This window comes from Pseudoalteromonas luteoviolacea DSM 6061 (genome assembly GCF_001625655.1).
Taxonomy (GTDB): domain Bacteria; phylum Pseudomonadota; class Gammaproteobacteria; order Enterobacterales; family Alteromonadaceae; genus Pseudoalteromonas; species Pseudoalteromonas luteoviolacea.
The window spans coordinates 1-57,671 of the sequence record NZ_AUYB01000094.1 but is presented as its reverse complement, the minus strand read 5'-3'; the positions used below and the strand labels follow the sequence as shown (position 1 = coordinate 57,671).

Genomic DNA, 57,671 nt, shown 5'->3' with positions numbered 1-57,671 from the left:
TCGTAAATCACTTCATAATATCAGCTCATTATTTGAATATGAACATATCAATTCGGCCTGCACAGAGATGCAGCCGTATACCAAGGGTTAGAAGCGGTTCCGCCTGCTATTTTATCTGTTAATTTTGGTGTTAATGCACTATCTAGACGAGATAACTTTTTTACTTTCTTTTTTTTCAACTCTAAAACCATAGTATTTTCCCTTAATTTAATTTTTAACTTTCAACTACAAAATTAAAATACAACATCCCAAAACTTAAATCAACACCCAAAAACAAAGCTTTAAAAATATTTTTACCTTTTAAATTAAAATCACTTCACACAACTCAAAACCCATATTAAAAACCAGGGCAACACCATTATAAATCGAATTATTTACCTTAAAAAACCTAATCAACTAAAATTAATTAAAATAACATCCAAACAATTAAAATAAACTTACAATTTAACAACCTACGAGTAGAAGTCTGAAGTCGCCAAATAAAAGTAGTGAACTATAAGTTACAAATAACCCCACTGATCCGGATGACTTTTTGCAGGAAAGCAAGCGTAAGTTACAACATAGCTAGTCATGAAATCATAAATGATTGTTGAAAAGCCAAAGCGCTCATAGACTATGGCTTTAACGAAAAGAGTACAGAAACAGGAAAAACTTTTCTAGTAACGGTTAAATGAGAAGTATGATTTCCTTGCAATAAAAGGTGCCATAAAGAAATAGCAGTACCAATTATAAAAACATCTCGAAAGACATATTCAACAAGCCGCTTCTACACAGTGTATATAACAATATTAAATTATCAAAAAATCCAAATCGTTAATTTTTTACTATAAAGTACAATTCACTTACAGTTGAAAAATTTGAATTCAGAATAACCTAGCACAATCTTGTTTTTACATGCAAAAAGTTAGATACCCCTTTATATCTTGTAGTAAAAATAGATTATTCAGATTAGTAAAACAGCCACCACCGCATAGTACCCCCTCTCCTTGTTACACCATGACATTCTTTATAATCATTATACAGTGGTTGTCTGGGTAGAAGATGTTTGCTGCCTTATTCCTACATGATGATACACCATACCGTTGGTTAGTCTTGGGATAAACCAGGTCGAATGAGGTGATAAACGTTCACCTTTATCCGCAATATGCATTATCAATTCAACGTTCACTGGTTTAAATACAAAGCCTACTGCAACCTGATTACTATTCATGTAGCTCTTGAATATATCACCAGTTTTATTGCCTTCGATAAAGACTACACGCTGATCGTTTTCAATATCTTCAACCGCCAATATCTTGTTGAAAATAATCGCTTCGAGGATATCCACTCCGGCAAGCTCCGCTAAGATACCAAAGTCTGGGTGAGAGGCTTTGAGCTGCAGGTGATACCAATTATCCGAGATAAACATGGCGAATTCAGTACTCCTCTTTGGCCTAACTTCGCAGCCAGAGGGTGATACATCAAAATACTCTTGTAGACACCGTAAAAAACCGGAAGAGGTAAAGCCGTTTAGGTCCCTACAACCGCGATTATAAGGCAATATATCGATTTCAGTATGCGGGAACAGCGCTGCCAGAAGGCTGATCGGCTCGCTTCGTTCAGACTCCAACAAATTACCAGTGGCCACTAGACGATGGTGACCATCCGCAACATACAAATCATCAATTTTTTTTAGCAATTCCGACATAGTAGCCACGGTGTCGCTACAACGAATCTGCCAAATTTGATGTTCAATACCATCAATCTGTTTGATATCGTCTGCCGGGCGCACGGTTTCTTGGTGCAAGATCGTACAAATGTTTTGCTGTTGTGGGTAGAACAACATTACAGGACTATGTTGGATCGGGTTATCCAACAACATATCGGTATAACGCTGGGCTTTTTCCTGAAAGATTTTCTCATGGGTTTTAATGCAACCTTCTCCCAACATCACCGCAGCCATTAACCCAGTCGATATTTTTACACCATCGCAAATACGATAGACATAATAACTCGCCGGAGGCGGAGGCTGCTGTGATATCGAATCGGCGTAATTGCCAAAAGGTAAGATGGTATACTTCATGTTATATTTTGCTCCATTTTATACAACAATCGAACAGGAATTCAGGATGTTTAAACCCCTGTGCGGTTACTTCCACAAATTCAGTGCGATAATAGTCGCTAAACCTAACTGTCGGGATTCGTTTGATTGGTCGATTCAGGTCTTAGTAAAGCCAGCTTTTCACTTAAAGTGAAAATGCAGCTCAATACAACAGGTACCAAGAATAAGGTAAACACCGTCGATAAAATCAGACCACCTACTACCACGGCGCCTACACCTCGGTATAACTCAGAGCCTGCCCCGGGCATCAATACCAATGGAAACATTCCGCCGACCGAGGTCAAGGTGCTCATCAATATAGGTCGTACTCGGGTTTTAACTGATTCGATAATTGCCTGGTTGGGGTTAAGCTGCTGCTTTTTGTCCGCTAGAAAGTTCAAAGCTTGGTGTACAATCAAGATCGCATTGTTGACTACTACTCCAGCCAAAATCACAAAGCCCAAAATCGTTAAAACGTCCATATTTTGAATCGGTTGGTAACGATTGGCGACACTGAGATTATGCACAATAGATAAGCCTATAAACCCACCAAGCGTCGATAAGGGTACAGTCAACATAATAACCAAGGGGTATAACCAATGCTGAAACAACACAACCAACATTAAGAAGACGAATAATAAGGCTAAAAACAGTGAGCTCGTTATTAATCCCCAGAAACTACCATCACCCACCAACTCCCTTTTGATGTCGTTTAGCTTTCCAGCTGAACCGGACAAACTGAGATCAATTGAGTCATCAAGACCCGCGGTATCCCTAAGAGATTTAATCATAGAGTTAATCTCAGCTATGGCTGCATCCACAGGTACCCCTTTAGGTGGGGTAAATTGCAAAGTAACCGCTCTTAAGCGATCAACATGCCTAATTTTAGCAGCACTATAGGTGCGTTCAACCTTGGCAACATTGAGAATATCAATCACTCGGCCACTAGGCGTAGTCAACGGCGCTTGCAACAGGGCATCCATCGGATTGTCATCCACAGCTTGCTCCGTCAGTATTTTGATATCTTTAAGTTCACCCCCGACCTCAAAGCTACGCTGTATCAGTACACCATCACCATTAGCCGCAATAGCTAAACCTAAGTCTTTATTAGTTAAACCAAAAGCACTCAGTCGTTCTTCGTTAGGGGTCAATTTCAAACCCAAGCCAGGAGATGAGAAGTTAGCAGGTTCAGGCACTACACTATAAGGGCCATACTTTTCACGCAACACTTGCATTAACGCAGTAGCATTGGCATTAACGAGATCCAAATCATCACCGAGTATATTAATGCTGATGGCTGAACCGGTATTTCCTGCAGTATTGAATAGTGGTAGTTGAAACGCAAAATTCATCACGTCTGGTACCTGAGCTGAGGCCACAGAGCCTTGCATCAATTGCACTAGGTCCACCGTTCTATCGTCTTCTTCGGGCATGGCAAATTGAATCAATTGGCCATTCCACGAAACTAGAAAATATTGTGCTATCGCAGGGGCTTCCACAGTTTTACCATTAATTTGCATATTTACAGGTTCTACTTTATTTTCGCCGTTATTAAACTCGGCTTCTCGGGCAAACTTTGCTCCCCCAGCCATCCATGATGGCCTGAGTTTGTCATCAATACGCTCGGCAATCTCTGTCAATTTCTCACTGTTATAGTTCGGTGGTGGGATCATAATGCCCAGTGCCGCATTAAAGTTACCAGACGGCAGGTAATCCATGGGCGGTATCAGCAGTTTAATGCCCGTGCACGTCACCACGAAAAAGAATCCCATCACACAAACGCAGGTTTTCCAACTGACTAATAAACGCTTAACTAATGCAGCGGCTTGCAAAGGCAGTGCGGTGATTACTCGCTCAACCTTAGTAAAGGATTCCATTTTACTAGGCGCCTGCTTGTTGCCTAGCATGCGCGTTGCTGCCGCAGGTATCACGATGACGGACACGATAAAACTCACACCGACGGCAGCCATTATGGCCAAAGCGATGTCTTTGAATAATTGGCCTGCGCTGTCTTGTATGAAGAGAATAGGAATAAATACCGCGATGGTCGTCAACGTAGAAGCGAAAATCGCTGGTGAGATCTGTTTGGTTCCCTTGGCAGCGGCCTCACTCGGATGATCCCCCATTTCAATATGGCGATAAATATTTTCTAAAACCACGATGGCATTATCAATTACCATGCCTACGGCAAAAGCCATACCAGACAGTGAAACGATATTGATAGAGCGTCCAAACGATACTAGTACCACGATTGAGGCTACTACCGATACTGGAATAGCGATAGCAATAACGCCAATAGCACTTAAACTGCGCATAAACAACAACAACGTCATGACTGCTAATATTCCACCTATGATAATATTGCTTTTTACCAAAGAAACCGCATTTTGTACGTACAATGAGGTATCATAAGTTTGCACCAATTCTAATTTGCCGTTAATACCCAACTCTTTCGCTTTTCTGGCTAGCAATCCGTCTGTACTATTTAACTCTCTCAATTCGGCTTTAATCTCTTCCATGGTTTGCAACAAATTAGCACCTTGTTGCAGTTCCATACCAAACATAGGCATTTTCTTGCCACGCACCCGAACCCAATCATTTGCTTCTTTAAAAGTAATCTGAACTTTGGCAAAGTCACGCACCCGGACTATGCCGCTATCGGTGCGCTTGACCACCAAGTTTTCCACACTTTCGATGTCCTGGTAACGACCAGTAGTTTGCACCAAAACATCACTTTTGCCATCCGGTAATAAACCGCCAGAGAAGGATTGATTGTTGAGTTTCAATGCAGCCAACAGCTGATCGAAACTGAGTCCAAGATTGGCCATGGCTTGGGGATTAACCCAGATGCTCAATTCAGTGTCTCTAGCACCTATGGCGCTAACTTTAGAGACCCCTTCGATACGCTCTAACCTTGGCAATAAGCGCCGTTCCATAAAGCTGTACAATGTCGTCGAATCAAATTGTGGATCACTTGAAGCTAAAGCTGCCCACGCAACGGTCACCACCTTGGTCGGGTCCACAGGAGACACTACTGGCTGTAAAACCCCTTCAGGGTACTGTGGGACTTCGTCGAGCTTCTGCAATACTTTTTGCATCGCGATATTAATATCGATGCCAGATTTAAACTCAAGACTGATAGTTCCACGATTAGACATGCTGGTACTGGTCATCGTCTCCAAACCACTTAAATTGCCTAACACTTGTTCCTGTTCCGAGATAATATCGGACTCAACCTGTTTAGGAGATGCGTTTTCCCAAAAAGTATTTACAGTTACATAAACAGAATCCACCGAAGGCGTCATTTGCACTGGCACCTGAGAGAAAACCAGCAATCCGGACATCAATGAAATAATTACACCAACGGCAACTGTGATGGGGTATTTTATTGCACTTTCAATAACTCGCATGATACTTAAACTTCCCTGTTCGCTTTATAGCAGTGAATCGTTGTGTCGCAGCGACAAGGATTCAATAACCGTCACAGGCTTGACAGGCAGTAGACGCTGGTTACCTTCAATAACCACTTTATCACCTGGCTTTAGCTGACCTTGGGCCTCAATAGCAACATAGCTGCCCTTAAAGAACAGTTCCTTAATAGCAACAGCCTCAGCAGTCTTGGTAACATCTTTATCATCAGCAACTGAGTCCACCACTTTATAAATTAGAATACCGTTATGGTTACGAATAATGGCATTTTTATGCACATACAGATGAGCTTTTTTATCACCTAAGGGCAACCACCCAGTCAATGTCATACCAGGCATCAAGTCATTTGGAGTGTCGGCAAGTTCTGCAACCATATAAAAAGAACCGGAACGCTTATCGATTTGAAAAACTGGTTTTACTTTAGAGCTGAACAAACTGTGGTCATTGACCACAAGCGTTATATTTTGTGTCGTATTATTGGACACTGCAGATGCAAAACGCTCAGGTACTTCCAGCCAAGCCTGTAGCTGGTTTTTGGCATCAACTTTAATCAGTGCTTGACCCGGCACCACCCACTCGCCAACATCGGCTACTTTTTCAATTACGATTGCATCATAAGGTGCTCGTATTGTGCTGTCTTGTAGTTTTATCTGTAACAAATCCAGTTCACTTCGACCGGCTTTGTATTCATGAATAGCCGCTTGATAAGCAGCTTGGGCACGGTTAAGTTCTGCTCTGGTAGTTCTGAGCTTTTGCGCCGACACAGCTTGTTGTTTTTGTGATACATTGAAAGCATCGAAATCGGCTTGCCAGTTGTTCATTTCAAATTTTCGTTGTTCGGCAATCGCTTTGAGTTGGGCTACACGAGATTGCTGCTTGGCAACATTTGCTTGAAAACGGCGGCTGTCAAGTTTAGCCATAACTTGGCCTTTTTCGACAAAGTCCCCTTCTGTAACCAAAATTTCCGCGACTTTAGCAGAATCGCTGGCTGATAAGGTTGAACTGGCTGATGCCCGTAAATTCCCAGTAACACGATAATTTACTGTACTATTTTGTTGGTAGACTTCATTTACTCTAACCAATTGTTGAGCCAAAGCCTGACTGCTGGCAGTACCGACAACCATGGACAAAGCAGCACTCAGTATTGCTTTATTGAGTAGTGTCTTATGTTGTTTTTTCATTGTTATTTTACCTACGATACAGTTATTGTTCTCAACTCTAGACTCAAAACACAAATATATATGTGTACAGTTGAAAAAGAGCATGGGAACAGAGCCCCCACACCCGCTAAAAGGTTTTAATATCTTTAGGCCTTTTCAAGCTCTTCCATATCGGGAACCCACCAACGCTCCGCTGCGAAGTTGATTAAAGCCTTTTGTTTGGCAACATATACATCCAGTGCAATGGAAATTCTTGCGATTTCGCCGATGTAAGGTCTAACTTCATGGCGCAGGTAACTAGGGAAAAATGCCAAACGGCCCGGTTTGGGATCTTTGTTGATTTTCCAATCTTCATCCCACAAGCTCACAGAACCTGCTTGACGATCGCCGTGTGAGCGGTCGATAAAACCGGGACGGTAATATACGGTTTCACCTGAACCTTCTGGTTTGTCGGGGTTTTGATTACACTGCACCTGAAAATGAGCACTGATCCAAGCCGGGTCATGGTGGTGTATTAACAGACCTTCACCATTTCTGAGAATGTTGGCCCAGCAAGAAATACCACTGATGCGAAATTCCGGTGAGCGATAATCTTCACCAACTGATTTACAATATTCTTTAAAACCTTTCAAAACTCGTCGCCTTAGTTCACGGCATTCTGGATAATCCCAGTTCAACACGTTGTACTCCAACCAGTGAGCAGTGATTCCTTTTGAGTTACCCGCGACCTCAATAGCCTGACCTTTAAGAATTTCTTTTTCCTTGTTCATTATGATTTTGGCCAGTCCTTTAGTGATATCTTGATCAGCCTCAACAGTAATTATGCGAGTTGGCCAAAGATTAATTTCCTCTGTACGAAGTTCCATGATATTTCCTATTTCTCTCCGGATTCTTCCGGTTTTAACCTGTTGTAGATATTATTTTTTTGGGTTTTAGGTGTTAGACCCCCACGGGTTCCGAGCTAAGCGAAATGGGTTCCTTACTAATTGAATGAGCCGACTCACCTTTAGAAATAGTTGGCTTTCCCATTTCCATCTTGATGATTTTGTCAGCCACATTAAAGTAGTGGTCATCATGGGAAATGACGATGACGCATTTGTTCTGACGTTTTAGCTCCGGTAAGATGACTTGGTAAAATACCTTTCGGTACTCTGGATCTTGGTCTGCGGCCCATTCATCAAACAGATAGATTGGACGCTCATCAAGGTGACTGACCAACAGAGCCAATCTCTTGCGCTGCCCGGTAGAAAGGTCGGTCGACGCGATTTTCCCTTGCTCTATGTTGACGATCTTGGACAAACGCAAAGTATCCAAGTGTTCATCAATTTGCGATTGTTTGTCCTCCGCGTTAACCCCATAAAGCTTATTGAATAAGTGATAATCCCAGAATATCGCGGTGTAGAGCTGATTAAGTTCGTCACTGTTAATGACGCAATCGTTTACGTTGATTTGGCCATTGCTCGGCACATATAACCCGGTAATAAGCTTGGCCAATGTCGATTTACCACTACCGTTACCACCAGTGATAAAGGTGATCTCTCCTGAGTTGAAGTAACAACTAACCGGACCGACAATAAAGCTCGGTGTGGCTGGCCCTCCTTCTTCAGATTTGCCTTGACTTTCATTTTGGCGATAATATTCATAAGTCACATCTTTAAGTTCAATCGTCACATCCTTGTTAACTTTCACGACGCTATTGTTTGAAGAGGTAATGCTCTCGAGTGCCATTTCATCCAATCTATCAGTAAGATTGCAGACACGTTTCCAAGCTACCTTGATTTTCATTAGGTGTGGAATATTGTTTAATACGCCATTGACTGGCCCAGTCATATACAAAAACACCAGCACAAATGTAGTCAGATCTGCAGTACTCAAGTTTTTGAATATAGCTGGGTATATAAATGCCACAAAACCAATGACGATGGTAAAGAGTAGCTCCCCCATGACCAGTACATTGATATACTTAACACCAGCATTAACATTACTATCGCAATATTCCTGACAGCTGTCTTTCATGTCCTCATGGAAATGAGCTTTTTTCTTATTATTGAGGTTGAGTTCTTTCAAGCCTGCAGTCAAGTCATTGATATAGGCAAAGAAGTACTCCTGAACCGTACGAGCGTTTTCCAAATGGGCATTGGCTCGAGCACCTGCGGTGAAAAACAACATGGTAGCAAAGGTCACTACAAGCAAAGCCAACAACAGCCCCCATATACTCACTGAGCCCAAATAGATAAAGCAGAACAACAAAGTAGTTGCCGATGTGATCATCATGATCAGATAGTGTGGGAATTGGCTAATAAGTTCCGCGTCATTGTTAAGCACAGTTTGAATATTCTCACGCTCGACTTTTTCGATTTGATGGTAGGGCGAGCTAAGAATACGTCTGACCAAACCCATACGCATATTAAAAATAGTTTGATTGGTCAATGACAATACTTTAGTCCGCACCACTTTTTGTCCTAATACATATAAGACCATACCAAACAAAAAGATAATATAGAGACCATTACCTAGTGGATCGGGCGATTGCAACGCCATGTTGATAGTGAAAATACAGAACGTATTACCCAAACCACTCAAGGCGCCCAAAGCTGAGATGACGAAGATCTGTTTATCGTTCGGTTTTTGATAAACCATGGTGTAGATGGTGTAGGCTGAGAATGAACTGACGCCGATAAAGACAGCAGCAATCCCCAATATCAACGTATTCGGTGCCCAAGTATTAACTACATTCCAGTTGACTCCGCCGAAGAACACCTTCGGCAGGCTGTTAACACACACAGCCAAGCCGACCAAAAACAAAGCTGCCACAAGAATTTTGATAACAACTGAGACCACTGTGCCTTCAAATTTTCGGCTACCCTGTCTTGTTTCAACTATCGAATAGACCAAAAAACCTAAGTTAACCAAGGTAAATGGAAGCATAAACGCTATCAAGCCTAAAGCTACTTTATCTACACTGGCATACATGTCGCCTTCAATATACGGAATTGGCTGGTCAAGCAATATGTTGTTGATACCTCGTGCCAACTGTTCGATGCGGTCGCTATTAATGTTGGCTAACACCGCAACCGCCTTTTGCTCTTGAGGGAAGAACATCATAAAGGTCGAGAAGTTGGGGTTGTTGCCGCTGTGGCTTATTTCACCAGAACCTTGCTGAATAGACCACCAGCCTGATGCATAAGAACCACCATTGAACCATGGTTTAATAGAACGATCCGGCCTTAACGCTTTCTCGAATAGTGATTTATCCAAGCTACCGCTATCGATAAGTCCCAGCTGTATTTTCAACCAACGCTCAACATCATTGATGTTAGAAGACAAATAAGCCGCCGGTGCATTACCTCGATATATAGGCGCATCGTACGCTTCCAAACCACCAAAATGGTGTTTATAACCGGTAGCATGATTTTCGGCTTTGACAAAACTGGTTTGGTTTAAACCCAAAGGTTGTAGTACTGCTTGAGTTACATAATCTTCATAACTCAAACCACTCACTTTGGCTATGATCGCACCCAGTACGTCATAGTTGATGGTGGCGTATAAAAACACGCTCCCAGGCGGATGTACCAGTGCCACATCATTGAGCTTAGCTACATCTCGAGACAGTGCTAAGCTATCGGTAGCTTCACTAAACAAAGTTATAGAATCAAACGGAATTCCACTAGTGTGATGCAAAACCTGCTGCAAGGTGACTGGTGAGTCCTCTCCTTCATATTGCATATTAAATGCTGGCAGGTGATCTCTTACTTTATCGCTTAAACTCAATAAACCTTGTTGTTCAAGAGTATGTAAAGCCAAGCCGGTAAAAGCTTTAGTGTTAGACGCCAATTCAAATTGGGTATTGGCATTTACTTTAGTTTGACTCGCGATATCCGCCATACCCAAACCCACTTTATGGCTTGTCAAACCATTTTCTATCACCACTACACTCATGCCTGGAATATTACCTTCTCGCATTTGTGCTTGAAGGAACTGGTTAATCTGCGTGGCCTTGGGGTGCTCTATGCTCACCTCACTCACAATCTGAGGAGGTGGTCTTAAAGATAACCATGCCATTGCGACTATCATCATTAGTGCTGGGATAACCAACTTCATTTTATTTATTTTTAACATGTCACTTCCTAATAACACTGCACGAAATACTTTTATCGGGCTGGGCTTTACTCAAATAACGCTTCAAGATCATCATAATCCAAATCAGCGGTACTAAAATCCGATGGTGTAAATTCAACGCTCGTTTGTTCATCACAAAACTTCGCCAAATCAGTAATACATTGCTGATAACGGGTAAGTAAGTCACTCATATTCTCTGTATTTTGCACCCTCTCAGAGAAAGACAACTCAATCACCAATTGTTGATCTTTTATAACTAATGCAAAGTCCATCAAGCTCGACAATCGTTGTTTTGGATGCTGACTCAAGTGAAAGTCAACAATCGACAATTGCTCATTGGTCAGCATTTGGTCAAAGTCACCCAAATAATTAAACCGAATGCGTCTTTGCACTCCTCCGGTCAACAGCCCCTCCAAATGATGCAATACGCCAAAACCGATGCCATCATTAGGAATTTGCCTGCAAGATTCTTTCACGAGCTTTACTCGGCTGGCCAAATCACAAGATTGCATGGGCAGCGACAAAGGATAAATGGCAGTAAACCAACCTATGGTGCCCGCCAACTCGGTTTCAAATCCCTGTCGTCCATGAGTTTCTAGGTCGATTACCTGATTTGTGCTTTGACTAACGTCAACTTCAGCTAAGGCTTGGGATAGCGCAGCTAATAGTAGCTCTTGTGGCGTTGTCGAGAAGCTCTTATTGGCGCTTGAAAGCAACGAATTAGTCGTGTGCCTATCCAATGTTACATGCAGCTTTTTTTGCCACTGAACCAAATGATCAGTGTCGGTTCCATCAGAGATTTGAGTAACCAGAGTCTGCTCTTGATCCAGCTGAGCCTGCCAAAAGCCCACCTCTTCATGAAACGAGCCGCTGCGGCTCAGCTGTGCTGACCAATCAGCATAAGAACACGTTTTAGGTGCCAAAGCACATGCTTGACCAGCCTGTAGTTGATGCAGTAATTCACAGAGTTGCTCGACCAGAATACGCCACGAAATACCGTCTACTGCAAAATGATGTGCACAAAGAATTAGATAATTGGCATCGCTATCACAATACCAACCAGCAGCCAGCAACCAACCATTCTGTAAATCAATTTGCTTGCTTAATGATGAAGTCAACCGCCTGAGTGATTCGGAATCGGCTCTAAAATCGAGGCTAGGATTAAACTCCGTCAGACTGAGAGTCTTTCCAACAAGCGCGGCGTTATATTCATAAGTACTTTCTTCAGATGAATAGTTTAACCTGAACATATCATGATAATTGATCATAAAATTCAAGGCTTCTTCTACATGCTCCTTGCTGAAGTAGCTCTTCAGACGCAAAGTCAAGCACTGGTTATAGTGACTAGCTTGTGGCTGCTCTTGGTTCATGTACCAATGCATGATTGGACTAGCCACTATCTCGCCTTGCGCTGGTTGCTGGTTGACATGGCCGGATACCGACAATAACTCGACTTCATTCAGTATTTCGCTGAATCTCCCCTGGGTCATAATGGTTTGTACATTCAAACCAAAACCCCTCTCCTGCAATAAAGTAGACAATTGAATGGCTTTGATGGAATCACCACCAAGATGAATAAAGTGCTGTTCCAGACTGATCCCCGGCAGTTGCAATACTTTTGCCGCAGCGTCAAGCAATGCCTGAGCTGCTTTGCTCGCCACCACAGCGTCTACCACAGCTGGCGCTTCTTCAATTGCTGCTTGCTCTAGCTCCACATCCAGTAAGGCTTTAATATCGACCTTACCATTATGGGTCAACGGCAAAGCCGTCAATCGAACAAAGTGACTGGGGATCATATACTTTGGAAAAAATGCAGCCAAATAAGTTTCCCCATCAAAACATTCATCTCCTCCCCCCGTAACATAGGCACATAGCTGTGTTGAGTGCGCGTTTATCTGTTTCAACACCACCTTGGCATCATCTACCTGATCGTGTCGACGCAATTGAGCCTCGATTTCGCCGCATTCTATGCGATAGCCATTGACCTTGATTTGGGAGTCATTGCGGCCAAGATAATGAATTACTGAACCGTCAAAGAATGCTTGATCGCCCGTTCTGTACATGCGTTCCCCTACAGCAAAGGGGTTTGGTAAGAAAGCTTTTTCCGACAACTCTGGTGAATTTAAGTAACCTAAGGTCACGCCATCTCCAGCAATGTATAACTCACCTTGCTGGCCTGGAGCCGTCGGCTGCAAGTCGTCATCCAGAATATAGATGGCGGTATTAGCAATCGGTACTCCAATCGCTACATCTACTATGGTATTGGCTTCATTGTCCGCATCATGTTGCGGGTCAAACAAGTACGTCATACTGCCTACAACCGTTTCAGTAGGGCCATATTCGTTAAAGAGACGTAGTCCATCACCAAACGCTGAACAGACTTGAGCTGCTAACTGACGATTCAACGCTTCTCCCCCAAGAATAAGACTATGTATCTTTGAATCTTGCAACGTCATGGTCTTAATCAAATTCAAGTGGGCTGGGGTTAGTTTAAGTACGGTACATTGATTGTCTTTGAGAATATCGAACAACACGAACCCATTTTCAACCGCACCATAAACCACGACTTTGGCACCACATATCAGTGGACTGAAAATTGAAGTAACGGTCAAATCAAATGCCGGTGACGAGTAAAACGCCATAGCATCTTGCTCACCCAAAAGGTAAGTCTTCGAAGCCCAACTGATATAGTTCACAACTCCTTGATGGTGTACTAAAACCCCTTTGGGGTGGCCAGTGGAACCAGAGGTAAAAATTATATAAGCCGGGTCTTGACCTGCTACTGATGGCCACTGTTGCTGCTGAAATATAGGTTCTTTGACTTGCCGTGCAATAGTCAGAGCAAGTGGTAAAGTTTCTACAGCTGTAGCCAAATCCTGGTCACTCATATCCAGTACTAATTTAGCCTCAGCGTGGTTGAGCATGTAGTCGATTCGTCCATTTGGCGTAGCGATATCAATGGGGCAATAGACAGCACCGCACTTAAGTACTGCCAAAATAGATATCACTAACTCAGAGCTCGGCGGTGCGATGATAGCCACCACATCACCTTTTTCAATACCTTTAGACTGCAGCAACCCAGCCATTTTCAATATTGCTTGTTCAAGCTCATCATAGCTATACTGGCTTGAAGGTGCCTGCAAGGCAATTCTGTCAGGCGTTGCGTTACATTGCGCACTAACTAAATCAATGATGCTTTTATTTGCTGGGTAATCTTGCTGTCGTTGATTAAATCCATTGATCACGTAATCACGTAGATCGGGTGATAGCAAAGTCACCTCTGACAATGTCTTTCGGCCATCAACTTCACTAACAAGCAACTGCTCAAGAACAGCAAAGAACTGGTCGGCCATCTGACTTACTTGCGTATCGCTATAGCAACACAGTTTATGGTCGACATCCAACTGGTACACACTCGACCCTGCTTGTGGCTTTACTATAAATTGTAAATCATAAGCTTGATGACCGCTGTAGCGTTCGTCATTCTCAATAATAATATCGGAAATGGATTCCAGATTACGGGTATTGTAACAATTGACAGACAGTCCAAATAAACCGTCTTGCTGGTGTTGCGCCAGCCCCAAATCCTGAACCAGTTGGTCATAAGGATACTTTTGATGGCGTAAGTCTTGCCGCAACTGCTTTTCGACATAACCTATAAAAATATCGGTGGTCTGTTGATTGTCCACTTCAAATCGAGATGCCATAGTGCTTGTAAACATACCAGCCATGGCCCTAGTCGTCCGAGATGTGCGGTTGAATACTGGCACGCCGACGGTAATATCGGACAATCCAAGCCGTTTGTTCATCATCAAAGTGGAAGTAGCCACAACCAAAGTGTTAACGGAGCAACCAAGTTGTTCGGCACGCAGTTCGAGCCGACGACTTAATTCAACTGTGAACGGCCGAGACAAACGCGAACCACGTGTAGCATCTTTATTTTTGTACGGCCGTGAGTAACCGCTCAAATTCGGCAGTGTGGCATATTTTTTATGCCAGTAGGATTGGTCTTTAGCAAAGCGATCTGAAAGCAAATATTCGGCCTCTTGTGTCACCGCTAACCGATAATCTTCACCGAGTTTTAACTCTGGGCTATCATCACTTGGCATGCCAGTAGGCATTCGGCTTAAACGCAAGTAGCCATCAGCTATTTTCTCGCTAATCTTTAAAAATGTCCAACCGTCAGCAATAAAGTGATGCAATTTGATATAGAACCCAATCCCATCGGGCAACTTTATCAGCTTGATGTCATACAAAGGGCCCTGATCAAAGTCCAGTGGCAAAGAGGCAAAATTATCCATCCAGCAATTTAAAGCATGCTGTGGATCATCACTATTGCTGAGGTCTACGACATCAAACGTTTGCTCGGAATAACCTGCAACATACTGCTTATGCTCCATATCAACCCATTGATAGCGCAAACGAAAAACTGAGTTGTTGGCCAACAGTCGATTTACTGCCATATTCAGGGCAGGTAAGTCCTTTTCCCCCCGATAAATGGCGGCACCGCCGAGATTGTTCATCGGCGTGCCTGGGTGCAGTTTTTCTGTATAACATACCCGTTTTTGCGCATGGGTAAGAGAGAAAAAGTCCATTTTGTTAAACTCTCGTCATATCATGAAAGAAATTAGGAGCTTCGAGGGTATCACCAGACTCTGTCGCGGTCTGATAAACGAAATTACCCACGGCCAAATCTAAAATTCCCATGCCGAATGGCGAGAAGATAATCGGTTGGTTACGTTCCGGTACTGGCTTGCCATCGAGGATTTCCGCTAATGAGCTGTATACGAAATCGCGATTGCCTTGCCTTTGCTCAGTCAAATGCAATGAAGTTTGTGCTTTGAGACAATGGTCAACATCATCCACCACATTATGGCTTTCTAAGATGATTTCGGGAGCTAAATCGCGCAGAGATATATGCAACACGATAGGGTTGTGAGAGAAACAAGCGATATCAGTTACGTGCGGCTCGCCGGCGGTAGTAGCAAAAACTACCATCCCTGAGCCATTGATCAATTCTGAGGTAGAGCTCTTCGTACTCACATCGGAGTCTGTGAACTGTGGGTAATCGGCTAAAATACGCTTTTTGAAGCTTTCAATATATTCTTCATTCAAATCAAACAGATTAATATGGTTGATCTGCCAGCCATTGCCGACAAAGAAGTTGAGAATATAACGGGCAATCAAGCCAGTACCGACAATACCCAAGCTATCAATCACTTTGTTTTTATCATTTAAGTGATAGGCCGCCAAAACGGCTGAAGCAGAGGTTCTCGCGGCACTTATGATGCTGGATTCAAGACAAGCATAAGGATACCCAGTTTCATAATCATTCAAGATCAATACGGCTGAAGCTCGAGGGATAGCACGTTGCAAATTAGATGGGAAACTAGAGATCCACTTAATACCACTTAGTTTAACTTCATCATCTATATGAGCCGGCAATGCAATAATGCGCGCATCCGGCTTTTTGTCAAAACGTAAAAAGTAGCTGTCGGGATTATGCGCGTTACCATGAAGAAAGGCCAGATAGGCCTGCCCGATGTGCTCGATCACTTCGTCGTGTTTTGATGCAATGATCTCGGCAATAGTTTGGCCGCCAATAACTTCAAATTTCATCTGTTAAACTTCCTCTGCGGTGTTCTTGTTAAATTGGTCAAATTCTTTTCAACCCAATTTGGGTTATAAATAGTATTTAAGTATTTCTCGCCACCGTCCGGTGAAATGCACACTACAGTGTCATCAGCACCGATTTGGTCGGCATATTCTCGTATCGCCGCCAAAACGGTACCGGTAGAGCCGCCAAACATATAGCCCTTGCTCGCCCAATACCGACATTCTTTGACAGTCATGATCTCTGCAATCATCTGCACCTGCTCGACTTCATCGTGATCGCAAATTGGCGGTACTCGGCTGGTTCCTAGGCCTGGAATGTAACGCTTCCCGGTGTCACCACCGAAGGTAATAGAACCCTCGGTGTCTACAGCAACAATTTTGGTATTTGGTGAGTGCTCTTTGAAAAAGCGTGTACAACCCATCAAAGTACCTGTAGTACCAGCACCAATAAACAACCAGTCCACTTCAGGAAAGGCTTCAAGGATCTCAGGGCCTGTAGCACTGTAATGTGCAAAACAGTTGGCCTGATTGGCATACTGGTTAGTCCAAATCAGGTTCGGATTCTGTTCACACATCTCCGCTATGGTTTTAAGGCGGGTCATCAAGTAGCCGCCGTTTTCGTCTCTTTCTTCGACGATGATCAAATTCGCGCCGGTTGCCCGAATGGCATAACGAGCATTTTCTGTTGACGCTGGGTCGGTAACACAGGTGAATTTGTAACCTCTGGCAGCACAGATAATGCTCAGCGCTACGCCCAAGTTGCCAGAAGACGACTCAATGATCTCGCATCCGGGTTTCAACTCTCCGCTTGCTTCCATCTGGTCGATGATGCTCAATGCCGATTTCATTTTAATCGAGCCTGCTGCATTGAAGCCTTCGTATTTCAACATCACTCTGCCTTGGCACATGTCTGGCATCTCAATAAAGACGTCACGCATCACCAGTTCCTCGGGTGAAGTAACAATAAAGGGTCCTTTATTATTCATTTTATTGGTCCTTGTTATTGGCCTTTTCATCTGATTTTTCTAGCCACAGTGCCTTGTGTAACTCAGCCACATTCGGTGGATAGAACATTGAATCGTGGTCCCCAGAGATCTCTGTGTAGGTCACATCTCCCAAAGTCATTTTCTGCCAATCTTCCTTGGTCTTGCGGGCATAAATAAATTCTTTGGCACTAACCACTGTAATATGTGAACGGATCAACACTTTTGAGGAATAGTCGTAGTTAACCAGCTGGTTGATATTTTCATCAATCCTTGCTTTCCACTCCCTAAAGTCCATATTGTCATCCTTGTCGCGTTGGCTTCTGACAATATTTTCATCTTTGGCATAGTGTATGTATTGGTCTTTTTTAACCGCCAGTTTAACTGCCCAACTCCCCGGTTTTTGCAGTTTGCGCTTGGCCCTAAGTAGTTTGATTTTGGCTTCGTGCATAACCACAGGCACATCGAGGATCACCAACGACAGAACCTCCTTACCCATATCCTCTAGCAAACGCACCAACTCGTAAGAGATGTAGGCCCCCATGCAATGACCACCGATAATGTATGGGCCTTCCGGCTGAATTTTAAGAATTTCATTAAGATACTCACCAATCAACTCGTAATGATTGCTCGGCAATACCGAATTATCAACCAAGCCGCGGGCCTGCACACCGTAGACAGAATGTGTATCATTCATCAGCTTGGCCACATTGCGATAGGAGTACACAGTTCCGTCGGCAGTATGGACGAAGAAGGCTTTAGCTGGCTTATCGCAGTCATTCAACTTGATGATACAACGCATATCGTCCATGATGGTTTCTTGCTGCAATTCACTAGACAGTTCGCGGATGTTTTTTTTCAAAAACATATCGCCCATAGAAACATTGATACCGGTGCGGGCACCAATCTGGTTGGCGATTTTCAACACGCTGATGGAGTTGCCGCCGATCTCGAAGAAGTCATCGGTCACGCCGATATCTTGCGGGTCCATATCCAAAGTCTCAGCCCAAATTTGGCGAATTTGAATTTCCAACTCACCTTCAGGCTCGACTTTGTCGGCACGTTGTTTAACGGAGACTTTGGCCAGTTGCTTACGGTCGATTTTACCGTTGGCAGTCAATGGCATGGCATCTAGCAGATGCATGTGGCTCGGTACCATGTAGTCCGGCAATTCATATTGCACAAAACGTTTTATCTGGTCCGGCAGTGCGTCTGCATCTTTACCATTTTGGTAGTCTTCCTGAGTAACAAAACACGCGCTCAGTTGATGTCCGTTAGGCCCTTCATTGGCTACAACGGCCACTTCTTTAATCGCCGGGTGGCGACGGATGGCCGATTCGATATCACCCAGCTCTACCCTGAAGCCGCGGACTTTGATCTGCTGGTCGTTACGGCCAAAGAAGTCGATGGTCCCATCATCCATCCAGGCACCGATATCACCAGTTTTGTAGGTGCGGGGATGTTTGTCTGTGGCATCAAGGAAAACGTTAGTAGTTTTTTCCGGGTCATTCAAATAACCCCGTCCAACACCGACACCGGCAACACAGATCTCACCTTTAACGCCCACTGGGCACAGGTTCATATTGTCATCGACGATGGTAACCGACATATTATGCAAAGGTCGGCCGATAGAGACTCGGTCAGAGGTGACTACACTTGACATAATATGATGGGTAATATCGTCCGACGCTTCGGTGGGCCCATAAGCATTAACCACGGGAATATCAGCAAATGTTTCAAGCCAGGCGTTGACCAGTTGCGGTTTCACAATCTCACCAGTCACAATCAAAAAACGTAACACCTCAAAACTCAATTGTTTTTGCCCAATCACATCCAAGAGTACTGATAGATAAGAAGGTACAACTTCAAGGATTGAAATCTTGTCGTCAATCACCTTCTTTAAAAACGCCTCTGGGTCCAAAATTAATTCATTGCCATAGATATGAACCGAAGCTCCTAGACTCAATGCCGAGAAGTACTGCCATACGGAGATGTCAAAATACAATGACGCATTTTGTGCCACGACGCTGTCTTGATTCATCTCCATGTCATGTATTTTGGCTTGGGCATGGTTGACTAAACCGCGATGTTCGATCATCGCGCCTTTTGGCACCCCGGTAGAACCAGAAGTGAAGATCACATAGGCTAGGTTGTTGCCGTCAAACTTGTCTTTATAAGGCGAAACGAAATCATCGTTGTTGTACGCCTTCAATACCGACAAATCGTCTTGGTATTTATTTCTTGGCTTGGCAGGCTTATTGGCTTGGCCCTTGTCGACATGAATGAAGGTGTCGTAACGGAACTTGGTCAGTTCGTTCTCTATAGTGTAACTTTTGTCTGCATTTTCGACCTTGCAAATTGCACTGTTGATCTGAGCCAAGTCTTCGAAAAAGCCTTGGGATACAAACAGCTCGGAACTCCAATCCAATTTGGTTTGCACCTCTTTTTGCGGGTGTTGCTGTTTGTAGGCAGTCAAATCAGCGATTAGCGCTTCTTTGCGATCTTGGTCCATGACATCACCGACAAAGATAATGCCCTTGTTACCCAATTTTGCTACCGCTTTGTCAATTACCTGCCGCAGGTAGTTATGACCATGAAAATCCTGAATAACACTGTTGATCACGATAACATCGAAGTCTTGCTCTTCGATTTCGCTGATCTGGTGAGCAGGCATAGCGGCCAACTTGATGTTATCGATATTTTCGCTATCGACCCGCTCTTGGTTCTTGCCGATGATGACCTCAGACAAGTCAGTACCCATGTAAAAACCAACTTTTGGTGCCAAGCTGAACATTGTGATACCCGATGCACAACCGATCTCCAGAATACGCTTATCTTTACCTAAATACGGCTCTAACTTATTGAGGGTATTTTCACGGTACTCACCCATCTCTTCACGCGGGATAGGGTCGCCTGTATAACTGGAGAACCAACCACCACCAGTGATGTCATCAGTCGCGTTTTCACCAATATAGTGCCACAACTGCTGACTCATCAATTCGGACTGCTCCGCTTCTTCGACATTGAGCACATCATCAGTGTCTAGACAAATGAAAGTATCGAAAGTCTTGCCCTGCCATTGAAGCTCGTTGAGTCGTTTGATCTGTTTGGCTTGAGAAAACACGATGCGAATTTGCGCATTGTCCAACACAGTGACGATCCGCTCGTTAGACAACTCGTCATTGATTGGCACGTAAGCACCACCGGCTTTCATGATACCCAAGATAGCGGCAAAGCAGTCAATTGAGCGGTCCATGATCAAACCAACACGCTCTTCAAATGCCAGTTTTTTATGCTCACACAAGTATTGAGCAATATGGGTGGCACGTTGCTCCAGTTGAGCATAAGTGATCTGCTCACCGTCGTGAGTCAGTGCCACTTTGTTTGGGTTTTTCGCCGCACTTTGGGCGACCAAATCGGCCACAGACACGCCATCGTCAAATGGCGTGGGTTGACGGTTGAACTGGTTGAGGATCAAATCCCGCTCTTGCTCTGAACACAATGAGATATCGGCTAGCTTTTGGTTGACGTTTTTCGCCAATTCCACTAACAAACGACCATAAATATCACCCAGTTTTTGGATAAACCCGGCACTATACTTTTGCTTGTCATAGTCAAAAGACAAGTCCATCAAGTCGCCTTGTTGGCTGGCTTTGACAACCAGGGAAAAACCGTCGGCAGGTACTGATTTCATATCTTGAATGTTGTCTAATATGATTGCCGAGTCAACCAAGTTTCTCAGGGCATTACCTTCACCTTTGTCTTGCATCCATTGACTGATAGCTTCATAGCTCAGCGTCTGATTTTTCAAAGCGCTGACTTGGGCTTCTTGAATCTGGGTCAACAACTCCCGTACGTCGAAAGCTTCGGCCAGCGAGTTTCTGATCACTAGCATGCGTCCCTGCTCGGCAGCGCTGTCGGCACTATAACCAGGGGTGGCAACAGCAATATCTTTGCTGCCGCTGCACTTGTTGACCATCAGGTGCCAACCGGCCATCAATAGCAGGTGCAAGGTATGATGAGACTTGCCGGCCAATTGCCAGACATAGGCAAACTGGCTGGCCTCAATCTGGCTGGTGGCTTGACTTCTTGGGCTTTCGTTTTGGCCTTCATCATGGCTGACGCCGTGTAAATCGTAAGGTATGCGAGAAACCCCGGTCAGCTTGTCCAGTTGTTTTTTCCAATAAACTTTGCTACCCAGAGACTGCGTTTTATTTGTTTTTTTTTCTAGTCCAGCTGTAGACACTATTGTTATCCTTATAATTTTTTCTATGGCAATTTTTGATTAGATTCTGTTTCGCATAGTTTCGGCTTAGAACTGGAAACCCATTTCTGGAACGTGGCTATCGGATTCGTTTTCAAAAGTGTCGATATCTCCAATCAAACCATTCGGATTGTCCAAAATGTATTCAGTGACCTGACGATACTGAGTCAAAAACGCCTCGATGGTGCTGTCTTTAAACAGCTTGGTGCAGTACTCCAAGCGAATGACGTACTTGCCACCTTTCTCAAACACATCAAAGGTCAAATCAAATTTCGAGGATTTGAACTCCGGCTCATAACCGGTCACTTTGACGCCATCAAGCTCGATGGTCGGCATTTCCATTTCATGCATATCGAAGCGCACATCGAATACCGGGTTGCGCGACGGGTCTCTTGGCAACTTCAACAGGTCCACCAAACGCTCGAACTGCACCTGTTTGTTATCGAACGCTTCGATGGTGTTGCTACGCACGCTTTTAATAAAGTCGATAACTTTCAGCGACGATTTTGGCTGGTTACGCAATGCTAGGGTGTTAACGAACATACCCATGACGTTGCGCAAATCCGCGTGGTCACGACCCACCAAAGAGGTACCGATAACAATATCTTGTTCCAATGTGATCTGCTGTAAGAACACATAGGCAGAAGAGAGCAACAACATGAACACCGTCATCTCATTGTCTTGTGCCATCGCTTTGATCTTGCTCGACAGCGCCTTGTCAAAAATCATGGTCTGCTGGTCCCCTTCAAAGCTTTGAATCTCAGGACGTGGGAAATCGGTCGGCAAAGACAGGCTCGGCAACGGCTGTGCCAGAGTCTTCTGCCAGTATTTCTCTTGCGCTTTAACCTGTGGCGAATCCAGTAGACGGTTTTGCCAGTGGGCAAAGTCTTTGTACTGAATGGTCAAAGGCTCTAAGGTTTTACCGTTGTATAGCTTGCTAAACTCTTCGATAAACAGGCTGACCGAGCTACCATCTGAGATGATGTGGTTCATGTCGACAAACAGCAATGACTGCTCGGCAATACCACCTTCATCGTTAGCCAGTTTGATGATTTTGGCTCTGAGCAATGGCGCTGCCGCCAAATCAAACGGTCGCAAGAATCCGGCGAACAATGACTCGATAGTCTCACCCGCTTCCGCCTGTTGGAATTCAAGACCGAATGGAATGCTATCATGAATAGTCTGGATCAAATCGCCCTCGTTGTTGACGGAAAAGGAGGTTCTGAACGGTTCGTGACGCTCAATCAACTGTTCGAAACAAGCTTTGACCTTGTCAAAATCGAAGTTGCCTTCAACCTTGATAAGCGCAGGCATGTTGTAGGCAAAGCTGCCTTCTTTGATGCCCTGAACGATAAACATGCTCTTTTGCGAAGACGACAACTCGTAGTTTTCCTGCTTCTCTAGGGCAGGAATATCCATATAGTCGATTTTCTCCTGGCCTTCGATATAAGCACAAATGTCTCGAATGGTCGGAGTTTGGAACAAGGTCGCCAACGGCAGGTTTACCTTGAACTCTTTTTGTACTTCACCGACTAAACGAATCGCTCTAAGCGAATGTCCGCCGAGCAAAAAGAAGTCGGTATTCGGACTAATTTGAGAGGCTTCAATGCCCAGTACTTTCGACCACAACTTGGCCATTTTGATCTCGTGTTCGCTCATCGTCGAACCGTCAAACTGGCTGCTTTGAATGCGATACGCAGCGCCAAAGCTGGCCAATGCACGGTAATCGATTTTACCGCTCAGCGTAGTCGGCAGACTTTCAACCGGGCAGATAAAGCTTGGTACCATGTAGTACGGCAGGCGCTCGGCCAAATAAACCGTTAATTTCTTGCTGTCGATCGTATTTTCATCACCCTCTTTGCCGACATAGTAGGCAGCAATGTATGGGTCTTCTTTGTTCTCCATGACCACAACACACTGGTGAACACTCGGATGACCGGCCAGTTTCATTTCGATTTCACCCAGCTCAACGCGCATACCACGTAGTTTGATTTGCGAGTCTTCACGGCCTAAGAAAACGATTTCACCGTCATCGGTAAACTTGGCTAAGTCACCTGTCTTATACACAGTTTCACCGCCTTTGAATGGATGTGGCAACAACACTTTTTCGTTCATATCCGGGCGGTTGAGGTAACCACGCATCACACAGTTACCACCGATGTAAATCTCACCGGTAATGCCAGGGGCAACTTGCTCCATATTGGAGTTGAGGATCAGAATTTCAGCATCCGGACGGGCGCGGCCGATAGACATATTCGGATCGCTATCAACGCTGGTCACAGACCCTGGGGCCTCAGACCACAATGAACAAGAGGCGTAAACTGTACATTCTGTCGGACCATAGATGTTAAGGATCTTCATGTCATTATTGAGCGATTGCAGCGCTCTGACCGTGCTGGATTTAATCGGCTCGGCACCGATGAGCAACTTATTCAGCGACAATGTTTCAGTACTGGCAGCCAACAAACGATAAGAATCTTTAAGTAATGCGGCAGGGACCCAAGCTGCAGTGACCTTTTCTTTAACGATGAGTGCGGTCAAAGCTTCAATATCGGTATAATGTTGCTTCGGCGACATCACCAACGTGGCACCGAACACCCAAGGCAAGAAGACTTCACACATGTTGACGTCAAACGCTTGGGAGAGGTTAACCAAGAAACGGTCATCCGAGGTGACATCATTTTCCAGACTGATTCTGTTGGCGAAGGCAAAACTGACCAAAGAGCGGTTTTCAATTTCAACCCCTTTAGGCGTACCAGTCGAACCTGAAGTGAATAAGACGTAAGCCAGCTGGCTACCATCAGCGGCGAAACGGCCGGTATTGTCGAGGTTTTCAGTGGACAGGTGAGCAAACGCTTGACGGCCATATTGGTATTTGTTGCGTTTGCCAGCATTGGCACTATTGCTTGAAGCCGCCTGCTTGTCTACCGAGATGAGGGCGTCAAAACGGAATTCAGTCAACTCGTTTTTAAAGGTGCCTAATTTGTCGGTGAATTCGACACTGCTGAGGGCTGGTATATCCTGCAACAGATCTTCAAGGAAATGTCTTGATATATACAATTCTTCCGACAAGTCCGTTTTAGTGTTTTGCGGACGCTCGTCTATCTGTTTGTTTAGCTCGGCCATAACATGCTCAGATCGGCCGGTATCTTTGTACAACAACAAGTCTTTCAAGAATTCAGACTTAAGATCCTGATCCATCAAGTCACCCAGAAACAACAGACCTTTATCGTTAAGCTTGTCGACACAGGTGCTCAACACTTTACGCAGATAGTTCAGGCCTTCAAATGACTGGATAACACTGTTGATAATGACGATATCAAATTCCGATTCATCGACTTCAGCGATTTCATGAGCGGCTTTACTGTACAGACTGATATTGTTATGACCTTCTTGTTCACAGCGCTTTTCATTTTTCTCAATGATGACCCGTGAAATATCAGTGCCCACGTACTTGGCAACGTGTGGTGCCAAGCGATACATGGTAATACCCGAAGCACAACCGATCTCAAGGATACGGGTTTGTGGGGTCAACAAAGGCTTGAGCTTTGTAACGATATTCTCACCATACTCGTCCATTTCTTGACGCGTAAAGTCATAACCGGTATAGGTGCTACTCCAGCCACCGCCACCGATATCATCGGCAGCATTTTCACCAACGTATTCCCACAATGAACGAAGGCCTGCTGTGTTTTGCGTGTTTTCATCCAGGCTGTAAACGTCGTCATGGTCTACCAGTACAAAGCTTTCCAGACCAGCGGTATTCCACTGCAGTTTATTGAGGTTACCGACGAAATCTTTAACAGACAACACGGTGCGAACCGACGCTTGCTCGAGCAAATATTGCATACGGTCGGCAGGCAATGAAGAATCCAGGGGCATGTAAGCACCACCGGACTTCATCACCGCCAACAAGGCAATCAGGTACCAGTGTGAACGGTCGATATAAATCGCCACCAACTCTTCTCTTTGCACTTGACGTTCAGTGGTTAAGAAGTGCGCCAGCTGGTTGGCTTGCTCATTGATGGTTTTATAAGAGTAGTGAACACCTTTATGGATAACCGCGGTGTGATCCGGGTTGTTCTTGGCATGTTGCTCAAAGAACTCGCTGATAGGCGTTTCCAGCGGGAAGTTCTGCTCTGCCGAATCAGGGTTTGCACCAATGGTTTGCAACCACTGTTGTTCAAACTCAGGAGTCATCAAACGTAAGTCGCAAATGGCGCTGTCGGCCCCAGAAACCATCTGCTCAACCAGATAACGCAGGTGCGCACCAAAGCCTTCTACCGTAGTCTTTTCGAAGATCTCAGAATAGTATTCCAAAGTGAATTCGAACTGGTCGTTGCCTCTTTGACTGATAAACATGGTCAGGTCAAACTTCGACGAGCTATTGTGCTGTACTACTGGGCTGAATTTAATGCCTTCGAGGGACAGTTCCGGCATCTCGAAGTTTTGGAATACCATGGAGTAATCAAACACCGGGTTACGTGAGGTATCACGCTCATAGCCGAGTTTGTCAATCAAATCATCAAACTGGACATCTTGGTATTCGAACGCTTGAATACTGTTGGTTCTGACTTGTTGTAAGAACTGTGCAACACTTGTATTGCGGTCAAAGCGATTACGCATTGCTAACGTATTGACAAACATCCCCATGATGTCTTTCAAGCTGGCGTGGTTACGGCCTGCGATACCGGTACCGATGACAATGTCGTCTTTGTCCGAGTATTTGTGCAGAAGCACATTGAAAGCGCCAAGGAAGAACATGTAAGGGGTAATGTTTTGTTGCTCAACGAACTTGTGTACTTTGTTCGACAATTCACTGCTCATGACGAACTTCACCGTGTCGCCGGCAAAGGTCATAACAGACGGCCTTGGGCGGTCGGTCGGAATACGCAGCGTCGGAATATCGTCTTTTAACAGGTCAATCCAATACGATTCTTGTTTTTGGTAATCTTTACCATTGATCTTGTCGTTTTGCCATTGAGAAAAATCGGTGTATTGATGATTCAACGGCTCAAGATCTTTTCCTTGATAGAAAGTAATAAAATCGCGTACCAAAATGCCTACAGAAGTACCATCGGCAACAATATGATGAACGTCGGTAATCAGCAAGTGGCGCTGCTCAGACTCTTTAATCAGATACAGACGCAGCAAAGGCGCCTCGGCCAAATCAAACGGTTCGATGCACTGAGACAAGATCTGCGAGTAGTTGTCATCGCTTGGCTCACCTTCGACCTTGAAGTCGCTGATGTCTCTATAGGTGATAGGCAAAGTGTAGTCTGTGATGACTTTCTGAACGACATTACTTTGGCCTTTATCCTGGTCGCTATTGCCTCTGGACAAGTCGATAAATGCCGTACGCAATGAAGCATGACGTTCCAACAACTTGGCTAATGCCGTTTCTATTTGTTGACAGTCAACTCCACCCTCGAGCAACTGTATGCTAGGCACGTTGTAGCTGGTGCTTTGCGGCGCCATTTTGTATAAGAAATACAGACGACGTTGAGCTGGCGACAAAGGATAATGTGGTAAGTCGCCCACTAGCGGAATATCATTGTGAACGGTGCCGGTCAACTGGTCCAAATGGGCTGCCATATCGCGGATAGTGACGATGTTGAAAATATCGAACAGGTCGACTACGACATTGAGTTCTTTGTTGATCAGGTTGGCAGTCTCAGTGGCCATGATGGAATTACCACCAAGTTTGAAAAAGTCTGAATCGATACCAATCTGTTCTTCATCCAAGCCCAACAAAGGTGCCCAGATCTTACGCAAACTCGTCTCTGTTGGTGTTTGTGGCTGTGGCAGGTTAGTACGCTCAATCAAAGACTTGGGAGTCGGCAACACTTTTTTGTCAACTTTGTCATTCAAGGTCAACGGCAGCACCGGCATCACCACGAAAAATGACGGAATCATATGACTCGGTAATTGCTGTTCCAGACATTCATGCAGTTGCTTGGACAGAGCCTCATCAATGTAAGCTGACTTGTCGTTACTCTCCACTAAAGTGATGTACGCGGTTAACACTAGATTATCTTCACTACCATCTTGGGACAGCAACTGAACTGAGGTTTGACTGACCAACTTGTGTTGAGTCAACTGGCCTTCAATTTCTCCAATCTCAACCCGCATTCCGCGAATTTTGATTTGATCGTCATCACGGCCTAAAAACTCGATAACTCCACCCTTACGGTAGCGGCCGATATCACCAGTGCGATAAAGTTTTTCACCAGCATAGAATGGGTTTTCGACAAATCGCTCGGCAGTCAACTCTGGGCGGTTGAGGTATTCCAATGCTAAACCACTACCGCTGATATAAATCTCACCGTAGCAGCCTTGAGGTTGAAGTTGCATCGCGTCATTGAGAATATAAGTTTTGAAATTATCAATAGCACGACCAATAGGCACTGAATTTTCCAATGCCTCATCCTCGTTGTAAGTCCATGAGGTGGCACATACAGTAGTCTCGGTTGGGCCATAGGCATTAATGAACGTCACCTCTGATGACCAACGTTGTGCCAACGTAGTACTGCAGACAGATCCCGCGGTGATCAACAATCGTAATCCCGGCAGTTGCGCAGGTTCCAACAAGGCCAAAAATGGAGGTGGCAAGGTGGCGACATTCACTTCGTGCTTGACCATAAACTGGGCAAAAGCAGCCGTATCATTTTTCTCGTCTTGCGGATACAGACACAGCGCAGCACCAGTCAGCACGCCCATAGAGATCTCCCAAATGGAAGCATCGAATGACATGCTGGCAAACTGCAATATTCTGTCTTCGGTCTTGATACCCAAGTTATCAACGAAGTACCCGGCTAAATTGGCGACACCACAGTGAGTGATTTTAACGCCTTTCGGTTGGCCAGTAGAGCCAGAGGTATAAATAATGTAGGCCGGATGCTCTGGTGACAATTCGATAAAATCAGGCGCTTCGGTTAGCTCAAAAGCAGATAGTTTGGCAGGCGAGATATCGATCACATTGGAAAGACCCAACGCATTCTTGCTAACAACTACTTTGGCATTAGAGTCTTCAAGCATGTAGCTGATGCGGCCAACAGGCAATTCAGGGTCGATTGGCAAGTAGACGGCACCGATTTTCCACAGCGCCAAAATCATCGTGATGACTTCTGTCGATTGAGAAACCTGTACAGCTACGATATCTGACGTCTCTACTCCAGCGGCAACAAAAGCACAGGCATATTGGTTCGACAACTGATCCAATTCGATAAAACTGATTTGCTTGTCACCTTCTATAATCGCAGGTTTAACCGGGTTTGCTTCGACTTGTTGGGCAAACAATTGGCTGATGGACGAGTAACTCTCTTTGGCTGGCAATGACACGTCCAATCCCAACAGGTCGCGTAGTGCCAACTGCTGCGCTTCACCAAGCAAACCAATCTGGGCCACGAGCAGCTGATTATCGCTGATAAAGCATTGGGCGACTTGCTCGAACCAACCGAGGAATTGCTCGGCCAGCTCGGCATCGATAAACATGGAATCTTGTGCATCAACACGACAAACCACAGTTTTGGAAGATTCTTCGCCTTGCAATTCAAATGACAGAGTCAGTGCATTCTCATAATCATTTTGCAATGCAGCCAAGTCTTCATCACGATGAAGGGCATTAAAAGACGTAATAATATGGAAAGGGTTGGCGTTAACCCCGTCACATTTTAATGCAGCATCAAAAGGAAGGTGTTGATGCTGATAGGCCGACGTTATGGTTTTTTGGCTTGAGAGCAACACATCTCTCAAGGTTTGCTCTTCACTGACGTTATCGAGTAAAGGCACGCCTTTGCGACCATCGCTATCGGCTAGTTTATAGACTGGCGAGCTTAGCAACAAACGGTTATGGTCATCAGATTGCCGAGCCGCACGGAAAAGTGTTACTTTGGTGATTGCATTGAGCATTACAAATAGTGACAAATCGTTTTGCTTACAAGCCTTTAATAAACTGGCCGATAATGCACCATCGAGAACATGATGTGCGCTAATACGCTCTCCATTGCTTGCACTGTTGGTACCAAGCACCAACGCATCTGGCAAATTATCAAGCTTTTCATCCCAGTACTTCATTACATTGCTAAATTCACTGGATGTCGCTGTATTGTTCATATCCTTTCCTACATTAGATAATTTTTACCTATATCTTCGCCTTAATACCACGAGTAATCGCATTCGAAGCGAATCACTCCCCATGGCCAGATCCAGACTGGAGTCTCGATACAGGGTTTTAATATTCGAAAAAAGAGGCTAACTGAGTGTATGTAACAGCAGCTTCGACGCTAATATCTAGTCTGATACCACCAGACCGTCAGTGCTAAGTTCTGCTACCAATCAAATTCCACCTCCAGTAGTTCATTGTTTTTGGCTAAACTGTCTAGCACTCCCTGTTTCTCCTGTGCCGATACGATTTCTACGTCTGCCAGCAGCTGTTGTGGATCTTTGATAATATTGTCGATGAGTTGACCAAAATCTTTGGCGAAAGTCGCTATAGACGATTGGTCGAAAAGTTGCGTGCTGTACTCTATGGTCACGTTCAATTCACCGTCTATCAGCATGGTATTTATCAACATGTCAAACTTCGACGTTGTGTAGTTGAACTTGTAAGGTTTTGATTTTAAAGAGGAGAACTTTTCGCTCGCCTGCTCAGTATTTTGAAGAACTAGCATAATATCGAACAGCGGACTTCTGCCCGGTTCACGAGCCGCATTTAACTCATTGACTAAGCGGTTAAACGGGTAGTTTTGATGTTGATATGCCGCCAAAGTATTGCTTTTAACCTGGCTTAAAAACTGTTCAAAAGTTTGCTTCGGGATGACTGTGTTTCTCAGGGCAATAGTGTTAATAAACATCCCGATGATGTTTTCTACATCAGGGTGGCTGCGCCCTGCCACAGGTGTCCCAACGACAAACTCACTCTGGCGAGCTTTTTTAAACAGCAATACATTTAGACTGGCTAATAAGAACATGAATAAAGTGCCGCCGTGGGTCTGATTAAACGCCTCGATTTTATCAGTCAAAGAGCGACTTAAATGAAAGTCATAACTACTACCGGCATAATGGCGTTTTTGCGCTCGCACTCTGTCAGATGGTAATTCGAGCTTAGGTACTTCTTTTGCAAACTGTTGCATCCAATATTGTTTGGCAGATTCGAAGCGTTCAGAATTAAACTCACTCTCCTGCCACTTGGCAAAATCATGGTACTGAAGATTCACGGGTGCCAATTCGATGCCCTCATAGGCAGAAATGACTTCTTTGATAAACAGTGAACTGGATGTCCCGTCAAATATAATATGATGAACATCAAACATGAATACATACTTATCGACACTAAATTTCAATAAGCGTCCTCGAACCAAAGGGGCCTTTGATAAATCGAATGGTTGCAAAAAATCTTCTTTTTGCGCCAACACTTCAGCCTCACCTTCGTGTATTTCAATCACATCAATTTCAATGGTAAGATCATCCAATACCTGTTGCCTTATCTGACCATCAATACTGATAAATTGACTACGTAAAACGTCATGTCTTTTTACAACCTCATTCAACGCTTTGTTGAAACGAGGGATATCTAAAGCACCGTCAAGTTGGATAAACGTCGATATATTATAAGTAGTTTTTAAATCCTTATCGCTTTGGACCAGCATATAAAGGCTTTTTTGCGCTTCAGAAACCTGATAATCGGATTGTTTTGCCAATTCTGGGATGGCCTCAAACTTAGTTTTTTCTCCATGGGTAGCAATGTATTGCGCCAACCTGTCTATAGTCGGATTTTCAAAAACCGCCACAACCGGTACTTTTACGTCAAGTAATTCTCTGATTTGCATCAGCATTTGAGTCACACGCAGTGAGTGCCCACCAAGAGCAAAAAAGTCAGCATGAATACCAATGCTGCCCTCTGCCAGACCGAGCAGTTTGGCCCAAATTCTCACTAACACCTGTTCATTGTACGAACGTGGTGCGACATACTCACCTAACAAGGCAGTATCGTCCAATTCAGGCAGGGCTTTTTTGTCGATTTTACCATTCGGGGTTAACGGCCACTGTGACATCATTACGAAAACAGTGGGTATCATGTGTTGCGGCAAACTTGATCTAAGTGCCGTTTTAAGCTGTTTAAGCTGCTTCGGCTGCTCAGACTCAGTGGCAAATTCAACATATGCGACCAATGCAGACTCCCCAGTGGTATCTTCACGTACCATAACTAGGCTCGCGGCAACGCCTGATACTTCGTTGATCGCATGTGCAACTTCACCCGGTTCGATTCTATAACCACGCAGTTTAACTTGATCGTCAATGCGACCTATAAACTCTAATCGGCCACAAGGTAAATAACGTACCAAGTCACCGGTACGATACAACTTGGGATATTTGTTACCGGTAAGATCTGCAAATGGATTGTCAACAAACTTATTGGCCGTCAAAGTTTCATGGTTGAGGTAACCTTTTGCAACCCCAGCTCCACCAATATACAATTCTCCACAGCCACCTTTAGGCATTAAGTTTTGATGAGTATCAAGCACATACATCTGGCTGTTAGCAATCGCTTCACCGATAGTCAGCTTCCCATTGACGGTCACCTCTCCAATCGTTGCACAGACAGTGGCTTCCGTCGGGCCATAAGCATTGTAGAATCGAGTTTTGGCCGCCCACTGCAAGGCCAGTGACTCACTACAAGCCTCGCCAGCGACAATCAAACATTTCAGCGGATATTGAAGTTCAGAATTGATGTTGCGTAACAAAGCCGGTGGCAACAGAGCATGAGTAACACCTTTATCAATAATAAACTGGGCCACAGCTTCAGGAGACTGTTTTTGGTCTTCGTTACAAATGACCAGAGTAGAGCCCCCAAGCAATGCCATAATCCATTCCCATACACAGGCATCAAAACTAGATGAAGCAAACTGCAGTACCCGGCTTTGTGGGTCCAAGGGAAATGACGCCTGTTGAGCATGAGCCAGATTGACCACGCCTTGATGGCACAGCATAACCCCTTTGGGTTTTCCGGTAGAACCAGAGGTATAAATCACATAAGCCAAGTCATCAACTTTTTGTGCATAATCAAGTTCAACATTAGTTGAAGGGCAAGCTGAGATCTGCTGGACACAGCTCTCGACATCCAGTGCAATGACTTTGATATTGTCATTAATCGTCAAGTTTTCATTGAAGGTCGACAAGGTCACCAAATGTTGTAACCCTGAGTCTTCTAACATGTATTGCAAACGCTCTACTGGATAATTCGGATCCAATGGCAAATATGCCCCGCCAGCTTTGAGCACCGCCAGCACACTAACCATAAAATTATGTGAACGTTGCAGACAAATACCGACTAGAGATTGTTCACCAACGCCCAGCTTTTTTAAGTAATGGGCAAGTTGGTTAGCTTGTTCATTAAGTGTGGTGTAACTTAATTTGACAGTATGCAAATGATCGTCGAATACCAAAGCCAAACGCTCGCTCTGGCTTTCTACCTGAGCTTCAAACACCTGATGAATGAGACTTTCATCAGCATAATCCAGCGCAGTTTGGTTGCGCTCGACCAGCAAATAATGTCTTTCATCGTCAGACAAAACTGAGAGTTCTGCCAAGCACGCATTTGGCATATTAACCATCCTCTCAAGCAATCCGAATAAATGGGCATTTAAACGCTCAATGGTCTGCTGTTTAAATAAAGTTTCGTCATAAACCCATGAGATTTTGATACCTTCTCTGGTAACAGCTGCGGTGATATCAATGTCGAATTTGACCACCTGTGTCGGGTTATCCATTACGGTAAAAGATAGCCCCGGAACATCGAGCACTTTGGTTTCATTAGTGTCCAAGGTAAAGAGAATTTGGAACAATGGTGTATAAGCCATGCTGCGCGGTACATTCAATAGGTCTACCAAGCGCTCGAATGCTACCCCTTGATGAGCTTGAGCATCCAAATTTACCTGTTTGATATGGCAAAAGTAATCTGACAATGTATCGTGCGTGACTTCAGCTCGCAACGTTAAAGTATTGATAAAACACCCAATGAGCGACTCCAATTCAGCTTGGGTTCGATTGGCAACTGGTGTGCCAATCACAACATCGGTGTTATTGGAATGACGTGATAACAGCAATGCCAATGCCGCGTGCAACAGCATAAAAGGGGTAATCTTTTGTATTTTGGCTAATTGAAGTATTGCTTCACTCAATGATTTATTAATGTGCCCAGTTACCACTTTACCTTGTTGTGACTTTGTAGGACCTCGCTCATAATCAAGTGGAAGGTTATGTACTGGTGCAATACCTTCAAGCTGCTTTTGCCAATACTCTACAGAAGCTTGCATAGGAGCTTTCTCTACCTGCTCTTGTTGCCACTGAGCGTAATCGGCATACTGGATATTCAGTGGGAGTAGGTCATTATTCGTGCCATTTTGAATGGATTGATAGTGTGCTACAAACTCTTTAACCAAAACGCCCATTGACCAACCATCCGAAGCAATATGATGGATATTGAACTGCAAAATACCCTGTTGTTCACTACCCTCACCGCTCAAGTTCAGCCAACTTGCACGTACCATCAAATCCTTGCTCAAGTCAAAAGCGCGTTGATTATCTGCATGAATAAACTCAGCCACTTTTTCTTCTAAATTCTCCGAACCGCTTAAATCATGACGAGCCAACTTAAAATCAAACTCTGGAAGGATGATTTGTACAGGCCCGGTTTCCTTTTCGGCGAATACAGTGCGCAAAGTTTCGTGACGTTCAATAATTTCGCCAACTGCCCGTTCAGCCACTGCAGGGTCAAATGCCCCTTTTACTCGCAGAGTAACCGGAATATTGTATTGCACGCTGTCACCATCTGCCATATTGTCGACAAACCATAAACGCTGTTGGGCGTCAGACAATACAATAGCTTCGCTACGTGGCATTCGCTTGATACTTTCATATGTACTCACTTCGTTGACAAAATGCTGTTGCTCTGTCAGAAAAGCCAGTAATTGTTGCTTGTTAGTTCGGATTAAATTGGCCAACTCAACAGTAACGGCACCTCTGGGCGCGTCAACCACAAGTTTATCTCCTGAGGTGCTGAGCAATATTTTGTTTTTGTGCAATAGCAGAATGACTTCTAAGGCTTTCATCTAAAACTCCATCCTTTCAATATCTGCATCATCGGCGTTGTCAATGAGACTTGTCAGCGATGAGCTTGATTGACAATATTCAACCAACTTTGCCATTGAGTGGATTGTGGGATTTAAGTAGGTTTGTTGTATATCCAATTTGACATTGGTTTGTTGTCTAATGGCACTGAGCAATCGCACCAATAACAGCGAGTGTCCGCCAATATCGAAGAAATTCTCAGTCACACTTATCTTTTCGACATCAACCTTCAACAGATCAGCCCAAATAGCCAATAACATACGTTCTGTATCCGTCGAAGGCGCGACGTATTCGACCATGCAGGTTTGGTCATCAACACCCGGTAAGGCACTTTTATCTATTTTCCCAGCACCGGTCAGTGGCCATTTTTCAACCATGACAAATGCCGACGGAATCATATAATCCGGCAATTGCCCTTGAAGTTGATGTTTAATGTCCGCTATCAACTCATTACCTATTTCTTGTTGTCCAAGCACATATGCAACAAGGCGCTTTTCACCATGCTCGTCCTCACGTACCAATACCAATGCCGAATCAACGCCTTTACAGGCTCCCAGACGGTGTGTTATTTCGCCCGGCTCAATGCGAAAACCACGTATCTTCACCTGTTCATCCATGCGTCCGACAAAAATCAAATTGCCGTCTTCGTCATAGCGCACCAAATCACCGGTGCGATACAACCGACCTCCACCAAACGGATTCTTGATAAACTTTTCATCAGTCAATTGCGGACGATTTAAGTAACCCGGTGTTACACCTGCACCGCCAAGACACAATTCACCTACACAGCCCTTCGGCTGTAGGTTTTGCTGGGCATCCAAAACGTAAGCTTGGGTATTAGCTATCGGTCTACCAATATGAAGCGTATCCCCCAGCAAACCAAAGGTACTGTTAATGGTCGTTTCAGTAGGACCATAAGCATTGATCACCCGGCATTGATTGAGCTTGCTATACATTTGTAATTTGGAAAAGATCGGCGCTGAAATCTGCTCACCGCTTGAGATCAGATGCGGGTAACACTTTTCGGTGCTTTGTAACTGGTCAATCACCATGTCCAACATAAACGGATTAGCGTTATAAACTTCAATGTTATGCTGCTCAATCATTGCAACAATCGCTTCAGGATCTTTACTTTGCATCGCAGAGGCTATAATGACGGGACGTCCCATCAGTAAGTACACCAGACCTTTGACCGACGCATCGAAGGCAAATGAGCTCGTCCAAGCCCAAGGAGACTTATCACTAACACCTAACGCCTCCAGCTGCTCAGAGAATGATGCGTAGAAAGCCACCACGTTAGTATGCTCAACCAACACCCCTTTTGGCTGGCCAGTAGAGCCGGAGGTATAAATTACGTATGCTAAACCAGCAGTGTCATGTTCAGGGTTAGTCACTGGGTATTCGCTCTTATCAGCGGCCAAGTCGGTCAGAACGATATCGTCACTTAGGCCCAATTCGCCTAATTGACCCGATTCAGTCAATATATGCATAAGGCTGCTATCTTGTATAATGTACGCCAAGCGGCTCCGCGGATAAGCTGGATCTAACGGCACATAGGCACCACCGGCTTTGAGGATAGCCAAAATACCGACCACCATCGACATGGAACGTTCAACACAAATTCCTACTAAGGTGCCTTTACCTACTCCCTGAGCTTTGAGGCAATGAGCCACCTGATTAGCCTGCTGGTTTAACTGACTAAAAGTTAGCGATTGCTCTTCAAACAACAGTGCTGTGGTATTCGGTATACGCTGCGCCTGCGCTTCAAATAGTTGATGAATTGAGCTATTAACCGGATACTCCAGCTTAGTTTGATTGAGATCTTTTACGAGATGATTGATTTGTTCTGCAGACAACATCTCTAGGTCACTAATAGCTCGTTCGCTATCTTCACCAATCGATGTAAGTATTCGCTCAAAATGATCTTTCAATATTTCCACGGTTCCATGATTAAACAACGCCGTATCGTAAATCCAATCTAGTTCAATACCATGCGCTGTAACTCGAACAGTGACATTCATATCAAACTTGGCAACAACTTCCGTGGCTTGTGGCGTAATAGTCAATCCGGGTATTGCCAATGGCATTGCTTCTGTAGTGTCCATATTTAGCATAATTTGGAACAATGGCGTATGAGCAGTACTGCGAGGCGCTTTACAGTGCTCGACCAATTGCTCAAACATCACATCTTGATTGGCTTGGGCTTCAAGATTGACTTGTTTGACATGAGACAGATAGTCGTCGAATGTAAACTGGGACTCGCTTTGCCCACACTGAGTACGCAATACCAAAGTATTGATAAAACAGCCAATCAGTGGTGCTAACTCTTGCTGCATTCGATTAGCCACTGGTGTTCCGACGACAATATCATTGCTGTTGGAATGACGTGACAAGACTATTCCTAATGCGCTATGTAATAGCATAAAAAGAGTGACGTTCTTACGCTTTGCCAGTTGTTGCAATCGCTCAGTAAAAGTCACATCAAGATGGCCATTGACTACTTTGGCCTTATGAGATTTAACCTGAGGCCTAGCATAATCTAGTGGCAAGCTGTGAACGACTGGCAAGTCGACAAGCTGAGCACGCCAATACTCCAGTTGTTGAGCCAAAGCGTCTGATTGCATCCAAATCCGTTGCCAATAAGCATAATCAGTGTACTGGATTTGTAACGGCCGCAAAGGGTCAGCCTCGCCTGACAAAATCACGGGGTAAAGCGCTGTAAATTCTTTAACTAAGACTCCCATAGACCAACCGTCACTGGCAATATGGTGCATATTGAACACCAAAATACCTTTCTGACTTTGATTATTTTCCCCTTGCGTAGTAAGACGCAAATACGACGCCCGCAGCATCAAATCTTCACTGAGGTCAAATATTCGTTCGTTGTCTGCATGAATTATTTCTGCCGCTTCTGCCTCAGTATCGACACCATGCATGGTGGCCAAATCATAAAAGCTAAGGCTAAATTCACCAGCTGGACGGATCTTCTGCTGCGGCCCATCATCCCCCTCGACATAAACTGTACGCAACACTTCGTGGCGGGCAATAATACGGCCAATTGCCTGTTCAGCCACCACAAGGTTAAACTCCCCTTCAACTCGCAACACCACTGGCATATTATACTCGTTACTACCATTGGCCATCTGGTCGATAAACCATAACCTTTGTTGTGCAAAGGAAACCGGATGCGCTTCGTTGTCTCTTGTCACAGCAGTCACCTCAGGTCTTAGCGGTACTGGTATGCCTGCATCGATAACTGCCGCGACCTGACGGATATCCGGGGTGTCAAAAATCACTTTTACTGGTAATTCCTGACCGAGTTGGCTCCGAATCTTCGCGACCATATTTACCGCCAGCAACGAGTGGCCGCCCAGTTCAAAGAAACTGTCAATGGTACTGATACGCTCTGAAGGAAGCTTCAATAGTTCAGACCAAATATCTACTAAGGCTTGCTCTGTTTCAGTTTGTGGCTTAATTACCTGAGCAGATACTGTGTAGTCATCTGGTGCAGGTAAAGCCTTTTTGTTGATCTTGCCGTTAGGCGTTAATGGCCATTGCTCAACAACTACAAAAGCTGACGGCACCATATAATCTGGCAAACTGCCCTTTAGTGCTTGTTTTGCCTTAGCAACCACACTATCTTGGTCAACCTCATCCTCAACTTCGATATAGCCCACTAAGTTTTGATGATTAAGGGAATCTTCACGCACCAATACGATAGAAGCGGCTACTCCATCACAGCTCGACAAATGATGTTCGATTTCGCCCAGTTCAACTCTGAAGCCTCGGATCTTGACTTGATCATCAATTCGACCAACAAACAGCAGCTGACCATCGTCCTGGTAACGCACCAAGTCGCCAGTGCGATAAAGCAATTCTTGCTTGGCATCATCACCAATTGAGCGGGTAATAAATTTCTCAGCCGACAACTCAACCTTGCCTAGGTAGCCAGCACCAACACCAAGACCTGCAATACACAATTCACCAATAGAGCCTTTAGGTACAAGACTTTGCTGCCGGTCCAATACATACAAACGAACATTCGCATTAGGTTTGCCTATCGGGGTAGAACGATGTTCAGCCCAATACGATTCGGTCAGTTCAAACTGACAGGCGATATCAGTACACTCTGTCGGACCATACATATTGATAAGTGCAGGCTTTTGGCCTTGATAATCAGCCCATTGCTGCACCCATGCCGATTCAATCGGCTCACCACCGAGCAATATATATTTCAAGCTAGTGCCAAACTCATCCCATGATGTTCCATCATCGCTCAAGCCATAAGCAGCACTAGGTGCACAGTTTATATGGCTGATTTGATTCTGTTTGATAATTTTTCGATACAACACTGCGTCGTAATGACCTGCCGGAGCCAAGCACACTGAACCACCACTTATGAGCGGAGTAAACAAGTTTTTCTGGGTCAAATCAAATGCCATTGAACTGATGATAAGCGTACGGCTTTGCAGATCAAAGGCGTACGTCTCGCTATACCAATGCAATAGATTGATCATATTACGATGCCTGACCTGAGCTCCTTTTGGTTGACCGGTAGAACCAGAAGTATAAATCATGTAGGCAAGAGAATTCGGCGTCAGTTCGTCAACTACCGGTGCATCGGCACTATATTCAACAACTGTTTCCTCAATGGTATCTATGGTCAAGCATTGAACGTTTTTATGATTAAATCGCGCTTGCAAATGCGACTGGGTCAGCACAATATCAACTTTGCTGTCCTCGAGCATATAATCCAATCTAGACGCTGGATAATCAGGGTCAAACGGTACATACGCTCCACCTGCTTTGTGAATAGCTAAAAGCGCAACCATAGATTCGAGTGAGCGCTCTACACAAATACCCACCAAAGAGTCCGGTTTTACCCCCAACTCAATGAGGTAATGGGCCAAGCAATTGGCCTTTTTGTCCAGTTCGATATAACTCAGCTGCTGAGCACCATAGCCTTCATCAAATAGTACTGCCACTGCATTTGGATTTCTCGCCACTTCAGCCTCAAACAGCTTGTGTGCCAAGGTCTCTTGGTTATATGCCACTTCGGTTTCATTGCAATCACTGAGCAAATACTGCTGCTCTGTTGCCGATAGCATCGGTAAATTAGCCAAATCGATATCGCCACCTTGGCTTAGTTGACTGATGGCTTTTACTACACACACCAAATGACTATTGAGCTGCTCAACGTATTCTGCACTTAATAGTGCAGTGTCATATGTCCACAGCAGTTGTATTTCATCGGCAACGATCTGTGCGCTCAGTTGAAGGTCAAACTTGGCAACAGTCTCTGTATTAGCCATCAGGCTAAAGGACACATCGGGCAAGCTCAAAGGCACCACTTCGTTTGTATTCATATCGAACATAATTTGAAACAATGGCGTATGGGCACTGCTGCGCGGCGTATTACAGTGCTCCACCAACTGTTCAAACGGCACGTCTTGGTTGGCCTGAGCATCGAGGTTTACTTGTTTGACATGAGCCAGATAATCTCTGAAACGATGATGTTCTGTGCTGGTTCTGAGCACCAAACTATTAATAAAACAACCAATCAACGGTGCCAACTCAGCTCGCAACCGGTTTGCCACTGGGGTACCAATCACAATATCTTGGGAGTTCGAGTGCCGTGACAACACCAACGCTAGAGCGCTATGGAGTACCATAAATGGTGTCGCCTGATGGGCCACTGCCAGCTGCTGCAAACGCTTACCAACTATTTTGTCAATAGTTCCATAATGAACTTTACCAATAAATTGCTTAGTCTGTGGCCGTGGATAATCCAGTGGAAAAGTATGCACCGATGGGATGCCGTCCAATTGCTTGGACCAATAATTCAGTTGGCCAGCGAATTGTGAGCCTGCCATCTCATTGGCCTGCCAGCGAGCATAATCGGCATATTGAATAGCCAAAGGCGGCAACGGATCTGCCTGACCAGCCAATACTGCTTGGTACTGGATAACGAACTCTTCGACCAAAATTTTCATCGACCAGCCATCGGCAGCTATGTGGTGCATATTAAGCACTAACATGCCCTTTTCTTCAGGCAGCTTTACATAAGCTGCTCGCACCATTAAATCTTGGCACAAATCAAAGGCCTTTCGGTTGTCTGCCAAGATAATATCGCAAGCTTTTTTATCAGCCTTTTCGCTGCTAAAAGCCGTTAAATCATAAATACCAAGATTAAATTGCACATCACTTTGTACTTTTTGTAATGGCCCATTGACGCCTTCAACCAGGACTGTGCGCAAAATTTCGTGACGAGCTAAAATACGCCCAATAGCCTGCTCTGCAGCTTGGGGTTCAAACGCACCACTCACCTTTAACACTATCGGCATATTATATTCAGTGCTGCCGCCAGCCAGTTTGTCGACAAACCAAAGCCTTTGCTGGGCAAAAGAAGTCTCCATTTTTTGGTCTGGTTGCCGAGGAATTGCAAGCAACGTACTCTGTTCAGAAACTCCAGCACTTTGTTCAATATATAGCGCTAAACTTTTAATGGTTGGATGCTCGAAAATCACGTTGACCGCAATCTCGCATGAAAGCTCAGCACGTACTTTTGCCACCATTTGTACTGCCAATAGTGAATGACCACCGAGCTCAAAAAAGTTACTCGTAACACTAAGAACATTAACATCCAACTCTAACAAGCCAGCCAAAATCTTCACTAGAGTTCTTTCAACATCAGTGCTCGGCGCACAATATTCGCCCTGTAATGATGTCATATCCGGCTGGGGTAGAGCATTTTTATCAATTTTGCCATTGACCGTCTGCGGAAAGTCAGCCAAAAGCACAAATGCCGAAGGCATCATGTACTCTGCCAACGTAGATTGTAAATTGGCCTTTAGGCGGCTTACCAAGTTAGACTCATCCACACCTAATGCTGGTACAACATAAGCGACCAGCCGCTTAAACCCTGAGACGTCCGGTAACGCTAATACTAGGCAAGCATTAACCTCTTCACAGGTCGCCAAGCGGTTTTCAATTTCACCCAGTTCAATACGGAAACCACGAATCTTTACTTGATTATCTGCGCGGCCGACAAACGAGATATGGCCATCCGGCAGGTAGCGCACGAAGTCACCTGTTTGATATAAACGGCCCTCGCCGTATGGGTTGTCTATAAACCGTTTGGCAGTCAATTGCGGCTGGTTCAAATAACCTTGTGCTAGACCATCACCACCAATATAAAGCTCACCGGTAGCCCCAAACGGCACCAAGTTCTTATGCTGGTCTAAAATCAGCAGTTGGCTGTTGTTCACGGGCTTTCCGATAGGTGCAAACATATCCGACGAATGAGCTTCAGTCACGTCGACTTTGTATAAACTGCTACAAATTGTGGCTTCCGAAGGGCCATAACCATTGATGATATTAATGCCAGGAATATTGTTATGGATACTATGCAAATCACTGAGTAATATAGGCTCAACACCAACCAGTAAACGACGCAGGACCGAGGCTTTACTTCGCCCTGTTTGTCCCCAAGCCACAAAGTCTTTGATCACAAATGGCGGCAAATAGGCACTGCTGATCTGTTGCGCTTGCATATATTCAAACAGTGCGGTGCTATCAAGACGAATATCGTCGTCAATCACATGCAAAGTGTGTCCAAAAAGCAAGCAACTCATCAGCTCGTAGACCGATACGTCGAAACTCAAACTGGTCCACAACAATCCGTTAGCAGGCTGTGATAGCGGCGCCAATGACTCAATATGAGTCAACAGGTTCAGCACCGAATGACCATAGCAGGCAACTCCTTTGGGCCGCCCAGTCGAGCCAGATGTGTATATCACATAAGCAATATTCGATATATCCTGACCCGGCAAACGCGTTAGGTTGTTAGTTGAATAGTCAGCCAAAGTGGCATGCATACTATCAAGCGCCATCAACTGAACTTTGGGAATTCGCTCAAATACTGGCAGTAAACTCAAGTGGGTCACAACATGACCCACTTGAGCATCGTCAAGCATATGTTGTAAACGCGCTTCTGGATATGCCGTATCAAGGGCGACATAAGCACCACCAGCCTTTAGGATGGCCATGATAGCCACCAACATATCGGTACAGCGCTCAAAACAAACCCCTACGGTCATTTGCGGCTTAACTCCCTGCTCGCGAAGATAATTTGCGAGTTGATTGGCCGCTTGATTAAGCTCGTTATAGCTCAGTTGCGCTGCATCGGGTGTAGCGCTAACCACTGCCAGCGCGTTCGGTGTCAACTGCACTTGTGCTTCAAATACTTCATGGAGTAGTCTATCTCGTGGGTAAGCAGAAACAGTCTGATTTAATTGGTTTACTAAATAGTCACTTTGCTTGCTTGACAACATTGCCAAAGAAGCCAACTTAGTACAGCCAGCAGTGGTTGAAAAACGCTGAGCAATGTCTCTTAACAATAACTTTAAGTGACCACTCATCGTATTGATGGTTTCCCGGCTAAACAATGCCTTATCATAAACCCAGCTAAATTCAATTCCTTGCCCTGTCAATTTAGCGCTGATATCAAGGTCAAATTTGGCAGTCACAGAACCGCCTTCGATAGGGATGAACTTCACACCCTGCAAAGCTAAATCGGCCAGGTCCTCATCTTCAACGGTAAAGGTGATTTGAAACAGCGGGCTATGTTGAGTACTGCGAGGCACCTTGCAATAATCGACCAATTGCTCAAACGGCACATCTTGATGGCTTTGCGCTGCTAAATTGACGTCCCTAACATGCGCCAAGTATTGCGCTAAAGTCATATGATTGGTATCGACACGCAACACTATTGTATTGACGAAAAAACCAATGAGTGAAGCCAATTCGGCCTGATTCCGATTGGCCACAGGCGTCCCGATAACAATATCGCTGCTATTACTGTGACGGGACAGCACCAAAGCGAGCGCACCATGCAATAGCATAAATGGCGTCATGCTGCTCTGCTGGGCAACTTTTAGCAATCTGTTCATTGTTTGCAAGTCAATCACCGAGCTAAGCTTATCCCCATTATGGGTCTTGATTGCCGGGCGGTCGTGATCAAGAGGTAAATTGTGTACCGCTGGCATTTCTGCCAGCTGCTCGCTCCAATATTCTAATTGCTTTTCTAGCACCTCTTCAGCCAACCATTGCCTTTGCCAGTAGGCATAGTCGCCGTATTGAATATCTAAATCAGGCAACGAGTCAGGGCGATCTTGGCTGATATCTTGATAAGCAGTGACAAACTCTTTCAGTAGTAAACCGATCGACCAACCGTCTGAAGCAATATGATGCACACTGAACAGTAACCTATTTTGTCCTGACAACATCACGTACGCAGCTCTAACCATCAAATCTTGGCTTAGATCAAAAGGTTTTTGACTGTCTTGCTTTATCAATTCATTGGCTTTTTGCTGCTGCAGCACAGAGTCATAACTGCGCAAGTCATAGCGGTCAATAGAAAACCCTTTGGCAGGTCGAATGGCTTGCACGCACTGGTTGTTTTTTACGCTAAAAATGGTTCGCAAACTTTCATGGCGATTGATAATACGAACCATTGCTTGCTCAGCCACATCAACATCAAACTTACCATCGAGTATAAACGCCACTGACATATTGTATTGTCCGTGGTCATCCCCAAGCTGATTGAGAAACCACAAACGTTGCTGTGCAAACGATAATGGCAAATCTTGATTGTCGCGATTAACCGCACTTACAGCCGGCCTCTCACTGGGTTTGTCATTCGCTCCATCATTGATTTTGGCACCAATCGCCTTAATAGTCTCCAATTCAAAAATATCTTTGACCTGTAACTCGAAGCCCAATCGTTTACGTACATCGGCCACTAACCTCACAGCAGACAGCGAGTGACCGTGCAATTCGAAGAAACTGCTAGTCACACTGATTTCACTTTTCTCTAATGCCAACACTTCGGCCCAACTTTCGAGTAACACCTGTTCGGTTTCAGTCGAAGGTTCTATATACTCTTTTTGCAATTGTACCTTCGCGGGCAAAGGTAAGGCTTTTTTATCGACTTTACCATTGGCAGTTAGTGGCCACTCGGTGATAAAGACAAATGTTCTGGGCACCATATATTCGGGCAAAGAGCACAGCAAATAGTCCTTGAGTCTATCATCCAAATGACTGATATTGCTCCCCTCTTGCGGGATGACATAAGCGACCAAATATTTTCCACCACGGCTGTCTGGCTGGACAATTAACAAGCAGGCTTTAACAGCACTATTGGTGGACAACTGGCTTTCGATTTCTGAAAGCTCGACTCTAAAACCGCGGATTTTCACTTGATCGTCAAGACGGCCTAAAATATCAATTACGCCATTGGGCAAAACGCGGGCAGCATCGCGGGTTAGATAAACTTTCGGCTCATCGACAAAATCAGGTTTAACAAAAAACTGCTCGGTTAACGTCGAATTGTTTAAGTATCCACTGGCCAATGCGTCACCACCAAGGCAAATTTCACCGGGGATCATCGGCGGTTGAACATGACCATGACGGTCAAGCACGTAGGCTTTAGAATTACTAAGTGCCTTGCCGATTACTACATGTTCAACTTCTTCCATTAAATCAACAGTGGCATAAATGGTCGCTTCGGTAGGACCATACAAATTCAAGATCTGACAATTTGGGCCAAAGTATTCCCGAGCTTGGCGGTAAGTTTCCAGCGGTAAAGGCTCACCTGCCAGTACCAGCTTTTGGAGGTTCTGATGTGGATTCTTACTCTCAGTTTCCACGAGCATCATACTTAAACGAGTCGGCGTCGCTTGGAACAATGTAATGTCTTGAGAATTGAGTAAACCAACAATCTCCTTTCCTTCACGAGCGTTTTCTTTACCTGCAATAATGACTTGTGCACCATTAAGTAACGGCACCAAGGTTTCACCAAAGAAGATATCGAATGCTACACCGGTTAACGACAGGACCGAATCGCTGGGTTCAATCTCTAACAGTTCTGTATAGGCTTGATAAAAAGTGCTGAACGCTCCTTGCGAGATCATTACCCCTTTGGGTACGCCAGAAGATCCGGAGGTATAAATTACGTATAACAAATCGCTGTGCGCTATAGCTCGGCTAGGGTTACACACCACCTGTGTTGGGTCAAAAGCCAATTGATCCAAGGCAATGATAGGCGTAACGCAGTTTTCAAACTCAGAGAAATGCTTGCTGTTGCCCAACAGAAGATCTGAACCGCTTTCGGCCAAAATGGTTAGTATCCGCTGATTTGGAGTGCTAGTATCAATAGGTAAATAGGTAGCACCTAATTTCATTATCGCCAACATGGAAACAAACAAGTTGAGTGAGGGTTCCATCAATACAGCAACAATATAAGGTTTGTTTTTGACCTGCACAGCTGCGCTAAATTGCGTTTGCAACAAAGCTGCTAATTGATTCGCCCGATTGTTTAATGTGGCATAATCGATATGTTGTTCGCCATATTTAAGCGCCACTAGATGTGGATTGCTTGTCACTTGAGATTCAAAAACCTCAATGACTGGGCGTTCATAAGCATATTTTTGGTAGCTTTCGTTTGTCGCTTCAAGTAAATCTTTGCGCTGTTCGGCACTCATTAACGAAACACTTTGAATTGGCATGTCGACATTGGCTAACACCAGTCGCAACAAGTGTTCAAAGTGTTGTATTAATTGCCTAACTAAAGCAGACTCAAAGTCACTGCCTGCGTAGTTAAACTCAACTATATACTCGTTAAACAACTGCACACACACCGACATAGGGTAATTGTTCTGTTCCCAGCTGCTATACGAATCTAACGTCAGACCTGTCTGAGCTAAGATCTCATCTTTGGGCAACGGATAGTTTTCAACGACAAATAAGGTATCGAACAGTTCACTTTGATGATTTATATCACTATCGCCTATAAGATTGGCTAGTGATACATTCGGATGGTTAAAACACTGATTAAGATTGCATTGCACCGCAGAAAAATATTCTTTTAAACTAATATTTTCACCGTAATTGAATCGGATGGGTAAAGTCTGTATCGCTATACCGACTACTTCTGCAGCACTTTGCAAAGTTGGCGGACGATGGGAAATAGCAGTACCAAAGCGAATATCGTCAGTATTATAATAACTTCGTAGCAATAACCCCCAAATACCATACATCAAAGTTGACACTGTGAGCCCATGTGCCCGAGCAAATTGGTCCACAGCCGACTTGTTCAAAGTCAAATGCACTTTTTGTAATGCAGGCTCCTGGTTAGAAGAAGTAACATGGTTTTCTGGCGCTTTTTTAATCGGAAAACAATTACTAGGAGTAATACCATTGAGGTAATTCAGCCAAAATTGGCTATCGGTATTTTTTTTCAACTCAGCTAGTTGATGCTTTCTAAATTGCTCCAAGCTAGGCTTAGTTATATGAGGGTAGTGCTGTCTGCTCTTAATATATCTATATAAACTAAATAGCTCTTTGAGCAAAACACTGTTGCTCCAACCATCTAGTATTATATGATGATTAGTGATCACCAACTGATATTGTTCATGATCTGTTTTCAACAATGCAACCCGAAAAGCACCCTGTTCCAAATCAAACGTATTTTTCCGATCTGCTTCGATATAAGCTAACGCATCTGAGTATGCTGTTGATGAGCAAAAAGTTGATACTTGGGTATAATCAATATAAGTGAATGGGTCAGCAACTGACTTAAGTACTATTTGGACTGGCTTTTTTACCTGTTTCCACCTAAACACACTACGTAGTGTTTCATTGCCATCCACTAAAACCTTAATCGCACGTTGAAAGTCATTGATGGAAATCGGCCCAGATAGAGTCAAATGCAATTGTGCGCAATACATACAGCTATCTTGTGCTGTCACGTACTCATATAAGATACCTTCTTGAGCTGGTGTTAAACCCAATAATGTATCAACATTTCCTTTGATAAAATAATTTCCTGCTCTCACAAGAACTCTCCAGCTATTTTTATTATTATATATTCTTATTATTAATTTTTGTCACTATTAATTATTTTGTAATTTTATTTCTATGGGATTTCATTGTTATTTATTTTATCACCCTACCAATTTAACCGTACTTTGTTCACCAAAAAACCACCAAAGCCAAGCAACACCCAACACGATTATTAAGCCTTCATTTCTCAATTTCAAAAATCAACCTAAAAATATAAAAATAGAAAAATAAAACCAAAAAACCTCAACCTTTAAATTTAGCACTCGAGAGCAAGAAAAAAACCATCACCACTTTAAACTTTGCCACAAATTTAAAATCAACCTTAAAAATAAATATCAAATAAATACAAACCTTATAAAATCAAAACCCAGCCATATAACCTGCCTTATAAATACGTTTTAAATATGGGGAATCCCAATTATTTATTCCTTAGCTTTGACACTAAAATATAAAAACAAGCGAAAAGGCTAAGGTTCATACCGACCTACTCAGACAAATCATTAGGGTTTTCTGGCTTGGTACTTGCCGATACACTAACAAGCTTCCAGTTTCCACAAGCCTTGGACCATACTTGAGTACCTCCTCCTGAAGCTTTTGCTACATCACCAGACTTTAAAACCACACTTTGCTCATACTCGTTGACTAAAATAGCGGTGTTGGTATCAATTACTGAAACTGTTATGTTGGTGAAATCTAAAGATTGGACTTTTTCAATCATTCCAAAAATAGGACATATAAAGCTTTTTAAGTCTTCAATTGAGTTCCAATTTGTTCCATTTGCATTTAGTCCAACAAACCTATCAGCATCAAAGCACTTAAAGTAACTTTCTAAATCTAATGCCTTTGACGCTTCAATCAAATCGCCAAAAGACTCCCTAACTTCAAAATCAACCTTTTCAACGCATTCCAGTGACAAAATAAAACCCATTATGCAACTAAACACCACATTTATTAACAATAATACAGTTTATATCAACATGAAAATTGCTCGTCAAGTTAGTTCTCATATGAATCATGGTGCCAAATCAACCATTTAACGTTTTTGTTTTTCAAATAATTAACTTAAAATAAACATCCAACAATGAAGGAATATAACCATTAAAAACAGCATACTTATAAGATTATTTTGAATTTAAAAACCTTTATAACTAGCGCCAATACTTTCACAAAACGGTACAAAAAGACTGAGATAAAGCCTTTGTAAAGCAATGTAAAGGTGTTATTTACTCTTACGATATTTTTATTTTATTAAAAGCAATCTTAATTTCGCTTACTTTAATAGTTCGTACATATGTAAAAACAAGAGTTCAAGAGAATAAGTGCCCCACAACCGATAACAAGGTCACCAACCTAGGCTAGGTAAACTTGCTGGTAGATTTGGTTTTAGAAAAATTTTAAATACATGAGATATATAGATAAATAAAAAACCGATGGCGCCGTTCATATGCAGAAAACGCAGAAGCCACTACTTTACTTTAAAACTAAAGTGGCATTAACAGTTGCAAAGTTTTACATCCATTTCAGCTTCCAAAGTGCAAATTACCACATGATAAATAAAGTAGCATCTCAATGTAGTTAGGTGATTAATACCTCGTTAAAGCAAGCAGAAAGAGGACAGCCTACGATGTGGAGCAGTTTTTATCTCTATATATATTAATGTGCTGGCTTGTTAAGAAAGGAGCTCGATGACCATGTTAACTCTAGTGTTTAGCTTATAACTTTTCCTGATATTCAGTTTTACTAAATCCACTCATCGTATTTACTTCCTCAGATTTAGTCTTCGATTCTGTATATTTTTTATTGAAAGTGCAACACTTTCACCTATCACCCACAAGCTGATGAAAGCGATGAAGTCCCATTTCAATCATTGAGTGACTATGACTATCAAGTTTCCCTTTCATTGCTTTAAATCACGATGGTAAATTAGTATTGCAGCACTATTTCACGGGTGACCATTCTATCAACATTAAACGTTTCTAGCTTTAAAAAGCTCCCACAGCACCTTAAACTAATACCTTTCAGTGTATCGTGATCGCTTTCATAAGTGGTCAATATAAATTACCTCGCTTTTCACAATCCGCTATATTCACCTTTGCTAACCTGCATTTGAGACAACACTAAACAATTACATTTCAGGGGATGTACAGTGGTTCGACTCTAGAGGTGTGCCGAGGCCTATTGTAAACATTCAGGCTTGAGCATTACTGAGGAATACAGCATTATTAGAGCCATTCACGTTAGACTCTAACTATGTTTCACGCCACGCAAGTGCAAAAACGGGTGACTTTAAGTCCACTCTAATGAGCCGCCAAATAATTTACGCTCAAAATGACGCCACATGAAAGTGAAAATTGGGCATACTTTATTTTTAAGCCTCTCCTTTTCTTCATATAATTGTGCCAAAATAGCAGCAGACCAGCATATAAGGACAATAAATGAAAAATATTCTTTGCCTAATTACGAGCTTGGGGTTACTAAGTTCATTAAATCTTGCACACGCTGATGATTCAGGGTTTGGCGTTTCTGTATTTGGCGGCTACTCCACTAATCACGACCTAACAACTAGCAAAAACTACAAAATAGATCTTGAAGATAATAGCCACTTTGGTTTTTCGGCTGACCGCATCGTTAACAGTACGCGATATGGACTATTTTATAGCTTTAATGAAACAGAGCTTGCTGACAACTCTATTGCTAAAGTGGATATGGAATATTTGATGTTTCAAAGTGCAATTGAGAGATCTATTAGCCAAAATCTAAATTACTATGTTGGTGCTCAAATTGGCGTTAATAGAGTCACTCCAAACTTTGCAGAAGCAGATGATTTCTTCGCTTCAGGCCTTTTCACGGGGGTTGATTACTCTATTGGTGCAGGGTTCCATGCTTTTACAGAGCTGCGCTGGATGGCAACCATAGTGAAAAACTCATCTTCGGTTGTTTGTGACGATGACCCTCAAACAACAGATAATTGTATCTGGCATTTTGATGGCGACGTGTTAAATCAGTTTCAACTAAGCGCAGGTATAAATTATCGCTTTTAACTGCCCAAGCTGCGCTTTAACTCGTCAATAAACAGTCGTGTTTTATAGGGTGTGAAGCTAGAATTTGGGTAGTAAGCCCAAAGCTGCTTCACCTCTGACCTTAAATTGGGCAATACAGGTACAAGCGCTCCCTGCTTTATCTCTCTAGCAACATACTGAGGTGAAATAAAGATTAGCCCCATCCCCTGCACTGCGGCTTTCATCATCGCATCCAAATGGTCCGAAACAAAGTTATAATTTTTAAAGTCGAATACCGTTCCGTCCTCTAGAATGATCCCTCCTTTCTTTTGATAATAATTACTAAGCAACATTTTATGTGACGCTAAATCAGCGACTGATTTAATCTCTTCACACTCTGATAAATAACTTGGCGCACCAAATAGCATCATCTGGTAATCAATCAATCGAGTACCTTTATGTGCCGCAGAATCAAAGTCTTCATGATATCGCGTAATAACCAAGTCATGCTCAAGATCAGGTGGTGCGCCCGGAGTCAGCACATTGAGGTGAATAGTCAAATCTGGATATTGCTCCAAAAATCGTTTGATATTCGGCATCAATACACTACTCCCAATTGCCTGTGTCGCGGCAATCTTTAACGTGCCTTGAGGCTTTAAATCACTCCCTTGCAATTGCTCTAGCATATTCTCAAACTGCCCTATCCAAACCCTCGCATTGGGTAAAAATTGCATACCGTTTTCATTCAAGCTTACTTGCCTTGTTGTTCTAATAAACAATGTTTGGCCAAGCTGCTTTTCCAGCCAATCTATTCTTTTACTCATTGCAGACGCCGATACCCCTACAATATCCGCAGCTTTAGTAAAACTTCCCATGTCTGCTAAAACAACAAAGCTACGAATTGCACTTAGCCAATCCATTATTAATTCCTAACAAGAAAAAGTCTTTTAATTATTACCTTATTTTTAGGACATTAAAAGCACGTTATATTACAACCTATATTTCCCAGCCGTATTCCGGAGAACCATGAATAGGTACATCGCCTTGGCCGCTTTATTGACCTCTTGCTCTCAATTAGCTAGCCAAATTTTTATGCCTGTCCTACCGGATATAGCAGACAGTCTGGCTTTGTCAGCAGGAGCTAGCCAAGCAATTATTATCAGCTTTTTCCTTGCTTTAGGCTCTGCGCAACTTCTCGTCGGGCCTCTGTGCGACAAGTATGGAGAACGGCCAATATTTGTCGCAGGCCACATTATTTTAATTGTAGGAACTTTAATTTGTGCTTTCGCAAACGGCGCCAACACTTTTATGATTGGCCGAGTATTACAGGGGGCAGGCTGCGCTGCACCTATTCTGGTAAGTCGTGCTGTTTTATACTCATGCTTTCAAGGCGCAAAACTAAACAATGCAATGGGTAGTCTCGCTATTTCAGCAAGCTTTGTTGCACTCATCACCCCATTAATCGCTGGTACATTGGCGCAGCAATTCTCTTGGCAAGGCATGTCTATAGTATTAATTTGCTTTTATGTCTGTATTTTTCTCTTTGGTTTAGCTACGTTCCCAAAGCCCAAAAAGCGTCTCGTTTCATTAAGGCCCATTGCACTATTGGAGCAATATAAGAGTATTGCCATAAGCCCCGCTTTTATACCCGTAGCATCGCTTAAATGGGCACCAACATTCTTGTATTTAACATTACAACTCTACCTTCCCTTTTTTTTGCGCAATGAATTTGCCTATTCCACAGAACAAATAGGACAAGCCATGATGATTTCTATGTCAGGACTATTGGTGGGCTCAACACTGGCCAAATTCATGCAAAAACGAACTCATCATCTAAAAATTGCGGTGTTATTATGGCCTGCACTACCAATAAGCGCCTTCACCTTTTTGTTTTTTAGTGAACATGTGCATGCAGTTATTTTTGCCCACTGCGCCATTATGTTTATTTTTGGCAGTTACTTTCCCAGTTACATGTATTACGTTGGCCACTTTTACAAGTCACGCTCGAGCACTGCAAATGCGTTAGTGGGGGCAACTGAATTACTGTTATTTTCGAGTATTGCTTGGCTTGCGAACCAATACTTAATCACAGGACCTAGTTCTATCGCTATTTTAACTGTGGGATGCGCATTACTCGTACTTATTTGTTTAAACGCACTTAAAAAGCTAGGTAATGAAACAATCAATCAAAATGGAGTTAAGTTATGCGATTCGAAACAGCAAGGTTAATTGTGAGGCCCCTACAAAAATGCGATTTAGCGGATGTATATCAATCTAGAAAAAACCCTGATACGTCAAAATATATTGGTGACCCAGCGACAATAGAGGATGCCAGACAAAGGATTGAAGAAGCGACCCAACCTTGGCAGGGTGTTGATCATCAAAAATTGATGCTAGCTATACGGTGTAAAACTACGGACTTATTTATCGGCGAGTTGCTATTTAAGTTCACTCAAAAGCACTGCCACATTGGTGAGATTGGATACCGCTTGAGTCCACAGCACTTGGGTAAGGGCTATGCATTTGAAGCGACGAGTACATTTGTTCCACATTTATTCGATCAATTTGAGCTCAACAAAGTCATCGCGGTTTGCGCAATAAATAACGTATCATCATGGCGCTTAATGGAAAAATTAGGCATGCGTCGAGAAGGTGAATTACGCGATAACATGTACTTACAAGGCAACTACCACAACTGTTTTTTGTATTCTATTTTGCGGCGAGAGTTACAATAATGGCTCTTTGAGGCTCATTTAAGCATGCGGAGCCTCTAAATCATGCAATTTGTACTCTCATATATGCAAAACCATTACCAATTTAGCAACATATCTCATCTTTAAATTTCTTTAAATCTCAATTACACAGGTTAGAAAACAGCATCTATACTGTTTAAGAGCCAAGTAGTTGGAGCCATATATGAGAATGCGACAAAAGCTGATCGGCAGCTTTGTATTGACTGTCATTATTCCTATTCTAGCAATATCAATAATGAGTATAACCCGCACCAAGCAGGAGTCGAACACCAGCTTTATAGCAACCTCTGATAACGAGATTAGACAGGTTGAAAACGCTTTCATTTTATTCTTTGATCAAATGAAGAATAACGCTCGCTTTTTGGCACAAAGTGAAGCAGTAGTCAACGTTGCCAAAGACACAACAACTTACTTTGGTGACGAAAAAATGATGACACCAGAGTCTTCTGGAAAAGAAGAAGCCGACATATTTAAACTGTTTGAAAGCTTTGGCGTGACACATCCAGAACTGTTATTTGTATACTTAGGTACTGAACATGGCGGGTTTATTCAATATCCCGCGGAGCCACTTGGCGGCTACGACCCTAGAAAGCGACCTTGGTATCAAGAGGTAACCCAGTCTCAATCCGATGTGGTGATCACAGAGCCATATCAAGGTGTGACAGGACAAGCAATGGTGTCAATCGCAACTGCAATTAAACGTTCTGGCTCTATTGTCGGTGTACAGTCACTCGATGTTACGCTCGCTACCCTCACTGATATCGTTAGTAATATTCAATTGGGCCAGACCGGCTACCTCATGTTATTAGATGGCAACGGCACTATATTAGCTGACCCAAAAAACCCTGACAGCAACTTCAAAAATATATCTTCTTTAACTGGTCCAAAATACCAAGCCATTAATAGTACTTCTGACCAAGCGCTCATTCACATTGATACTGGAGATAAAATACTTCAAGCAAGACGCTATCACTCTAAAACTCTAAATTGGACATTTATTGCATTAATCGAGGAAGATGAAATCCTCTCTTCAGCTTATGCAATGTCGTACAACATTGGTGTTATTTCTATTGTGATGCTGGTTTTGTTTGTATTTATTGCCATCGCGCTGGCGAATAAAATCGTTTACCCCATAGAAATGGTTTCAGATGGTTTAAAAGAAATAGCCCAAGGCGAGGGAAATCTATCCAAACGCTTAAAAGTCATTGGTAATGATGAAATAAGCGAACTTGCTGCATGGTTTAATCAATTTTTAAATTCAATCAACGGGCTGGTTCGTGACATCAAAAGTAATGCCAGCAACCTAAACTCACAAGCACAACAATCACATAGCAGTGTTGATGAAATTCGCAGCCAATGTCACCACCAAGCCAGCACTTCACAACAAACTGCTGAGCATACACAAGCCATGGAAAATATGGCAATTACCGTAAACGACAATTGCACTCAAGCACTGCATGAGATTTCTAATACTGACGATCATGCAAAACAAGGCAATGCGTTAATTCAAAACACCGTGAGCCAGGTTGCTACACTCAATGACTCTCTCGATAGCTCAGCCAATGCAATGAATGAACTAGAGGGTCAAAGCAAAGACATCACTAATATTCTTGAAGTGATACGAACTATTGCTGAACAAACAAATTTACTGGCATTGAATGCAGCGATTGAGGCCGCAAGGGCTGGTGAACAAGGCCGTGGCTTTGCCGTGGTTGCTGATGAAGTGCGTACTCTTGCGCAGCGCTCTCACGATGCAACGCAGGATATAGAGAAAGTGCTCACTAAATTAACGGATCAAACTCGAGCTGTGTCAAAACATATGACTTTAAGTGTTGAAGAGTCAAAAACGGCAATAGAACAGTCTGAGCAAGCACATCGTGCATTTGAAGAAATTGCAGATTCCATTGAAAGAGTCAAACCTATTATTGCCAATATTTCTGAGCAAGCCGAGCAACAAGGCGCCTTCGCCAGCGATAGCAAGGCTCAGATAGAAGGTATCAATCAGTCAATACAGCAAGTCGGTGGTTATGCTGACTCTCTTTATGATGGCGCGAAACAGTTAGTTAAGTTCGCGAACAACTTAGATGAATTGGTTGGACGATTCAATGTAGATTAAACCCAAGCAATAGCCCATCAAGCAAACATGTTATTATGGCCACAATGTTGGCCGTAATAACGTAATGTAAAGACTTGCGTTGTTGTTAATGTTGGCTTGAGTATGTGTAACATACGAGACTAAGTTATTAACCCAAATGCCCACTCAAAGAGTCTCCTCCTAATCGTACAGAAACAAAGTAATTGAACGCTGACTCTGTTACACTTTGACCTTAATTAACCACTAACTTATGTATGTTTGATATTCAATTAAATAGCTTTGTTCGTCGTATTGAGCAAGCAAACGAATTTAAGGCTTTGATAAAATTTTCGGGTGCTCAATTAACTCGCAAAGGCCGCTCAAGAAACTGGCGGCTACGAGGAACCTGGTCTCAGTTTGAATTCATTATTTATCATGCCCAAGTTCGAGAAGAGCCAAGTTGGCAATGGGTAATTGAACAGCTGAACAACTTCAAACCTAAACCAAACATGGAGGATTTAGTTACGATAATAAAACTAAATCCAACCATAACGCTTCAGCAATTAGTAACCAAAACCGATTGTACAGTGGCCGAAGCAAGGAAAGCGTTTGACATTGTGGCGTGGGATTGAGCGTCCCCGCAATCGTTTTGACTCGCCTCCCCACAGCCATTATCTGCCTTTTTCTGATGCGACCGTATAGATCTTACAGAAGTGCGTTGTGGTACCTGCCCACCTTGCTGTGTCCTCATCATGACCAAACACCGATACTTTCGTACCAGCATGATAAGCAGCAAGTAAGAGACTGACTGTTACGTCATAAGCTGGGCTATTTTTACCTATCCAATATCCTTTACATTTAGCAGCAGGTGTTTCTAATCTAAGTGTAAAATCTCCACCGCCATAGTCTGGGTAAACTTGCATTGCTTTAATCGTTGTGTAGGCACTTTGTTCAAGTGCAGATAAATTTAGTGATATTAAGCCTAGAGCGCAAAAAATCAGTTTTTTCATAGCTTTCTCAATTTATACTTAAAGTAGTTTATATTTTAGTATTACACATTCACTGTCGTGATTACAGGTAATCGAAATCCGATAGCGTCAACGAATCAACCCTTGTTACGATGAAACATCAGTAATGCTCTAACACGGCGTATATAACTGCAACGCCTAACAAGGTAGCAAGTTATGACACTCAGTAGAGCTATTGATGGTGAGTATTTTCGATAGCTAACTAAACGACTTAGCCTCTTTAATGGCTTAATTTTTGTCATACATCATGGTTTGATGTGTACTTTCTGGGTCAATCTCTCTCAAGAACACACCTCTTTGCATAGGATTTAAGTTGAGCTCTATAAACACGCGATTTATCGTGTTGCCTCTTATGCTTTCAATGGTGAAAACCTTCTGCGTATTCGAGCGCTTTTTATATATGAAACTTCATATTATTTTGGCGTGTTAAGTATGTAGTAGCGCATATCGATATGTTCCATAAAAACGTACCCTGTAGCCAATGCCCTCTCAAATAAAGTTAAATTGAAAATTGGCTTACCAAGACGTTTTGTTTAGAATATTGTCCTCATAAAAGTGACGGAAAGAGCGAGATTGTTTTATTTCAATGACTCTGACCCCATTGATTTTGATATTTAATACAAGGAAAATTTAAATTGAAAGTTATTTATATTGTGGCTTTATTTTTACTTGCAGGATGCCAAAGTACAAAAATTGTGACCCCTAAGTTACCTGATACGGTAAAAGAAAGTGATATCTCAAAAGTCGTACTGTTCATGGAATCCAACCTAAAAATTGGAGAAAGTAGAGTTTATTTTGGTGAGAAAGAGAAAAATTATGCGTCTTTTGCCAAAGCAGGAAAAAAGGCGCTAAAACTGCTGCCGGGTGAATACAAATTTGAGATATGGTCTCAAGGCAGTGCCACACATCATTTAGAGGCTGTATTAGAAAGCAATAAAACAACATGCATTCGAATTTTTTCAAATACCACTAATTTAGCAGGTAAGTTTGTTGTTCCTTTATTGAGAAACTTAACCTCAACACATGAAGCTGAAGTTGTGGACTGCCCCCAAATTGATGAACATGGTGAAGACTCTGTAGAAAATAGTTAGTATCAGTGTCTTAAAAATGGGCGAAGACTGTACTTAAAGCA

At 43.4% G+C, this 57,671-nt stretch carries 21 protein-coding genes; 6 read left to right on the top strand and 15 right to left on the bottom strand.

From position 1 onward, the window contains the following. Positions 1-1,015: 1,015 nt before the first annotated feature. The 13 genes from N475_RS07315 to N475_RS07255 form a co-directional block, all read right to left on the bottom strand. Positions 1,016-2,062, bottom strand: a complete 1,047-nt coding sequence (locus tag N475_RS07315) for a DUF1015 family protein (RefSeq protein WP_063357134.1) — start codon at positions 2,060-2,062, stop codon at positions 1,016-1,018. 104 nt (positions 2,063-2,166) lie between these two features. Next, positions 2,167-5,490, bottom strand: a complete 3,324-nt coding sequence (locus N475_RS07310; RefSeq protein ID WP_063357133.1) for an efflux RND transporter permease subunit — start codon at positions 5,488-5,490, stop codon at positions 2,167-2,169. Positions 5,491-5,514: 24 nt separating this feature from the next. Then, positions 5,515-6,690, bottom strand: a complete 1,176-nt coding sequence (locus tag N475_RS07305; RefSeq protein WP_063357132.1) for an efflux RND transporter periplasmic adaptor subunit — start codon at positions 6,688-6,690, stop codon at positions 5,515-5,517. Between the two features lie 125 nt (positions 6,691-6,815). Then, positions 6,816-7,535, bottom strand: coding sequence for a putative 2OG-Fe(II) oxygenase (locus N475_RS07300; RefSeq protein WP_063364972.1), 720 nt, complete (start codon positions 7,533-7,535; stop codon positions 6,816-6,818). 73 nt (positions 7,536-7,608) lie between these two features. Continuing rightward, positions 7,609-10,788, bottom strand: a complete 3,180-nt coding sequence (locus N475_RS07295) for a cyclic peptide export ABC transporter (protein ID WP_081232393.1) — start codon at positions 10,786-10,788, stop codon at positions 7,609-7,611. Positions 10,789-10,835: 47 nt separating this feature from the next. Then, on the bottom strand, positions 10,836-15,383 hold the full coding sequence (locus N475_RS07290) for a non-ribosomal peptide synthetase (RefSeq protein ID WP_081215919.1): 4,548 nt from the start codon (positions 15,381-15,383) through the stop codon (positions 10,836-10,838). Positions 15,384-15,387: 4 nt separating this feature from the next. Further along, positions 15,388-16,407 (bottom strand): 2,3-diaminopropionate biosynthesis protein SbnB, encoded by a 1,020-nt coding sequence (sbnB, locus tag N475_RS07285; RefSeq protein ID WP_063357129.1) that lies wholly within the window; start codon positions 16,405-16,407, stop codon positions 15,388-15,390. Then, positions 16,404-17,342: a 2,3-diaminopropionate biosynthesis protein SbnA gene (sbnA, locus tag N475_RS07280; RefSeq protein WP_227008524.1), complete on the bottom strand. Its 939-nt coding sequence runs from the start codon at positions 17,340-17,342 to the stop codon at positions 16,404-16,406. Before sbnA ends, sbnB begins: the two co-directional genes overlap by 4 nt. A 49-nt stretch (positions 17,343-17,391) precedes the next feature. Further along, positions 17,392-21,633 (bottom strand): AMP-binding protein, encoded by a 4,242-nt coding sequence (locus N475_RS07275; protein ID WP_063364971.1) that lies wholly within the window; start codon positions 21,631-21,633, stop codon positions 17,392-17,394. A gap of 66 nt (positions 21,634-21,699) precedes the next feature. Continuing rightward, positions 21,700-29,766 carry a non-ribosomal peptide synthetase gene (locus N475_RS07270; RefSeq protein WP_063364970.1) on the bottom strand — a complete coding sequence of 2,689 codons (8,067 nt, stop codon included), beginning with the start codon at positions 29,764-29,766 and terminating at the stop codon, positions 21,700-21,702. A gap of 215 nt (positions 29,767-29,981) precedes the next feature. Beyond that, the gene (locus tag N475_RS07265; RefSeq protein WP_063364969.1) at positions 29,982-34,763 is read right to left on the bottom strand and encodes a non-ribosomal peptide synthetase; all 4,782 of its coding nucleotides are present in this window, start codon (positions 34,761-34,763) and stop codon (positions 29,982-29,984) included. Then, positions 34,764-47,678 carry a non-ribosomal peptide synthetase gene (locus N475_RS07260; protein ID WP_063364968.1) on the bottom strand — a complete coding sequence of 4,305 codons (12,915 nt, stop codon included), beginning with the start codon at positions 47,676-47,678 and terminating at the stop codon, positions 34,764-34,766. It abuts the gene before it with no gap. 491 nt (positions 47,679-48,169) lie between these two features. After that, positions 48,170-48,613, bottom strand: coding sequence for a YybH family protein (locus N475_RS07255; protein ID WP_063357123.1), 444 nt, complete (start codon positions 48,611-48,613; stop codon positions 48,170-48,172). A gap of 1,507 nt (positions 48,614-50,120) precedes the next feature. On the opposite strand from N475_RS07255, the gene N475_RS07250 reads away from it, so the two are divergent. After that, a complete protein-coding gene (locus N475_RS07250) occupies positions 50,121-50,726 on the top strand; it encodes an outer membrane beta-barrel protein (RefSeq protein ID WP_063357122.1) in 606 nt (201 codons plus the stop codon). Here N475_RS07250 and N475_RS07245 read toward each other — a convergent pair. Beyond that, the gene (locus N475_RS07245) at positions 50,723-51,604 is read right to left on the bottom strand and encodes a LysR family transcriptional regulator (protein ID WP_063357121.1); all 882 of its coding nucleotides are present in this window, start codon (positions 51,602-51,604) and stop codon (positions 50,723-50,725) included. The two genes, N475_RS07250 and N475_RS07245, sit on opposite strands and share 4 nt — an antisense overlap. 106 nt (positions 51,605-51,710) lie before the next feature. On the opposite strand from N475_RS07245, the gene N475_RS07240 reads away from it, so the two are divergent. The 4 genes from N475_RS07240 to N475_RS07225 all read left to right on the top strand — a co-directional run bounded on the left by N475_RS07240 (position 51,711) and on the right by N475_RS07225 (position 56,143). After that, positions 51,711-52,913 carry an MFS transporter gene (locus N475_RS07240; protein WP_081232392.1) on the top strand — a complete coding sequence of 401 codons (1,203 nt, stop codon included), beginning with the start codon at positions 51,711-51,713 and terminating at the stop codon, positions 52,911-52,913. Continuing rightward, positions 52,889-53,419, top strand: a complete 531-nt coding sequence (locus tag N475_RS07235) for a GNAT family N-acetyltransferase (RefSeq protein ID WP_063357119.1) — start codon at positions 52,889-52,891, stop codon at positions 53,417-53,419. The genes N475_RS07240 and N475_RS07235 overlap by 25 nt, the downstream gene beginning before the upstream one ends. Positions 53,420-53,600: 181 nt before the next feature. Beyond that, the gene (locus N475_RS07230; RefSeq protein WP_063364966.1) at positions 53,601-55,553 is read left to right on the top strand and encodes a methyl-accepting chemotaxis protein; all 1,953 of its coding nucleotides are present in this window, start codon (positions 53,601-53,603) and stop codon (positions 55,551-55,553) included. 233 nt (positions 55,554-55,786) lie between these two features. Next, positions 55,787-56,143 (top strand): ribosome recycling factor family protein, encoded by a 357-nt coding sequence (locus N475_RS07225; RefSeq protein WP_063364965.1) that lies wholly within the window; start codon positions 55,787-55,789, stop codon positions 56,141-56,143. A gap of 39 nt (positions 56,144-56,182) precedes the next feature. Here the strand turns inward: N475_RS07225 and N475_RS07220 are convergent, their stop codons facing one another. Continuing rightward, positions 56,183-56,521 (bottom strand): hypothetical protein, encoded by a 339-nt coding sequence (locus N475_RS07220; protein ID WP_063357116.1) that lies wholly within the window; start codon positions 56,519-56,521, stop codon positions 56,183-56,185. 653 nt (positions 56,522-57,174) lie between these two features. Here N475_RS07220 and N475_RS07215 point away from each other — a divergent pair. Then, positions 57,175-57,630, top strand: a complete 456-nt coding sequence (locus N475_RS07215; protein WP_063364964.1) for a hypothetical protein — start codon at positions 57,175-57,177, stop codon at positions 57,628-57,630. Positions 57,631-57,671: the final 41 nt, after the last annotated feature.

What these genes read in the sequence shown, in the direction of transcription:
- N475_RS07315 (WP_063357134.1), bottom strand. Translation starts at nt 2,062, where the DNA reads ATGAAGTATACCATCTTACCTTTTGGCAATTACGCCGATTCGATATCA.
- N475_RS07310 (WP_063357133.1), bottom strand. Translation starts at nt 5,490, where the DNA reads ATGCGAGTTATTGAAAGTGCAATAAAATACCCCATCACAGTTGCCGTT.
- N475_RS07305 (WP_063357132.1), bottom strand. Translation starts at nt 6,690, where the DNA reads ATGAAAAAACAACATAAGACACTACTCAATAAAGCAATACTGAGTGCT.
- N475_RS07300 (WP_063364972.1), bottom strand. Translation starts at nt 7,535, where the DNA reads ATGGAACTTCGTACAGAGGAAATTAATCTTTGGCCAACTCGCATAATT.
- N475_RS07295 (WP_081232393.1), bottom strand. Translation starts at nt 10,788, where the DNA reads ATGTTAAAAATAAATAAAATGAAGTTGGTTATCCCAGCACTAATGATG.
- N475_RS07290 (WP_081215919.1), bottom strand. Translation starts at nt 15,383, where the DNA reads ATGGACTTTTTCTCTCTTACCCATGCGCAAAAACGGGTATGTTATACA.
- sbnB (WP_063357129.1), bottom strand. Translation starts at nt 16,407, where the DNA reads ATGAAATTTGAAGTTATTGGCGGCCAAACTATTGCCGAGATCATTGCA.
- sbnA (WP_227008524.1), bottom strand. Translation starts at nt 17,342, where the DNA reads ATGCGTGACGTCTTTATTGAGATGCCAGACATGTGCCAAGGCAGAGTG.
- N475_RS07270 (WP_063364970.1), bottom strand. Translation starts at nt 29,766, where the DNA reads ATGAACAATACAGCGACATCCAGTGAATTTAGCAATGTAATGAAGTAC.
- N475_RS07265 (WP_063364969.1), bottom strand. Translation starts at nt 34,763, where the DNA reads ATGAAAGCCTTAGAAGTCATTCTGCTATTGCACAAAAACAAAATATTG.
- N475_RS07255 (WP_063357123.1), bottom strand. Translation starts at nt 48,613, where the DNA reads ATGGGTTTTATTTTGTCACTGGAATGCGTTGAAAAGGTTGATTTTGAA.
- N475_RS07250 (WP_063357122.1), top strand. Translation starts at nt 50,121, where the DNA reads ATGAAAAATATTCTTTGCCTAATTACGAGCTTGGGGTTACTAAGTTCA.
- N475_RS07245 (WP_063357121.1), bottom strand. Translation starts at nt 51,604, where the DNA reads ATGGATTGGCTAAGTGCAATTCGTAGCTTTGTTGTTTTAGCAGACATG.
- N475_RS07240 (WP_081232392.1), top strand. Translation starts at nt 51,711, where the DNA reads ATGAATAGGTACATCGCCTTGGCCGCTTTATTGACCTCTTGCTCTCAA.
- N475_RS07235 (WP_063357119.1), top strand. Translation starts at nt 52,889, where the DNA reads ATGCGATTCGAAACAGCAAGGTTAATTGTGAGGCCCCTACAAAAATGC.
- N475_RS07230 (WP_063364966.1), top strand. Translation starts at nt 53,601, where the DNA reads ATGAGAATGCGACAAAAGCTGATCGGCAGCTTTGTATTGACTGTCATT.
- N475_RS07225 (WP_063364965.1), top strand. Translation starts at nt 55,787, where the DNA reads ATGTTTGATATTCAATTAAATAGCTTTGTTCGTCGTATTGAGCAAGCA.
- N475_RS07220 (WP_063357116.1), bottom strand. Translation starts at nt 56,521, where the DNA reads ATGAAAAAACTGATTTTTTGCGCTCTAGGCTTAATATCACTAAATTTA.